We start from the raw sequence: 55902 nt of genomic DNA, 5'->3' as shown, positions 1-55902 counted from the left end.
CCTTCCGCGGACGGCCCCAGGGCACACCCAACGGTTGGTTACCGAAACTTCGCCTTGAGGACGGCCCAGACGCACTTTCCCTCGAACTCGTCCCGCACTCCCCGCTTCTCGGAGAGCGAGTCGACGATTCCGAGCCCCCAGCCGCCGGGGTCGGGAGCGTCGTCCGCCACCGGGACACGCGGAACCGACATGTCGGGCGTAGACGGCCTCGGCCATACCGGCGAGGAGTCCCACACCTCCACGCAGAGGCCGTCGTCCGCGAGACCCATCCGCAGGGTGATCCCGCGGTAGGGGGTCGCGTGGACGGCGTTCGTGAGCAGCTCCGACGCGACCTGCACGGCCGCGCTGACGGTCTCGCGGGCGAGCCCCCACTGCAACGCCTGCGCCTCGACGATCAGCCGCCCCTCCCGGACGGCCTCCGGCACCGCTTGAAGCCCCCGCCGAAACGCACGCGGCGCCGCCACCGTCCTTTCCACTCGAACCAAACATCCCGTTATGTCGAACCCCCGCCCCACCTCATTCCGCCAAACGATCATTTCCCCCACCACTCCCTTCGCTTCTTGTGAGCAATCCGCTGCACATCGTGGGAGGTTCCCGTTATCGTCGGAAGTGGGGTCGGTTTTGTTGAACTCGATAGTTCCGGAGGGCAACTCGTGGTGAATCGGAAGCAACTCGACCCGACCGAGTCGGCGGCGGCACTTTTCGGGGCAAAGCTCCGGAAGCTTCGCGACAAAGCCGGACTTTCCCAATCACAACTGGCGGACGCGATCGGCTACTCCAACGACACGATCTCCAAGGTCGAGACCGCCGCGCAGGCCCCGTCCTTCCAACTGGCCGAGCGCCTGGACGCCCACTTCGGCACCGACGACCAGTTCCAGGAGCTCCAGCCCCTCGCCGCCAAGGAGGGCATCCCCTCCTTCTTCCGCCCCTACGCCAGCCTGGAGAGCACCGCCAACGCCATCCGCGTCTACGAGTCCATCGCGGTGACCGGGCTGTTCGAGACCGAGGACTACGCGCGCGCCGTGCTTCGACCCGGGCAACGCACCAGCGTGCTCGACCGCGCGGTGAGCACGCGAATGGCCAGGCAGGAGATCCTGGAGCAGGAGGACCCGCCCTGGATAGTGGTCCTAATGCAGGAAGCGACGATCCGGAAGATCGTCGGAGACAACGAAATCACCAAGGCCCAGCTCGCTCGGCTCTTGGATCTGGGCAAGGAGCCCAACATCAGCATCCGGATCGTCCCTGCTGAGGCTCAGCTTTTTCCTTCCAGCGGATTCACGCTGTTCGGCTGCGAGGGAGAGCCGGAGATCGGTTTCGTGGAAGGCGCAGGCGGTACCGGCCGCGTGATCGAACTAAGCTCCCATGTGGAGCAGCTTCGACAGCTGTGGGACCTCATCAGCAGTGCGGCCATGACCGAAATGGCCTCAGAAGCTCTGATCCGAGAGGTGATGGAGGGCTTGTGAAGGACCTGAAACACGCCGCCTGGCGCAAGAGCAGCTACACCGGCCAGGAAGGCGGTACCTGCGTCGAACTGGCTGACCTCGACACCACCGTGGGCGTCCGCGACAGCACCGACCCCCACGGACCCGTTCTCCAGTTCAGCCGCCCGGCCGTAGCCGGGCTCATCAGCCGCATCAAGGCCGCCGAACTCGACCGATAGCCGTCCCCCCAAAGCCCCCTCTACGGAGGGGGCTTTCTCATTCTCTGCCATGGGCAAGGAGCCCCAGGCATTCCCAGGGCCCCTTGCACAATGGGTCAGTGCTTGCGATGAACCTTGGTGTTGGTTTTCAGGACGCAGTTCCATCGCTTGTCGGATGACTTGCAGTGCCAGGTGAGAACGTTGCGCAGCACCCCCGGGTCGCAGGCGATCACCGTGTAGGTGATCTCGGCCGTCTGACCGGGTTGCAGGTCACCGATCCAGGTCAGGGTGTGGTCGGTCAGGCGGGCGGTGCCGACGCTGGCGTGGATCGGTCCCTTGAGACGGCCGTTGTCGAGGACGTCGGCCAGGTCATCGGTGAACGTGGCCTTGCGGAAGACGCCGGCGCAGGTATTGGTAACGCGGATGCGATAGTGCACCGTCCCTCCGACTGGCACCTTGGCCCGGTCGGTGCTCTTCTCGACCTTGAGTTTTTCGTTCGGACACGGTGCCGGATGGGGCTTGGTCGGCGTCGGCGTCGGCGTAGGTTCCGTGGGCGTGGGCGTGGGCGTCGGCGTAGGTGGGACGCCGCACGACTCGGTGTCGTAGGTGAGTGTCACTTCACCGTCGCCCTGGCGGACGCCGGTGTTGTAGGTGGCATCGGCGGGGCCGAGGCTTGAGCCTCCCGCACCGCCGCCCGCATACATGGTGCTGGCCGAGGAGGAGCCGCCCGCGCCACCGCCCTGCGCGCCTCCGCCGCCCCCGCCGCCCGTTCCCATGTGCGGGTCCTGGAGGTTCACCGCGCCGTCTCCGCCGACGCCGTCGACCGCGTCGCCGCCGGGGAGACCGGCCTGGTCGGACTCCGAGACGGGCTGCCCCGCCGCGCCGCCCTTGCCCGCGGAGGTGCCGCCTCCGCCCGCGCCGGGCTGGTCCGGGGTGCCGCCGTCGGTGCCGGTACGGCCGCCGTCCCCGCCGTGGCCCGCCGACGTGTCGGCGAAGCTGCCCGCGCCGCCGCCGCCTCCACCTGCGATGATGAGCGGCTCCAGGGCGAGGCTGACCTTCGTCGCCCCGCCACCGCCGCCGCCGACGGTGCCGTTGCCGGGAATGCGCTCCTGGCTGAACGCGCCGGGCTGGCCGCCCCCGCCGTAGCCGCCTCGCGCGGGCGTTCGAGCGTTGGGGTCTCCGCCGGTGCCCGCGCCGCCGACGTCGATCGTCAGCGCGTCCCCGGGAGTGACCGGAACAGTGGCGATGACCTCACCACCGCGCCCCCCGGGAGACCCGTAGACGGCGTTGCCGCCCGCGGCTCCGAAGGCGTCCACCGTCAGCTCGCAGACCCCTTCCGGGACCGTGAACGTCTGCGGCGCTCCGGTGTAACTGAACGTCCGGCTGACCTGCTGCGCGTGTGCGGCGACCGGCACGAGTGCCAGCGCCGCGGCCGTCGTTGCTCCCGCGAAGAGGGGCAACCACTTAGAGTTAAGTTTAATCACATACAGTAATGTAAGCTGGTGCGAGCCAAGAAGTGACCGCACTCCGGCCATGAACTCCCCACGCCGCAGAGCGCCCTTCGGCGCCTTGGCTGCACCTCGTAAGCACACGGGCCGCAATCTGCGCGCCGGAACTCTTCATTTTTGGATTGAAAATTAAAAAATTGACGGCGAGTGGACGGCGCTGGAACCCTGATCAAGGTCACCGAGGAAGGCTCTTCATGACCTGGTGACTACGGGGAAACAGAGGGGAAAGCATGCTTCTCACCACTTCCGTCAAGGTAGGTCTGTCGACTGCCGTCGTCGCGTCGGCGCTGCTGATTCCGACCGGGGCTTCGGCGTCCGCGGCGTCCCCCGCCTCCGGGAAGACCCTCAGCGCGGCCACCAGCTTTGACGCCAAGTGCAGGAGTCACAGCCGCACCTACATCCTTAAGAGGTACTACCGGGGGCCTCGGGCCTTCACCCTGCGCTGCGGCACGCGAACGTGGGGTTGGAAGCACATCAAGGCGCGTCACGGCTGGAACAACACGATGGACCGGAAGATCGGCACCGCGATCTGGTCCGGTGACCCGAACGGGCGCGGCGGCTATTCCACATACGCGAATCAGTGCCCGCGGAGGGAGAAGTTCCGCACCATCATCGGTACTCCGGCGGGGAGCAACGACCTCCTGACCGCCTACCCGGTCAATGCGCTCGCAGCGGCCGGAGCCGCCTGCTAGGCACGTGTTCGGGCGCGGGACGAGGTGAAATGGTGGTCCTGTGGAAGAACAGACGCAGGCCGAGCAGGCCCTGAGTCGCTCGTACGTCACCGTTGACGGGGTCCATTTCGACATCACCGACCTGTCGGTCGAGCACGATCCGGACCGAGGGCCGACGTTGACGTACCGGCTGACCGTACGCCGCCAAGACCATCCGGATGAACACTGGGTGGTCACGCTCCCCTGGCACGACAAGTCCTGGGTGGACGTTCTCACCTCGCCCGCGCCCTCTCCCGAAAGACTCCGGCAGCTCGTACATCTCGTCCACACTCATCTGGAAGAATGGTGGGATACGAAGGGATATAATCGGCAGTCGGCGAAAATGGGACGGCGACTCGACTGATCATTCCTTCATTTCCCGAAGCTGTGATTCACTGCCCCGGGGTTGGTTGGACGATCTCAGCGAGGGTGGTTCCTGCCCGCAAGAGAGCCAGGGCGCGTTGGGCGATGGTGTTCAGGCGGGTGTCGAGCGCCTCAAGGGAATGGCTCACGTCGTGAAGATCTCGGATCGCCGTTATGGCTTGCCGGACGTCCGGGATGCGGTATCCGGCGGCTCGCAGGGCCGCGGTGATGCGGGCCTCGCGGATCGCGGTGAGGTGGTAGCGGCGGGCCGTTCCGGCTCGCGTTGGCATGCGCTCTGGGGTTACCAGGCCCATTTGCTCCCAGAAGCGGAGTGTCGAGGCGCGCAGGCCCAGCGCTCGTGACAGTTCGGTGATGGTCATCGAGTCGGCTTCTACGGGGACTGCGTCGGTCGTCGCTTCGGCGCGAATGGCGCGGAGCGCCTCGCGAGCGGCGAGTGCCTGTTCTCGTTCGTGGTTAAGACGGGCGTGGAAGGAGCAGAGGAGGGCCGCCGCTTGGTCCAGCGGCAGCGAACGGATGTCGCGCATAGCTCGACGTGCTTCGACGGGCCCCACCGCGTGGGCGAGATCGCGGTAGGCGCGTAGGTCGCGAACGTGGGTCGCGGAGAAGCTTCGGTAGCCGTTGGGCGCCCGGGAAGCAGCCGGGATGACACCGCGCGCCTCCAGGTCGCGGATCTGCTGGACCGAGTAGCCGGTCGCCGCCGCCACGGCCGCGGTACTCAGAGGCTTCACCTCCGAATCGTCCTGGCCCACGAGCGAACCCTCCATAAGCACTTCAAGTCCACGCTTGAACCATGAGTATGAAGCAGATTCTTGCGGCGGTCCGCGCGTTCGACGGGGTGCTTGAGCTGGCGCCGTCCGAGGGAAGCGAGTTCCCGGAGATCGCGTGGGGCGACCACTTCTTCTACTACGCGCCCGACGGGCAGGTACCGCAGCGCGAGCAGCCCTACGCCACCATCGTGACGAAGAACTACCCCGACGACAGCCTGAGCGACCTCGACCGTCCCGATCGGTGGCGGCTGAACATCCACGTCGGCAGGCCCGCGTTCACCCGACTCATCGGGGAGGATCCGCGCGAGGAAGCGGGCTCGCCGGTCGACTTCGCGATGGCCGACACCCTCCTGCCTCACCCGGTCTATCGCGCGCAGGGGTGGGTCTCGATCGTCAATCCCGGCGCGGAGACCAGTTCGCTGGCGCTCCGCCTTCTGGGCGAGGCGCACGAGGCGGCTCGTCGGCGAGCCGTCCGCCGCTGACGGTCCTACTTCGGCGGCGACGCGATCGGGACGTTGAATCCGAGGCTCCGCACGACTTTCGTCGTGCGTGCCACGGTCGCCTGGTTACCGGAATTCTTGCCCAGCGTCCGGAGCCTGATGGGCGGGCCCGCCGTGACGAGAGTCGGGACGAAGGCGGGCTGCGCTCTCCACCGGTTCTGCGCGTCCCGGCTGAAGGTCAGCCAGGCGATGAGCCCTTCGTGAGTGGTCTGCTCGTTCGCGGTCGGGTTGGCGACCTGGTTCCCCATTCCGTACACGACCCATTTACCGTTGATCTGCTCGAAAGGCTGCACGACGTGAGCATGGCAGCCGATGATCAGGTCAATGTTATTCGAGGCCAGCAATGTCTTCGCCAGGCGTCGCTGCTCGGACGTGGCCGCGTGCTGGTATTCCGTCCCCCAGTGGAGGCTGAGTATCACGACCTCGGCACCGGCCTGCTTGGCACGGGCCGCGTCCGAGAGAACCCTGTCGGGGTTGATCGGCGTGTTCACGAGCCAGGTTTTCCCGCCGGGCGCCGAAATGCCGTTGGTCCCATAGGTGTAGGAGAGCTGCGCGACCTTGACGCCCTTCACCGTCATGAGGTTGATCTGCTTCGCCTCTTCCGGGCTTCGGGCCGTCCCGGCGTGCCGGAGGTCCACCCTGTTCAGGTCGTCGATCGTCCGGCGGACGCCCGGTTCGCCCTGGTCAAGCGAGTGGTTGGACGCCGTGGAGCACGTGTCGTAGCCCACCCCGCGGATCGCGTCCGCGATCTGCGGCGGTGAACTGAACATCGGATAACCCTCAAAAGGCCCCGAGGGCGGAGCCAAAGGCGTTTCGACGTGGCAGACGCCCAGATCCGCCTTACCGATATAAGGCTTGAGCTGCGCGAGCATCGGCGTGAAGTCGAAGCCTTTCTTGTCCCTCGCACGCGCGTCCGCGGCGGCCTGTTTGGTGACGGGTTCGTGGAGAAGGAAGTCGCCCGTCCCCGCGACGGTGAACCGGCCCGTTCCGGGAGCGGCCGATTCGGTCGCCCCCCGCTGCCCCGCCGGACGCTCGTTGTCGCCGCTGCAACCCGACAGCGCGGCGAACCCGAGCGCGCCGACCAGCAGAACGCTCGTCGCCCCTCTGCCGCGAGTGGGCCACCGCGCGTTCGGGGCCTTCCGAATGCATGCCGAAGTTCCCATGCGTAGGTCATCAACATATTAATTCACTCGAAACGACGCCTTACCGGAAGCTGGACCGGCATTAGTAAGACTTTGGGGAAAATGCCTGGCCACCATGAACACCGGCAAATACGGACGATTCCCCGGCCGTCGAAGAGCCTGCGCCCTTACGAACGTCCACCCCGGGGCTCGGCTCGACAAGACGTGTAACACGATGGTTACATGTCCTCCATGGACGCCTTCGCCGCCGCGGCCGATCCGGTGCGCCGCCGGATCGTGCTGCTGCTCGCCACCGGCGGCCCGCGCACGGCGGGCACGCTGGCCGCCGCGTTCCCGGAGATCAGCCGTCCGGCGGTGAGCCGCCACCTGCGCGTGCTGCGCGAGGCGGGGCTCGTCACGGCCGAGACGGCGGGACGCGAGCGGCACTACCGCGCCGACCCCGGCCCCCTCCGGGAGATCGACCGGTGGCTGGCCGCCGTCCGCGGGGAGGCGTGGGAGCAGCGGCTCGACGCCCTGGACACCGAGGTCCACCGCACCCGGCGCGACCGGCGAACGTCCGCCGAATCGACCGACACCGCGAAGAGGAGCGCAGGATGACACCACCGCCCACCGGCCGGTTGCTCACCACGGCGACCGGCTCCGACCTGCAACTGACACGCCACTACAAGGCCCCGATCGAGGACGTGTGGGCCAGCGTCACCGAGTCCGAGCGGACGGCGCGCTGGTTCGCGAGCTGGACCGGCGACGGCAGGCCGGGCGCCACGGTGCGGCTCACGCTCGTCCACGAGAAAGGCGCGCCCGAGAGCGACATGACGATCCTCGCCTGCGAGCCGCCCCACCGCTTGGAGGTCGAGACGGTCGACGAGTACGGCCGCTGGCACCTGGAGGCCCGGCTCGCCGAGGCGGACGGCGAGACGACGCTGACCTTCCTCCACCATCTCGACCCGGGAACGGACGTCACCACGACCGGTCCGGGCTGGGAGTACTACCTCGACATGCTCACCGCCTCCATGACGGACGCCCCCAAGCCCGATTTCGACGACTACTACCCCGCCCAGGTCGCCTACTACGAGGGCCTCGCCGCCGAATAGGCCAGAATGCCCGAATGGCCAGGAGACTCCAGGAGAGGGCGGCCGAATGCGGGTGCTGAGCTGGAACGTGTGGTGGCGGTTCGGTCCCTGGGAGGCCCGCCGGGAGGCGATCGCGTCCACCCTGGCGAGCCTCGACTGCGACCTCGTCGGCCTCCAGGAGGTCTGGGACGACGGCGGGGAGAACAGCGGCGGCGGGGAGAACAGCGGCGGCGGGGAGAACCTGGCCGGATGGCTCGCCGACCGGCTCGGCATGCACTGGACGTGGGCGGCCTCGGACCGTCCGGGCCGCTGGCACGCCCGCCTGGACGGCTCGACCGCAGGCGTCGGGGACGCGATCCTCAGCCGCTGGCCGATCATCGACCGCGCCGTCCTGCGGCTGCCCGCCGAGGGCGGCCGGGACGACGGCCACCAGGCCCTCTTCGCCCTCGCGGACGCGCCCGTCCACCCGGTGCCGTTCTTCACGACGCATCTCAACTCGGGGCCGCACGAGTCGGCCGTCCGCTGCGCGCAGGTCGCCGCCCTGGCCGGTTTCGTCGCCGGCCACCGGGGCCGCTCGGCCTTCCCGCCCGTCCTCACCGGGGACTACAACGCCCTCCCCGACTCGGACGAGATGCGGCTGCTCGGCGGGTACCGCACCGCGCCGCCCGTCCCCGGCCAGGTCTTCCTGGACGCCTGGGAGTACGCCGACCCAGCCGCCCCGGCGAACACCTGGGACCCGGCCAACCCCTACGCCGCGCTCACCCGCGAGCCGCCCGGACGCATCGACTACGTCCACGTCGGCCCGCCCGGACCGGGCGGCGCCGGGCACGTCCGCTCCGTGCGCCGCGCGGGAGACGGGCCCGTGGACGGCGTCTGGCCGTCCGATCACGCCGCTGTGCTGGCGGAACTGGCGTCTCCGTAGGCCGTCCGGCCGCGGATGTCTGGGATCTGCAAACGCCGGGGTCCGGGAAAGGAAAGACGGGGGCGGCCGGCGCGAGGTTCACTCACGGGAACGTGCTGTGAGAGGAGCCGTTCACATGCCTGAAACCCCCGGTTCGGAGTTCTGGAAGAACCTCAAGCCGATCGAGAACTCCCTGAAGCCGGACGCGCTGCCGGAGGTCTACATCCCGAATGTGGCCACCGACGACGACCGGTACTACGTGCCGTTCACCGAGACGGTCGGGTCCCGCCCCCTGTGGATCAACGTCAAGGACAACACCTGGTCCGACGTCCTGCGGTCCAAGGAGGCCGGGCTCGTCAACCGGCACTACCACCCGCACGAGGTGTTCGCCTACACGATCTCCGGCAAGTGGGGCTACCTGGAGCGCCCCTGGACGGCGACCGCGGGCGACTTCGTCTACGAGTCCCCCGGCGAAGGCCACACGCTCGTCGCCTACGAGCACGAAGAGCCCATGAAGACGCTGTTCATCGTCAAGGGCCCGCTCATCTGGCTGGACGAGAACGGCGACACCGCCGGGTACTTCGACGTCCACGACTACATCGACATGTGCCGCAAGCACTACGACAAGGTCGGACTGGGCGCGGACTACATCGACTCGCTGTTCCGGTAGCCCATGGTCACCCTGCTGAAGCGCGCATCGCCCGCGACGACCCCGGACCGGTACGAGAACCGGTTGCTGGCCGTCCTGTTCCTGGCGTTCGGCTTCGTGTTCTTCGACCGGCAGGCCCTCGCGTTCCTCGCCCCGTACATGGACGACGACTTCGGCCTGTCGAACTCGCAGCTCGGCTTCCTGTCCGGGGTGCTCGCGCTGACATGGGCGCTCGCGGGGATGTTCGCCGGGAGCCTGTCGGACCGCATCGGCAGGCGCAAGCCGATCCTGATCGGGGCGGTCCTGCTGTTCTCGCTGTTCTCGTCGGCGTCCGGGCTGATGAGCGGCTTCCTCGGGCTGCTCGCGGCGCGGGCGCTGATGGGCACCGCGGAGGGCGCGGTCCTGCCGATGTCGCAGTCGCTCATGGTCGAGGCGTCGCGGGAGTCGCGGCGCGGGCTGAACATGGGCCTGCTGCAGGGGTCGTCGGCGGGCCTGCTCGGCGGGATCGTCGCGCCGGTCGTCGTCGTGTGGATGGCGGACTCGTTCGGCTGGCGGACGGCGTTCTTCGTCACGATCATTCCCGGCCTGATCGTCACCGCGCTGATCGCGAAGTTCGTGCTGGAGCGGCCGCCCCGCGCGGCCAGGGCGGAACCCGAAGCGCCGGTGGAGAAGACCCCGGTCAAGGACGTCCTGCGGCTGCGCAACGTCGTGATCTGCATGCTGATCGCGCCCTGCTACCTGACGTGGTTCGTCACGCTGATCACCTTCACCCCCAAGTACCTGACCGACGAGAAGGGCTGGGGCTCCGGGACGATGAGCGCCGTCATGACCTGCCTCGGCGTCGCCTGGGTGCTGTGGGGCTTCGCGACCCCGGGGATCTCCGACCGGATCGGCCGCCGCAAGGCGCTGATCGGCTTCACGCTGCTCGCCGTCTGCTGCCCGATCGCCGTCGTGTACGTGGACAGCCCGCTGCTGCTCGGCACGCTGATGATCCTCACCTACACGGGGCTCGGCTGCTTCACGCTGTTCATGGCGACGATCCCGGCCGAGACCGTGCCGCGGGCCGCGCTCGGCGTGATCATGGGCGTGGGCGAGCCAGCGGGCGGGTTCCTCGGCCCGCTGGTCGCCGGGCGCGCGTCCGACATCTGGGGACTGGACGCGGCGATGTTCATCGCCGCGGGAGGGGCGGCGCTCGTGGTGCTGCTGTCGTTCGGCCTCCGCGAGACGGCCCCGGCCGTACTGCGCCGTCGTCAGGCGGTGACCTCGTGAGGGCTGCCGTCTGGCATGGGCCCAGGGACGTGCGGGTCGAGGACGTCGCGCCTCGCCTTCCCGGCCCCGGCGAAGTGTCGGTCACCGTCGCGTACTGCGGTATCTGCGGCAGTGACCTGCACGAATACGCAGACGGGCCGCACGCGATCCCGGTCAAGGAGCCGCACCCCGAGTCGGGACGGACCGCCCCGCTGACCCTCGGCCACGAGTTCTGCGGGACGGTCGCCGCCGTCGGCCCCGGCGTCACCGGGTTCGAGCCCGGCGACCCCGTCGCCGTCGAGCCGCACTACCGGTGCGGCGAGTGCGCGCGCTGCGAGGCGGGCGAGTACAACCTGTGCCGCCACTTCGGGTTCGCCGGGCTGATGGGCGACGGCGGGCTCGCCGAGCGCGCGGTCGTGCCGTCCTACATGCTGCACCGGCTGCCGGACGACCTCCCGCTGGAGCAGGCGGCCGTGTTCGAGCCCGCGGCGGTCGCGCTGCACGGCATCCGCAGGTCCGGGCTCCAGGAGGGCGAGACCGTCGCGGTCGTCGGACTCGGCCCGATCGGGCTGCTGGTCGTGCAGCTCGCCGTCCGGTACGGGGCCGGGAAGGTGATCGGGTGCGACCCGTCCCCGACCCGCCGCGCGCTGGCGAGGCGGCTCGGCGCGGCGGACGTCGTGGACGCCGGTGAGCTGCCGCCCGGCCTCGCCGACCTCGCCTTCGAGGCGGTCGGCGCGGAGCGGACGCTGAACGACTGCCTCGCCGCCACCCGGCGCGGCGGCCGGGTCGTCCTGCTCGGCCTCGGCGGGATGTTCGCGATCGACGCGTTCGCGCTGGTCAACAACGAGCAGTCGATCATCACGTCGGTCGGGTACCGGGACTGCCATCCCGAGCTGATCCGGCTCGCGTCCGAGGAGGGCATGGACTTCGCGTCCATCGTGACCTCGGTCGTCCCGCTGGACGAGGTCGTCCGCGACGGGTTCGAGACGCTGCTGAACACGATGGAGGAGATCAAGGTGCTGGTGCGGCCATGACCGACGTCACGGAGGGGTTCGCGCCGGGGCTGTTCGCCGGGCGGCGGGTGTTCGTCACCGGCGGGACGTCCGGGATCGGGTCGGCGACGGCCGTGCTGTTCGCCGAGCTCGGGGCCGAGGTCACCGCCCTCGGGCTGCTGCCGGCCGACCCGGACGAGCTGCCGCGCCACGCCGCCGTCCGGGTCGTCGAGCACGACGTGCTGGACGACGGCGAGCTGACCCGGCTGATCGCCGAGACCGACCCGCTGGACGTCCTCGTGAACTGCGCGGGCGTCAGCCACGACCGGGACGAGTACGACCTCGGCCGGTGGCGCCGCGTCCTGGAGATCAACCTGACCGCGACGATGGTGGCGTGCCAGGCGGCCCGTCCGGCGCTCGCCCGGCGCGGCGGCTCGATCGTGAACGTGTCGTCGATGTTCGCGTTCTCGGGGAGCCGCGACCGTCCCGCCTACAGCGCGAGCAAGGGCGGGATCTCGCAGCTCACCAAGTCGCTCGCGGCCGAGTACGCGGCGGACGGCGTCCGGGTCAACGCGATCGCGCCCGGCTTCGTGATCACCCCGCTGGCCCGCGGCCTGCTGGACGATCCGCCCGCCGCGGCGGCCGTCCTCGCGCGGATCCCGGCGGGCCGGTACGGGCGGCCGGGCGAGATCGCGTCGGTCGCGGCGTTCCTCTGCTCGCCCGCCGCGTCCTACATGACCGGCGCGATCCTTCCGGTCGATGGAGGCTACCTGGCGGTTTGACGGGTAAAGCGGCGTAGGCTCCGTCTAAGGCCGCCCGTCACCGGGAGGAAGAGACCAATGCCGGGACCCGCACAGATGATCTCCCAGGCCAGCACGGAGGACGTCGATCCGCGCGAGCGGATCGCGTTCTGGGAGGAGTACAACCGCAGAGCGCTGGTCGGGCTGTCCGTGTCCGCCTACTCGGAGCACGGGCTGCTGGCCCGGCAGACCAACTTCGACCTCGGCGACGTCCGGCTGGCGGAGATCAGCGGCAACGCGCACGCCGTCGAGCGGACCCCGCAGGTCGCGCGGTCCACGCCGAAGGACTCCGTCTTCGCGACGCTGCTGGTCAAGGGCGAGGCCGTGTTCCTGCACGAGCACGGCTGCCTGTCCGCCGCCGCCGGCGACCTCGTCGTGTACGACACGCGCCGCCCGTACCTGTTCGGGTTCTCGTCGTCGATGCGGCAGTTCCTGGTGGACGTCCCGCGCGACCTGTTCGTGGAGGAGTGCGTGTCGGGCGGCGTCGCCGCGCCCATGCTGTTCGGGCGCGGGACGGCCCGCGAGGGCGAGCTGCTCGGCGCGCTCCGCTCCGTCCTGGAGAACCCCGGCGCGGACGGCCCGGAGGGCGCCCGGAACACCGTCCTCGACCTGATCAGGATGCTCGCCACCGAGCGCGCGGGCGGCGGCGACGCGCCCGCCGCGTACCGGACGCAGCTCATCGTCGCCAAGGACTACATCGAGCGGCACCTGCACGACATCTGCCTCACCCCGGGCCAGGTCGCCGGGGTGATGGCGGTGTCGTCGCGGCACCTCGGCCGGATCTTCGAGTCGGCGGGGACGACGCCCGCCAAGTACATCCTGGAGCGCCGCCTCCAGCGCGCCCACGACGAGCTGACCGCTCCGGGCGCGGCCGACACGACGATCGCGGACGTCGCCTACCGCTGGGGCTTCTCCAGCCAGGCGCTGTTCGCCCGGCACTTCCGGGCCCGGTTCGGCCGCACGCCGTCCGAGACCCGCGCGGGCCGCTAGCGGCCCTTGAAGTCGGGCGGACGGTTCTCCAGGAAGGCCGTGATGCCTTCCTTGGCGTCCTCGGTGGCGGCCAGTCCGACGAGTTCGCCGAGCAGGTAGGCGACCTGGTCCTCCAGCGGGCGCCCCTGAACCGCGAAGAAGGCGTCGCGGCCGCAGCGCAGGCCGACCGGGCTCTTGGACGCGATCACGGCGGCCAGCCCGTCGACGCGGGCATCGAGCTCCGCGCGCGGGACGACCTCGGTGACCAGGCCGATCTCGCGTCCCTCGGCGGCGGTGATCCGGGAGCCGGTGTAGTACAGCTTGAACGCGTGCTTCGGCGCGACGTTCCGGTCGATGATCGCCATGATCATCATGGGCCACAGGCCGACGTTGACCTCGGGGGTGGCGAGCTTGACGTCGTCCGCCGCGATCACCAGGTCGCAGGCGGCGGCGAGGCCGAGGCCGCCCGCGACGGCGTGCCCGGCGAGCCGCGCGATGATCGGCTTGCCGAGTCTCGGGAACGCGGTGAACAGCCGGAACGGGGCGCTCTCCCGGATGTCGGCCACGGCCAGGCCGTCCCGGTCGAGGCCGCCGAGGTCGGCTCCGGCGCAGAACGCCCGGTCCCCCGCCCCGGTCAGGACGATCACCCGCACGGCGTCGTCGGCCGTCGCCCGCTCGAAGGCGGCGAGCAGCTCCCCGATCATCTGGTCGTCGAGCGCGTTGCGGGCGTCGGGCCGGTTCAGCGTGATGCGCGCGACCCGATCGTCCACCGAGTAGAGAACCGTCTCGTCCATGTCCAGCCTGTTCCCGGCCGCCGCACGCGGCCCGCCCGTCCAGCCCTGTGCGGGCGGGCCGCGGCGGGGGCTACAGCCGCTCGATGATCGTGGCGTTGGCCTGGCCGCCGCCCTCGCACATGGTCTGCAGGCCGTACCGTCCGCCGGTGCGCTCCAGCTCGTGCAGGAGCTTGGTCATCAGGATGCCGCCGGTCGCGCCGAGCGGGTGCCCGAGCGCGATCGCGCCGCCGTTCGGGTTCGTCTTCTCCAGCGACGCGCCCGTGTCGCGCGCCCACGCCATCGGGACGGGCGCGAACGCCTCGTTGACCTCGAACACGTCGATGTCGCCGATCTTCAGCCCGGACCGCTCCAGCGCCCGCTCCGTCGCCGGGATCGGCCCGGTCAGCATGTAGACCGGGTCGGAGCCGGTCACCGAGAGGGTGTGGATGCGGGCGCGCGGCGTCAGGTTGTGCCGCTTCACCGCAGCCTCGGACGCGATCAGCAGCGCGGACGCGCCGATCGAGATCTGCGAGGCCAGCGCGGCGGTCATCCGCCCGCCCTCGCGCAGCACCTTGAGGCCCGCCATCTTCTCCAGCGTCGTGTCGGGACGGGCGCCCTCGTCCTTGGTCAGCCCCGCGATCGGCGCGATCTCGCGGTCGAAGTAGCCCGCCTCGATCGCGGCGGCGCCGCGCCGGTGGCTCTCCAGCGCGAACCGCTCCATCTCCTCGCGGCTGAGGTCCCACTTCTCGGCCATCAGCTCCGCCCCGCGGAACTGGGAGATCTCCTGCATGCCGTAGCGCTCGGCCCAGCCCTCGCCGAACGGGAAGTCCATCCCCTGGACGATGGTGGCGCCCATCGGCACCTTGGCCATCTGCTCCACGCCGGAGGCGACGACGAGGTCCTGCGTGCCGGACAGGACGCCCTGCGCGGCGAAGTGGATCGCCTGCTGCGACGAGCCGCACTGCCGGTCGATCGTCACGCCGGGCACGCTCTCCGGCAGCCCGGCCGACAGCCACGCGGTGCGCGCGACGTCGAGGGTCTGCGGGCCGACCTGCATGACACAGCCCATGATCACGTCTTCGACCGCGGACGGGTCGACCCCGGTGCGGTTGACGAGCTCCTTGAGCACGTGGGCCCCGAGGTCGGCCGGGTGGACGTCCTTGAGGGCGCCCTTCTTGGTGCCGACGGGGGTACGGACCGCGCCGACGATGTACGCCTCGGCCACTGCGCCTCCAAGTGGTGGGGTGGGTTCCGTCCCGGGAAACCGAGCGAGATTCGGTCTGTTGCTACGAGGTTACATCGCCCGCGCGTCGTGCGGGCTGTGAAGTCGGTCTCCGGCCTGCTACGCCCCGGCCGGGCCGCCCTGTCCGGCCGCGGGACGCCGGCCGAGCACGTCGCCGTCCGCGTCGTCCCCGAGGGACTCCTCCGCGAGCCGCCGCAGGACGTCGGTCAGCTCGGGATGCGCCTCCGGCGACCAGCCGTCCAGGTGCCGGGAGAGGCCCTCGCAGCGCGTGCGGAACAGCCGCTCGGCGGCGACCTCCCCGGACGGGGTGACGGTGAGCGTCCCGTCGACGCGGCGGACGTAGCCGTCGTCCACCAGCCGGTCGATGTACGGGCGGCCCTGCTCGACGCTGACCCCGGCGCGGTCGGCCAGGTCGGCGCCGGGGACCGTGCCGTCCCTGGCGATCCGGCACAGCGCCCACACGCTGCCCGGCGGCAGGTCCACGCCGGAGCGGGCGGCGAGCCGGCCGTAGAGTTCGCGGGCCTTCGGGTCCTTGCGCATCAGCTCGCTCAGGCAGCGCTCGATCTCGTGCCTGGACGACCGGACGGTCGGCGCCGCCCCGAACCCCTCGCCGTAGTCGCGCGCCGCCGAGGTGGCCCGCAGCGGCACCTCGCGCAGGAACCACGTCAGCACGAACGCCGCGGCCGCCACCGGGACGGCCCAGAAGAACACCGCGTCGATCGACTGCGCGTAGGCGTGCAGCACGCCCTCCTTCACGGTGGCCGGGAACCGGTCGAGCAGGCTCGGGTTCCCCTGGACGGCCGCCGGGTCGAACCCGCGCGGCAGCCGCGGACCGAGGTCGGTGATGTGCCGGGCGAGCTGGTTGCTGAAGATCGACCCGAACACCGCGACGCCGAACGACCCGCCGATCTGCCGGAAGAACGTGACGCCGGACGTCGCCGACCCGAGGTCCTCGTACGGCACGGCGTTCTGCACGGCGATCACGAGCACCTGGAGCACCAGCCCGAGCCCGAAGCCGAGCAGCGCGAACCGCAGGCTCATCGCGAGGACGGTCGAGTCCTCGTCCAGGCTCGAACACAGGTAGAGCGCCAGCGCGATGATCGGCGTGCCCGCCATCGGGAAGATCTTGTAGTGGCCGAACCGGGTGATGAGCTGCCCGGAGCCGATCGAGGCGATCAGCATGCCGAGCATCATCGGCAGCAGGTACACCCCGGACAGCGTCGGCGACACCCCGTGCACCACCTGGAGGAAGATCGGCAGGAACGTCAGCGCGCCGAACATCGCGAAGCCGACCGCGAAGCTGATCGCCGCGCCCAGCGAGAACACCGAGTTCGCGAACAGTTTCGGCGGCATGATCGGCTCGGCGGCCCGGCGCTCCACGAGCACCCACACCGCGATCAGCGCGACCGACCCGGCGGCCAGCCCGATGATCGGGGCGGACAGCCAGTCGTAGCGCGTCCCGCCCCAGGTCGTCATCAGGACGAGCCCGACCGCCCAGCCGACGATCAGCAGCGTGCCGAGGTAGTCGATGCGGTGCCGCTCCCGCTCGCCGCCCGCGTGCAGCACCGCCGCGATCACCAGCAGCGCGACGATCCCGATCGGGACGTTGATGTAGAACACCCAGCGCCAGGACAGGTTGTCCACGAACCAGCCGCCGAGCAGCGGCCCGCAGACGCTCGCCACCCCGAACACCGCGCCGAACAGCCCCTGGTACCGGCCGCGCTCGCGGGGCGGGACGACGTCCCCGACGATCGCGACGACCAGCACCATCAGCCCGCCGCCGCCGAGGCCCTGCAGCGCCCGGAAGACGATCAGTTGCAGCATGTCCTGGGACAGGCCGCACAGCGCCGACCCGACCAGGAAGATCACGATGGACGTCTGGAACAGCCGCTTGCGCCCGTACTGGTCGCCGAGCTTGCCCCACAGCGGCGTCGACGCGGTCGAGGCGAGCAGGTACGCCGTCACGACCCAGGACAGGTGGTTCAGCCCGCCGAGGTCGCTGACGATCGTCGGCAGCGCCGTGGACACGATCGTCTGGTCCAGCGCGGCGAGCAGCATCGCCAGCATGAGCGCGCCGAGGATGACGTAGAGGTCCCGGCCCACCGGCATGTCCCGCTCGTCCCGCGCCGCCGCCGTCTCCGCCGCCATGCCGCCGCTCCTCGCTCGTCCTGAGCAAACGGGGAGGATCTACCCATGACACGGGCGGGATCACGTCCTGACCGCGGGTTCGGGGGCCGAAGCCCCCGCCCCGGTCCGGCGGGCGTCAGCCGAACAGGTCGCGGGCGACCTTGGCGGCGCCGAGCCCGGCCGCCGCGCCCGCGATGCCGACCGCCCCGGCGGTGGCCCACAGCGGCAGGCCGGGACGCGTCCGGACGGCGCTCATCGTGTCCGCGGCGTCCACGGCGAGCCCGACCCGCGCCCACAGCGCCCGTCCGGAGCCGTCCCGGCTCAGCAGGTAGCCCGCGCCGAGCGCGACCTCCCGCGCGCCGAACGCCCGGACGAGGTACTCGCGGCCCGGGTCGGCGCCGCCGCCCATGCCCATGGCCCGGCCGGTCAGCCGGGGCACGGCGAGCGCCGCGAGGCCGACGGCGATCCGGCCCCGCGCCAGGTTCGCCATGAGCCCGTCGAGCCGGTCCCGGCCGTCGAGTTCGTCCCGGTCGTCTACTTCCTTCGCATCTGCCACAGAGCGAGATTAGCCGGGTTGAGCCGGGCCGTCCGGACGCGGGGGAATCCGCGCCCCACCGGTCTATCGTTCTTGGAGGCGGCTCTCCCCCCGGACGGAAGGTCAGCATGGTCACCAGGGAAGGCATGATCGGCCTCGTCGTCGTGGCGCTCCTCGCCACGTTCTGCGTCCGCTGGGCCGCCGTGCGGCTCCGGCTGCCCATGCCCACGAGGTCAGCGGTGCTCATCGTGTTCGTCCTCGTGGCGATGACCATGTTCGGCAACCACATGCGGTAGCGGCGGCCGACTCGGACCGGACGAATTGCCCGCCGTCCCGAACTTCCCGCCCCGGCGGAGAGTCATAACAGGCGAAACCGGCTTCTCGCGAGTGTGACCCCGTCCGCCGGAGCCGGTCCGAGCAAAGGGAGAGCATCCGGTGACCGCGATCCGGGAGAGCGGCGCGATCGCCCCGCATCTGAGGCGACTGCTGGAGTTCGTGGAGCCCGGCCGCGACGACGTGTGCCTGGACGTGGCGCGCGGCCGCGGCCCGATGCCCGCGGCGCTCGGCCCGCAGGTGGGGCACCTCACCGCGGTCGACGCGATGCCCACGGCGGCAAGGCCCGTGCCCGCCGCCGTCTCCCCCGGGGAGCGCGCAGCGGGCTCGTCTCGGCGGATGAGCACGGTCGAATTCGGGACCGGTCCAGTCCGGATCGCGGACGGCGACTCGCCGCCCGTCGCCACCACCCGCGAGGACCGGGTGCCGCATCCGCTCGGGCCCGACCACGTCCGGGTCAAGGCCGACGCCACCGCCCTGCCCTACAGGGACAACACGTTCTCGCTGGTCACGGCCCGGTTCTCGCTGTACAACCTGGGCGATCCCGACCATGTGCTCCGCGAGCTGCTGCGGGTCTGCCGCCCCGGCGGACGGGTGATCATCGCGGATCTCGTCCGCGGCAACCTCGCCGGGCCCGACCGCGACCGCATCGAGCGGCTCCGCGACCCGGACCACCCCGGCACCCCGTCCATCGCCCGGCTCACCGAGATGATCACCTCGGCGGGCGGCAGCATCCGCCGGTTGGACGTCTTCACGGTGGAGCGTCCCATCGAGCCGTGGCTCGCCGGGTCCTGCGACGACGCGACCGCCGAGCGCATCCGCACCGCGCTCGTCGACGAGGTCGACGGCGGGCCGAAGACGGGCGCGAAGCCCCGCGTCATCGGCGGCGAGCTGTGGTTCACCCAGACCTGGGCCCACGTCGCCGCCGAACCCATCCCCTGACCCTCCACGGGACGAGGACGGCCTACGGGACGAGCACCGCCGCACCCGTGAAGCGGTCGGCGGCGAGGTCGGCGAGGGCGCGGTCGGCGTCGTCCAGGGGGTAGGCGCGGGTGGTGACGGCGACGCCGAGGCGGGCCGCCAGCGTCAGGAACTCCGCGCCGTCCGCGCGGGTGTTCGCGGTCACCGACCGGAGCGTCCGCTCCTGGAACAGGTGCCGCTGGTAGTCCAGGGACGGCACGTCGCTCAGGTGGATGCCCGCGACGGCGCACGTCCCGCCCCGGTCGAGCCGCTCCAGCGCCGCGGGGACCAGCTCCCCCGCCGGAGCGAAGATGATCGCCGAGTCGAGCGGCGCGGGCCCGGTGTCGAACGAGTCGCCCGCCCACGCCGCGCCCAGTTCGCGCGCCAGTCCCCGGGCCGCCGGGCTGCGGGTGAACACGTGCACCTCCGCGCCCTCGGCGATCGCGATCTGCGCGGCGAGGTGCGCGGACCCGCCGAACCCCCAGATCCCGAGCCGCCCGCCCGGCGGGACGGCCGCGCTGCGCAGCGCCCGGTAGCCGATGATGCCCGCGCACAGCAGCGGCGCGGCGCGGACGTCGTCCAGCTCCGGCGGCAGCGCGTAGGCGTAGGCGTCCACGGCGACGGCGAACTCGGCGTAGCCGCCGTGCGCGTCCCAGCCGGTGTAGACGGAGTAGGGGCACAGGTTCTCGGCGCCGCGGCGGCAGAACCGGCATGCGCCGCACGTCCCGCGCAGCCACGCCACGCCGATCCGGTCGCCGGTGCCGTGCAGGGTTCCGGGGCCCGCCTCGACGACCTCCCCGACGATCTCGTGGCCCGGCGTCACGCCGGGGAGATGGACGGGCAGGTCGCCCTCCGCGACGTGCAGGTCCGTCCGGCAGACGCCGCAGGCCAGCACTCGTACGAGCAGCTCCCCCGGGCCGGGGGACGGCGTCGCGCGGTCGGCGCGGCGGAGCGGCCCCGACGCGATCGGGCCCGGCGTCTCCACCGTCCAGGCGCGCATCGCTACGGGGCGAGCGGCAGCTCGAACCAGACGGCCTTGCCGTCGGGCGTCGGCCGGGCGCCCCACCGGGTGGCGAGCTGGTCGACCAGGTAGAGGCCGCGCCCGCCCTCGTCGGTCTCGCCCGCGCTGCGGATGCGCGGCAGGCGCATGTCGGAGTCGAACACCTCGACCCAGACGGCGTCCGCGCCGCGCCGCAGCCGGAGCCGGAACTCCTTGGTCGGCGGTTCGCGGCGGCCGAGGTCGGCGCCGAGGTTCCAGTCGTCCTCGTCGAACGCGCCGCCGTCGAACGGGCCCTCGAACGGGTCGGCGTCGAGGGCGGTCGTGCCGAAGTCGGTGTTGAACTGGACGGGCGGCGGCGCGCCCAGCGGCTCCCCGCCCCGTCCGGGCGGACCGGCGGGCACCGGCACGACCGGCTCGCGGCGCGGCGTCGGCGTGGCCGTCGCGTGCAGGACGACGTTCGTCACGACCTCCGACACCAGCAGGCACGCCAGCTCGGACTGCTCGTCCAGCATCCCCCAGGACGCGAACGTGTCGGCGGCCATCCGGCGGGCCTCCGACACCATGATCGGCTCGGCGTCGAAGGTGCGCTCGGCGACGGCCAGCTCGTCCCCGGCGGTGCGGATCACGACGATCGCGACGTCGTCGTCGATGTCGCCGGGCACCGCCTCGTAGGCGGCGTTCGCGATCGCCTCGACGCCGCCGCGCGCGACGGCCGAGACCGCGTTGCGGACCATCTCCCGCGACTCCTCGCGGGTGTAGTAGTCGCCGTCGTCGCGAGGCCGCCGGTCGATCAGCCCGTCGGTGTAGAGGACGAGCGTCGACCCCGGCTTCAACTCGGTCGTCTCCTCGTTGAAGAGGATCTCGCCGCCGAGCCCGGGTGCGCGCAGGCCGAGCATGCCGCCCTGGCTCTCGAACGGCAGGTCGCCGACGTGGCCGTCCACGATCAGCAGCGGCGGGTCGTGCCCGGCGTTCGCGAACTCCAGCACCCGCGACCAGGCGTCGTAGACGAAGTACGTGCAGGACACGAGCGGCGGGCGGACGAGGTCGTCGCTGTTCCACCCGGACCGCATCCGCTCGGGACGGGTCATCGTCCGCACCCACTCGTCGAGCTTGCGCAGTATGTCGGCGGGCGGCTTGTCGTCCTGGGCGAAGGCGCGCAGCGCGGCGCGGAGCTGGCCCATCACGGCGGCGGCGCGGGCGCCGCGGCCCTCGACGTCGCCGATGACGAGGCCGACGCGGCCCGCCGACAGCGGGATCACGTCGTACCAGTCGCCGCCGACCTGCGTCTGGATGCCGTGCCCGTGCGATTCCAGCGGCCGGGCCGGCTCGTACCGCCAGGCGATCTGCAGGCCGTCCAGCCGGGGCGGGCGGTCGCCGGGCAGCAGGTGCTTCTGGAACGCGAGCGCGGTGTCGCGCTCCTCCTCGAACAGCAGCGCGTTGTCGACGGCGAGCGCGACCCGGCTGGCGATCGCGCCGAGCAGGTCGCGGTCGAAGCCGTCGTAGTGCGGGTCGGGCCGCTTCGACAGGTTGGACAGCGCGAGGCTCATCACGCCGAGCAGCTCGCCGCGCACCAGCAGCGGCGCGGAGATCACCGAGGTGATGCCCATCTCGACGCCGAGCCGCCGGGACTCCTCGGACGGCGCGGAGAACCGGTGCTGCACCATGTCCTCGACGAGGACGGCGTCGCGGCGGCTCATCGCCTTCTCGCTGAAATGGCCGGGCGGGTAGCTGACCGGGTCGCCGACCTCGGCCCAGGTGCCGGGCGGCGGCTCCCAGTTCCCGGCGTGCCGCGACACCCGCCGGTAGAGCCGGTCGCCGCTGTAGAGGTCGATGAAGCAGTGGTCGGCGAACTGCGGGACGAGGGTGTCGGCGACGCGGCGGAGCGTGCTCTCCAGTTCGAGGGACCCGGCGAGCCGCTCCCCGATCCGCTCCATCAGGCCGTAGCGGTCCTGTTCGCGCTGGTTGGAGCGGAGCGCCTCGCGGGCGAAGATCACGACGCCGTCGACCGCGCCGGACGGGTGCCGCAGCGGGACGGCGTGCGCCCGCGTGTACACGGTGCTGCCGTCGGCGCGCAGGTTGCAGAAGGTGCCCTCCCACACGCCGCCCTTGAGGACGTGCTTGGCCAGCTCGGTGGCCTGCTCGTGGTCCTCCTCGGCGATGCCGAGGGACAGCACGGAGTGCCCGATGACCTCGTCCCCGCCGAAGCCGAACAGCTGGCGCGCGAAGGCGTTGCCGTAGATGACGTTGCTGAAGCGGTCGCAGACGATGACCGCCATCTCCATCTGGTTGAGGACGGTCTCGGGCGGCAGACGCGCCTCGTCAGGCGCTTCCCCCCAGTGCTTCATCTCCCCATCCCGAAAACAGTGCCGAGCCCGCCGACCGCGTGCCCGCCGCCCGGCCACCCGGCGCCGCCCGGCCCGATGATCACCGGGCGTCGCGGCGCGGACGCCGCGCGTACCCCCTCCGTCGTATTGAACGACGAACCGGCCGCCGGGATACGCCCGAAAGGCGGGAAGCCACGGAGATCTTCGGTATAGACCGTCGAGAGGGGGCCCCGTCCCCCGGCGAACCGCGCGCCCACCGTTCGCACGCCGACCGGGTCAGCGCCTGCTGACGAAGACGTGTTCGGCGATGTCGCGCGGCAGCTCCGTCGCTGGACTGTCGGCCTCGTCGTCACTGATCACCTGCACCCCGTCATCGGTCGCCCGAAGCGTCACCTCTCGTCCCGGTTGTATCCCTATTTGCTTGAGTCTAAGCATCAGGTCGCTGTCGCTCTGGACCTGCTCGCTGATGCGGCGGATCACGGCGTCGGCGCCCGCCGAGGACGCCACGGCGGTCATCACCGACAGCGGGGACGGGTCGCCGTCGGCGCCGTGCCCGCCGAGTTCGTCCAGGCCCGGGATCGGGTTGCCGTGCGGGCAGGTGGTCGGGTTGTCGAGCAGCGCGACCAGGCGGCGCTCGACGTCCTCCGACATCACGTGCTCCCACCGGCACGCCTCGATATGGACGTCCTCCCAGGGCAGCCCGATCACGTTGACCAGCAGGCATTCGGCGAGCCTGTGCTTGCGCATCACGCGGGTGGCGAGCCCGCGGCCGCTCTCGGTCAGTTCGAGATGCCGATCGCCCTCGACCCGGAGGAGACCGTCGCGCTCCATCCGCGCGACCGTCTGGCTCACCGTCGGGCCGCTTTGGGAGAGCCGCTCGGCGATGCGCGCGCGGAGGGGAATGATCCCCTCCTCTTCGAGCTCGAAAACCGTCCGGAGGTACATCTCCGTGGTATCGATCAGGCCGTGTGAGGTCACAGCTCCCTCCAGTCTTATGGGCAGGAGTCTACTTGCTCGGACCTCTCGACGCCGGGCCCGGCGAATATCCCCCTGAAGCCGGGTAGGGGGAACACGGGATGAACGCCAAAACTTCCCACGCGCCTCGATCACCCATCGACTGGGACCGTTCCGGCGGTACGTGTGTCATAGCGGAGCAGCGCGGGGACGGCGAACCCTGCGACCACGACCAGCGCCGCGCAGGCGAGCCCGCCCCCGACCCAGGACGCGGTGGCCCCGGCGACGCTCGCGGTCGCCCCGGCGCGGACGTCCCCGAGCCGCGGCCCGCCCGCGACGACGACGGTGAACACGCCCTGGAGGCGTCCGCGCATCTCGTCCGGCGCGTAGGTCTGGAGCATCGACTGGCGGAACACGGCGGACACCAGGTCGGCCGCGCCGCCCACGGCGAGGAGCGCCACCGCCAGCCAGAGCTGCCCGGCCAGCCCGGACGCCGCCACGGCGAGCCCCCAGACCACGATCGACACGATGAGCGCGATGCCCTGCTTGCGCACGCGTCCGATCCAGCCGGACGACATCCCGCCGAGGAGCGCGCCGATCGCGATCGCCGCGAACAGGTAGCCGACCGCCCCCTCGCCGCCGAACTTCGTGTCGGCGACCTCGGGGAACAGGGCGCGCGGCATCGCGACCGCCATCGCGATGATGTCCACGACGAACGACATCATCAGCACCGGCTGCGCGGACAGGTAGCGCAGGCCGTCGAACACCGACCGCAGCCCCGGCGTGCCGGCGAGCTCGCCGAGCGGCGGCATCGGGGGCAGCCGCAGCGCGGCGTACAGCACGAACGTGAACAGGACGGCGTCCAGCGCGTACGCGACGGCGTAGCTCCAGTGGGAGATGACCACGCCGGCGAACAGCGGCCCGGCGAGGCCGCCGCCCTGCATGACGGTGAAGTTCAGCGTGTTCGCCGCCGGGACGAGGGGCGCGTCGACCAGCCGGGGGATCATCGCGCTGCGGGTCGGCGACGACACCGACACCCCGACCGCCTGGACCGCCACCGCGACCATGATCAGGACGAGGCTGTGCACGCCCAGCAGGGCCGGGACGAGCAGCAGGAACGTCCCCGCCCACATCACGTAGGACGAGACGAGCAGGAGCCTGCGCCGGTCCATGTGGTCGGCGACCGCGCCGCCCCACAGCCCGAACACGATCAGCGGGACGAGGTTCACGAACCCGACCACGCCCACCCAGAACGACGACCGGGTCATGTCGTACACCTGGACGGGCACGGCCACGGCGGTGACCTGGAACCCGATGAACGACACGCCCTGCCCCAGCCAGAGCCGCCGGTAGGGGCCGCTGGACAGCGGGCGGGTGTCGATCGCCAGGCCGCGCAGAATCCCGCCCCGCCCGGCTCCGGGCGGTTTCAGCGGATGTTCGGGCTCGGGCTCGGGCTCGGCGTCATCGGGAGGGGAGAGGTTGTCAGGAGCGTGGGTGGGGGTTGGCTGCTGTTCCGGATTCACGGAGACAGTCTCTCCATCACCCACCTCCCCGTCTCCCCCAGGGTTCCGTCCAGCGCGGGCGGCCCCGCCTCGCGGCGGTACCGGACGCGGTCGTGCAGCCGGTCGCGACGCCCCTGCCAGAACTCAATCCATTCCGGGACGAGCCGGTACCCGCCCCAGAAGTCGGGCAGCGGGACGGCGTCGGCGGACTCGGCGTCCGGCGCGCCCGGCCGCCGTCCCTCCGCCGGGTCGGGCCAGCGCTCGGCCAGCTCGGCGAAGCGGCGCTCCAGGACGTCCCGTCCGGGGATGACGCCGGACTGGTGCTCGCTCGCCCACGCGCCGAGCCGCGAGCCGTGCGGGCGCGTCCGGAAGTAGGCGGCCGACTCCTCCCGGGGCAGTTCGAACACCGGCCCGCCGGCCCGGACCTGCCGGTGCAGGGCGTGCCAGGGGAAGACGACCGCCGCGCGCGGGTTCTCGGCCAGTTCCACGCCCTTCTGGGACGTCAGGTTCGTGAAGAACCGGAACCCCTGCGGCCCGTACCCCTTGAGCAGGACGGTCCGCGCGTTCGGCACGCCGTCTCCGGAGGCGGTCGCGAGGATCATCGCGTTCGGCTCCGCCAGGCCGGATTCGTGCACGCCTGCGAACCAGGCGGCGAAGAGCGCGAGCGGATCGGCGGGGAGCGCCGACTCGGACATTTCGCCCGCCTCGTAGGATCTGCGGAGCCGTGCTGGGTCGGGCGTTGCGGAGTCCACAGCGTCCGAGCCTCTCACCTGGCCCTTGTGCAACTGACGGGACCCCTGGGTACTGGACGGTAAAGCAGACAGGGTTCAATGGCACGGCACCGCCTTATCAAACCGAACATTCCTCGCCCCCAACCTGCGCGGACCGCCCGCGCGCGCTCGGCGAACGGGCCGGACGAGGGATGCTCGCCGGAGACGAAAGGCAGGACGACATGTCCGACTTCAAACCTGGTCTCGAGGGGGTCGTGGCCTTCGAGACCGAGATCGCCGAACCGGACAAGGAGGGCGGAGCCCTCCGGTACCGGGGCGTGGACATCGAGGATCTCGTCGGCCGCGTCTCCTTCGGCGACGCCTGGGGCCTCCTCGTGGACGACAGCTTCGACCCCGGCCTCGCCCCCGCCGACCCGCACGTCCTGCCGGTCACCTCCGGCGACGTCCGGGTGGACGTGCAGAGCGCGCTCCCCACCCTCGCCCCCGCCTACGGCATGCGACCGCTCCTCGACATCACCGACGAGGAGGCCCGCGCCGACCTCGCCCGCGTGTCGGTCACGGCGCTGTCCTTCGTCGCGCAGTCGGCGCGCGGCATCGGCGTTCCGATGGTCCCGCAGCACCGGATCGACGCGGCCGGCACGATCACCGAGCGGTTCATGGTCCGCTGGCGCGGTGAGCCCGACCCCAAGCACGTCCGGGCCATCGACGCTTACTGGGTCTCCGCCGCCGAGCACGGCATGAACGCGTCCACCTTCACCGCCCGGGTGATCGCCTCCACCGGCGCGGACGTCGCCGCCAGCATCTCCGGCGCGATCGGCGCGATGTCCGGGCCGCTGCACGGCGGCGCGCCCGCCCGCGTCCTCCCGATGATCGACAAGGTCGAGCAGATCGGGGACGCCCGCAAGGTCGTCACCGACATCCTCGACTCCGGCGACCGGCTGATGGGCTTCGGCCACCGCGTCTACCGGGCCGAGGACCCGCGCGCCCGGGTGCTGCGGCGCACCGCGCGGGACCTCGACGCGCCGCGCTTCGAGGCCGCGAAGGCCCTGGAGGACGCCGCGCTCGCGGTGCTGCGCGAGCGGCGCCCGGACCGCCCGATCGAGACGAACGTCGAGTTCTGGGCCGCGGTCATCCTCGACTTCGCCGAGGTTCCGACCGCGATGATGCCCGCCATGTTCACCTGCGGCCGCACCGCCGGATGGGCGGCGCACATCCTCGAGCAGAAGCGCACGGGCCGGCTCGTCCGGCCGAGCGCCAGGTACACCGGCCCCGGGACGCGGTCGATCGACGACGTCCAGGGCGCGGCGGAGGTCCTCAAGCGTCACGCCGGCTGACACACCGGCGTCGCCCCCCGAACGCCTGAGGCCCCCGGTCCGGACCGGGGGCCTTGCTCGTCTCCGGGGCCTGCGTCACCGGGTCACGTGTCGGACGTTTCGCCTCCGGGCGGGCAGTGGGCGGGGCCCTGGCGTCCCGCGATCAGGCGGCCGCAGACCTGTTCGACCTCGGTGGTGCCGTCCTGCTTGAGCGTCGCGAGCATGACCGGCTTGTCGAGCACCTGGTGGCCGGTCGTGCGGGAGCCGAACCGGATGACGCCGCTCGCCCCGTTCCGCAGGACGTCGTGGTCCGGGTCGTTCAGCGCGGCGAACACCGACGTCGCGGACGGGAGCGCCTTCTCCTGCCAGTAGACGCGGCCCGCCACGCTGGCGACGAGGGTCACCGCGTCGTAGGACACGGCGGCGCGGGTGATCGCGGGCTGCCTGCTCTGGTCGGCGTTCCCGTCCGTCATGGCGCGGACGGCGGGGTCGTAGTCGGAGTAGAAGGTCTGCGGCGACTGGCCGCCGATCCAGCGCGCCGTCCACGCCTCGCGGGCGGCGAGCGGCGTGAAGTACAGGTCGAAGGTGTTCTTGCGGCCGAGCTCGTAGGAATTGTCGCTGACGTACTTCGCGATCTCGTCGTCCGCCAGGACCAGCGGCCGCTTAGGGCACGACAGTTCCAGGACGTTGACGAACGAGCGGAACTCGTCGGCGCGGCCCGCGTAGTAGAACATCTCGGGTTGCCTCTGGCACGCCTCCCGCACCAGTTTGTTCAGCTCGCCCGGGTTCCGGTACGGCAGCATGCGCGCCGTTCCCGGGCGGAACGCCTTCTGGAAGTCGGACGCCATGTTCCGGCTGTAGAGGTCGTCCGGGTCGTTGTTGTAGACGACCGCCGCCTCCCGCACTTTCGCGCCGCCGACGTCGCCGTTCCGCGCCCAGAACGCGGCGTGCTTCGCCGTCCGCGAGTTCGGGGACGCGAGCCGGAAATAGTACGGCGAATAGCCCGCGTCGCCGTCGAGCAGGGCCGTCCCGTCGTAGCTGTTCGCCGTCCCGACCAGCGGCAGCGCCGACTTCGCCAGCAACTGGATCGCCTGCTGGGTCTGCCGCCTGCTCTGCTCGAAACCGAGCACCGCGACGACGGTGCGGTCTTTCAGGGCCCGCTTCCGGATCTGCTCGGCGACGTGCACGGCGTACCGGAACTTCGCGCCCGCGTTGGCGATCAGCACCCGCAACCGGAGGTCGTCGCCCTCGGCCGCGTCGTTGAACCGTTTCTGCGCGACGGCCAGCCCGATCAGCTCGCCCTGAACCCCGGCGAGGAGGTCGATCCGCCGGTTCTCGATGGACGGGTCGGCCGTCACCGGCCCGAGGTAGACGACCGTCGCGTACGGCTTTCCGGATTCCTTGACGTGGTCGTTCTGCGACTCGATCCCGTCCAGGACCTTGTTCAGCCGGTTGTCGTTGTTCCGGCCGCCCGAGCTCTCGCCGAAACGGAACGATCCGTCCGTGATGCCGACGCATTCGCCGTTCGCCATCCGCCGGATACCGAACGGCGAGCAGTACCGCACCACCTGGACGGAGATGACGCTGACGGACGCCGCCGCGACCGCGACCATCGCGATCCACGGCAGCGCCGGATGCGCGAGCCGCGGTCGGCGCCGCACCGGCCGGACCGGCGGCAGGTCGCCGCCCGGGTCGCGGGTGATGTCGACGCGCAACTCGCGACGCGAGCCGAGCGCGCCGACCCGCCGCTGCTCGTGCGTGTAGCCGTCCCACAGGACGCGCGCCGCCACGACGCTCTGCGGTTCGCCGGACGACACGTCCACCCGGACGGCCTCCGCGAGCCGGTCGACGAGCCGCGGCCCGGCGGACGCGGACGGGTCGTCGGAGGCGGGCGCGTCCGGGTCCACCCCGGCCGTGACGATCAGCGGGTCGAAGCCGGGCAGGCCCTCCGTGGCCTGCGTGTCGGCGCGGACCCGCTCGACCAGCTCCACGAACGTCACGCCCGGATGCCCGGCCGCCAGGTACTCGAAGATCAGCACCGGGTAGCGGACCCGGGCCCACGCCGCCCGCCGGTAGTCGCGCCGGTAGTTGCGCCGCAGATCCTCCAGGAAGGCGGCGACGAGGAGCAGGTCGAGCTGCGCGCCGTGGTCGTCCGGCTCGACCGGGCGCGGATCGAACACGCCCAGCGCGAAACCGAGGAAACCTGTCGAGTCGTGGTCGACGTAGGGCTGCTTGAGGAACCACGCGAACTGGTGGACTCCGTACCAGCCGCGCGTCCGCGCGAGGATCTGCACGGTCACGAACGCCAGCCCGACGACGGCGGCGAGCACCGCCGCCGCGAGGTCGAGCGCGGCGGCCGTCCCCGCGCTGATCAGCGCGACGACGGCGATCCCGATCGGCGCGATCTGCTCCAGGAACGCCAGGAACGTCGCGGGACGGCCGCGCCGCTCCTCCAGGTCGCGCAGCACGTCCCGGCCGCGGCGGCGGATCACCCGGTTCAGCTCGCGGCGCCGCGCGTTCTCGTTGTCGCCGACCGGCGGGTGCGTCAGCCGCCGGACGAGCAGGTGGTTCTCCCGCTCCGACGCGGACGCGCCGCGCGGCGCCGGACGGTCCCCGGCGAGCCGGATCTCGCGCAGGTCGCGCAGCCACAGCGCCATCTCCAGCAGGGGGAACCGCAGCGGCGGCTCGGCGCGGCGGTGGCTGCTCGGCTGCGACAGCTCGCGCTTGGCCTCCCGCAGGACGCCCGAGACGTCGGTCGCGGGCGTGTCGGCGGCGATGTGCGAGACGGGGGCGCGCTCGTCCTCGCAGCGGGACTTGAGCATCTCCGCGAGATGGGACGTGGCCCGCGCCGGGCCGAGCAGCAGGAGCAGCGGTCGCAGGCGTTCGCGCCACCGCCACGGCGGCCGCTCCCGCAGCCGCTCGAACAGGTCGAGCACCCCGCGTAACCGATCCTCGCTCAGGCCCCGGTCGCCGTCGCCCGCCATGTCGCACGCCTCGCTTTCCCCTGTGTGACGCCCCCTGTGTGACGTCGATCCTCCTGGCGCCTCCCCGAGACCCCTCCCGCTTTATCCGCATTGGACGTGGTACGTCCCAGAAAGGAGCGAAACATCCCGATACGGGACGATCGCATCGGAAACCCAGCCACTTTGTCATCATTGGCGACATGAGTGAAGACCCAGCGGAGTCGGAGCGCTACGAGGCGGAGCGCTTCGAGGCGGAGCGCGAGGCACGCCGCCGCGAGGTCAACGCCCTGTCGGGGCGCGTCGCGATCGTCCTCGTCGCGCTGTTCCTGGCCTTCCTGACCTACGACTCCGCGCGGACCGCGATCCAGGCGCACGCGCGCGGCGACGACTGGATCTACCCGCCCGCCGTGGTCGGCGGGATCTGCGCCGCCGCGCTTGTGACCCTGGTCGCGTGGGTCGTGCACAGGGCGAAGCACGGGGTGAAGTAGCCTTGTGTGAGTGACCGAAAGCGCGAATCCAGCCATTGACATTCCCGCCGACCTCAAGCCCGCGGACGGCCGCTTCGGGTGCGGGCCGTCGAAGGTCCGCCCGGAGCAGCTCGCCGCGCTCGCCGAGTCGGGCTCGGCCTACATGGGGACGTCGCACCGGCAGAAGCCGGTGAAGTCCCTGGTCGGACGCATCCGCGAGGGCCTCGGCGAGCTGTTCTCGCTACCCGAGGGGTACGAGGTCCTGCTCGGCAACGGTGGGACCACCGCGTTCTGGGACGCCGCCGCGTTCGGGCTCGTCCGGCAGCGGTCGCAGCACCTGACGTTCGGCGAGTTCTCCAGCAAGTTCGCCAAGGTCACCACGTCCGCCCCCTGGCTCGGGGACCCGACGGTCATCTCCAGCCCGCCCGGGACTCACCCCGAGGCGTCCGCCGAAGAGGACGTGGACGTCTACGCCCTCACCCACAACGAGACGTCCACCGGCGTCGCGCTGAACGTCGCGCGCCCGGCCGGGACGATCGCCCGCGAGGGCCTCGTCCTGGTGGACGCCACGTCCGGCGCGGGCGGCCTCCCCGTGGACGTCAGCGAGACCGACGTCTACTACTTCGCCCCGCAGAAGTGCTTCGCGGCGGACGGCGGCCTGTGGGTGGCGCTCGCGTCCCCGGCCGCGCTGGAGCGGATCAACGAGATCGCCATGTCCGACCGGTACATCCCGGAGTTCCTCAACCTCAAGACCGCGGTCGACAACTCCGCCAAGGACCAGACCTACAACACCCCGGCCGTGGCGACGCTCCTGCTCCTCGCCGACCAGATCGAGTGGATGAACGGCCAGGGCGGGCTCGACTGGACCACGTCCCGCACGGCCGACTCGTCCGGGCGGCTCTACACCTGGGCCGAGAAGACGTCCTACACGACGCCGTTCGTGGTCGACCCGGCGCAGCGCTCCCAGGTCGTCGGCACGATCGACTTCTCCGACGAGGTGGACGCCGCCGCCGTCGCGAAGGTCCTGCGGGCCAACGGGATCGTCGACACCGAGCCCTACCGCAAGCTCGGCCGCAACCAGCTCCGCATCGGCATGTTCCCCGCGATCGCCCCTGACGACGTGGAGTCCCTCACCACCTGCATCGACTACGTCGTAGAGCGCCTCTAGTTAATCGGGGGGGCGACCCCCCGAGCCCCCCGGCTGCGCGGCACGGGTCTCCTCGCTCTGGTCGCTGGCGCTCCCGCCGCTGCGGGGACGCGGCGCGCCGGGCATGCCCGCTGCGCTCGCAGAGCTCGCTCCGCGTGCCTGTCCCGTAACCGGTGGCTGGGGCTCAGGCGACGGTCTGCAGGCGGGCCGGGGTGGCGAGGCGGTGGCGGAGGGTGGTGCGGTCGCGGTGCTCGTCGGCGGCGGTGAAACCCGTCCAGACGCGGTCGTCGAGGTCGGCGGCGCGGGCGGTGGGCACGAAGCTCTCCGTCGCGAGGACGCCGGGACGGTCGCGGCGGCCGGGACGGGTCTCCGTTCCGATCTTCATGTAGGTGCCCTCGCGCAGCATGACGGCGGCGGCGAACTCGACCCGCGTGTGCCGCTCGACCTCGCGGAACCAGCGCGGGTTGGACGCCCAGTAGAGGTTCTGGTCGGTGTCGACGGCGACGGTCAGCGGGCTGAGCGCCGCGCGGGCCAGGTGCACCACGGTCGGACGGTCGCGGTCGACCCACGCCAGCGCGGCCCGTCCGACCAGCGAGGCGAGAACGCCCGCCGCGTCGGACGGCCCGGCGCAGCCCGCGAGGAGCTGGAGGATCGGCTCGCCGCCGGTCGTCCCGGCGGCGGGCGGCAGCGCGTGGCGGGCCCGCAGGTCGGCGGCGTCGGCGTCGCCGTCGTGCGTGCCCACGACCCCGGCGGAGGGCCGTCCGGGACGCGGCAGCGCGGCCGTCCCCGGGACGACCATCGGGCTCGCGTCGTCGGCCTCGACCGGCGCGCCCTGCGTCGCCCACCGGGTGTGGCCGAGCGCGACGGGCGCGCGGTCGAGCTCCGGCAGGAACTCGGGCCGCCAGATCGCCGAGAAGCGGCCCCGGCCCTTCACGACACGGCAGCCCCCGCCCGCGTCCGGGCCGCCGAGCCCCGGCCAGTCGCCGAGCAGGGCCAGCCCGGCCGCGTCGGCGCCGCGCTCCTCGGCGAGCGCGCCCAGCGTGACGAAGACGTCCGACGCCCGGCCCGGGTCGTCGGCGAAGGGAGAGCGAACCACCCCGAACAATCCGCACATGAACGATGAGATGCAGATCATGGGTGGACGGTTCGCGTCGCTCGGGCGGCCGAATAAGCTCGGACCCGTGAACCGCGCGCCCCGCTGGCTGCTCCCCACCGTGCTGACCGCGCTCGTCCTGGCCGTGGTCGTCGGTGCGCTGCTCCAGTGACCATGGCGCGGGCATGATCGACGGGGCGCGGAACGGGGATGATCGGGGCATGGCGGGCAACGGGTGGGCCCTTCGCGCCGGAGCCGCGCTGACGGCCGTCGGGACGGCGTGCTGCGCCCTCGCCCCGGCCGCCGCCGCGGCGGCGGGCGACGACGACGAGAAGGTCGCGTTCACGATCAACGATCCGCGCATCCTGGAGTCCAGCGGGCTCGCGGCCAGCACGCGGCATCCCGGCATCGTGTACACGCACAACGACTCGGGCGGCATCCCGCGCGTCTACGCGCTCGGCATGGACGGCCGGGTCCGCGCGGTGTTCACGGTCGCGGGCGCGGGCGCCCGCGACTGGGAGGGCATGGCGCTCGGCAGGGACTCCGCCGGACGTCCGGCGATCTTCGTCGCGGACATCGGCGACAACCTCGGCGGGGCCTGGCCGTACGTGACGGTGTACCGCGTCCCGGAACCCACGCGGATGCGGAGCCAGACGCTGCGCGCGACGGCGTTCCGGGTCAAGTACGCCGACGGCCCGCGCAACGCCGAGACCGTCATGATCAACCCGCGCACGAACCGGCTCTACATCGCCAGCAAGCTGTTCGGCGGCAAGCTCTACGAGGCCCCGGCCCGGCTCAGCACCGGCGGTTTCAACACGCTGCGCAAGGTCGGCGACGCGCCGCCCATCGCGACCGACGGCGCGTTCTCCCCGGACGGCCGCACCTGCGTCGTCCGGACGTACTTCGGCGCCCGCTTCTACGAGGTCGGCCCGGACGGCAGGCCCGGCAGGACGCTCAAGACGATCGACCTGCCGATGCAGAAGCAGGGCGAGTCCGTGACCTACATGCCGGACGGCCGTTCCATCCTGGTCGGCTCCGAGGGCAAGGGCCAGCCGGTCTACCGGATCCCGCTGCCGGAGGAGGCGCGTCCGTCGTCGCCGCCGTCCGGGAAGGGGCCGAACAACGCGGGAGAGGCGGGCGGCCCGGAATCCGGACGCAAGGACGCGACGAACACGAGGGTGGGCCTGTTCCTGGCGCTCGCGATCGCGGGCGCCGTGGGATACGGGTTGGTGCGGAGACGGGGGGCGTAGGCGGGACGCGAGTGACGCAAGCGGACGGCTCGACCTGACCGGCGCGATGGAAGTCGGTTCCGGAGGGCGATCGGATCGTGGAAGGGGGCGACGGGCCCTCGGGGGCCCGTGTGAGGATGCGGACTGTGGAGCATGAGCTGGTGGGCCTCGCGGGTCCTGGCGGCCGGTGGCGTCCGGTCGCGGCCGGGCCGTTCGCCCTCCTGGCGGTGGCGCTCGCGCTGCTGCCGATCCGGCCGGTGTGGCTGTGGGCGGCGCTGATCGGGGCGGTCGCGGCGATCCCCTGGCTGCTCGGCGCCGTCCCGGAGGCGCGGCGGCGGCGACCGCGGCCGTACTGGCGGCTGTCGGCGGCCGGGCTCGAGCAGATCGGGCCGGACGGGCTGAACGCGGTCTCCTACGAGCGGTCCAGGATCGACGCCCTGGCCATCACGACCGGCGACGGCGTCCTGACCGTGTTCCACCGCTTCGGCCGTACCGCCGTCGGCGGGATGACCACGATGGGCCTGGAGCCGCTCGCCGTGTTCGTGACGGCGCGGCGGCTCGGCATCCCCATGCACGTCCTGGACGGCGAGGCCAGCGACCTGCTCGACCCCGCGCTGGACGAGGCGCTCAGCGTCCCCGGCCTGGACGACGACGTCCCCGGCGGCGGCACCCTCCCCCGCGACCACGCGGCGGAGCGGCGGCTGCTCGACCAGGAGGCGGCGCTCATGGCGGCGGCGCACGAGCCGTCCGTCCGGGCGGCCGGGCGGTCCGTGCGCGGGACGGGCGACGAGCAGCGGCTCGACACGCCGGAGCCGCTGCCGAGCCGCCGCCGGGTCGTGCTCCTCGGCACGCTGACCGCGCTGCTCGGCGTCGTCATGATCGTCCGGATCGCGGTGGACGGGACGAGCGCGTTCGGCGCCCGGCTCGCCGCCGGCTGCTGGACGCTCGCCGCCATCGGCGGCGTCCTCGCCGCGCGCCGCCGGCTGCTGCGCGCCGCCCGGGTGCACTGGACGATCACAGCCGAGCGGCTGCTGGTGCGGGCCCGTCCCGGCCGCCGCCGCGAGGCGCAGGACCTGCGCGCGGGCGACGTCGCCGCCGTCGTCGTCGGCCCCGGCCTGCGGCTCGACCCGGTGAGCGGCGAGCCGCGCCGCGCCGACCTCGCCGCGCTGGCGTTCGGGCACCGGCTCGAACTCCTCGCCCGGCTGCCCGCTTACGGCCTGGACGGCTTCCAGCTCGCGCACGCCCTCGACGACCACGGCTACCGGGTGATCACGCCGGGGGCGCGGGCGCCGCGCCGCCCGCAGTACGGCCTGGAGGGGCTGCCCGAGGTGTTCTCGCAGGTCCCGGGCGGGCGGCTGGTCGTCGCCGACGGCGGCCTCGGCTGGGCCGACGCGGCGGGCGACGTCGTGCTGAAGATGCCGGAGGACCGCATCGGCGGCATCGAGCTGCTGACGATCGGCGGGCACGCCTGGGTCCGGCTGTACGACACCGACGGCGACGAGTTCTTCGCCGCGCCGCTGTCGGCGCTCCGCATCTCCCGGACCGACCTGCGCGACGCGGCGCGCCGCGCGGGGCTGCCGGTGAACGACGCCGAGTACGACGCCTACCTGAGCGCCGCGTTCCACTCCGCCGTCTCGACGCTGGCCGTCCCGGAGGAGGAGTCGGCCGGGCCCGCGCCCGCGTCGCTGCCCGCGCAGAGCGCCGCGCGGGACGGAGGGTCCGGCGGGGCGGCGCAGGCGGAGCTGCTGGACGAGCACGACGTGACGTTCACCGTGCCCGCACCGCCCGACCCGGCCACCGCGCCGGGCGCGCTCCTCGACGCGACCCGCCGCTCCCGCGTCGGCACGTACGGGATGAGCGTCCTGCTGTGCGAGGCGGTGGCGCTGCTGGGCGCGGTGTGGCTCGGCCCCGAACTCGGCGGGTTCGACCGGACGGCGTCGTGGTCGGCGCCCGCCGGGCTGCTCATCGGGCTGGTCGGCTACTGGCTGTACGACCGGAACCGTCCGCAGCTGCGGGTGTCGTCGGCGGGGCTCGCCGTCGTCACGCGGCGCGGCCGGGTCGAGTGGAACCTCGGCCGCGACCGGGTCGGCGGCGTCGGTATCGACGAGGCCGCCGAGCGGATGCCGCGGCTCGTGGTGTGGAGCCCCTCCGGGCGGGTGCTGCGGCAGGTCGCGTTCCCGCCCGACCTGGACGCGCTGCGCCGCGCGTGCGAGCGCTACGGCCTGCCCTGGGGACCGCCGGACGCCGACCGTCCCGCTCCGCCGCCGCCCGAGCTCTGACGCAGCGACCACGTCTTCAGCGGCTCGTAGGCCAGCTGGTCGTAGTCCTTGCCGGGCAGGTGGCTGCGGATGAGCTGGACCGACTCGGCCGTCCACGGGGCGCCCGCGAACGCCGACAGCGACTCGATGAGCGGACGCGCGTCCACCGGCTTTCTGGACCGCGCCAACGTGAGGTGCGGGCGGAAGCCCCGGTGCTTGTCGGGCATCGTGCCGACCCGGCGTCCGGCCGCCGTCGTCGACGCGGCGAGCCGCGCGACCCGGCGGCGGTCGCCGAACAGGCCCGTCCACAGGACGCGGGCGTGCGCGCCGCTGCCCGGGAACGCGCCCGCGCCCGCGAGGGACAGCGCCATCCGCTCATGCCGCCCGACGGCGCGCTCCAGCCGGGGCAGCAGCCGGTCGAGGGTGCGGTCGTCGACCTCGCCGAGGAACGTCAGCGTGACGTGCATCAGCTCGCGCCTGACCCATTTCAGCTCCGGCACCGACTCGCGGTGCGGGCGGACGGCCTCCTCCAGCTCGTCCAGGATGTCCGGCGGCGGAACGAGCGCCACGAAAAGCCTCATGGGAGCGTCCGGAGGGCCACCTGGTCAGCATTTCAGCAGATGGCACCCGTTGTCACGCGGAACCGGCCTCCCGCGAGGCGGAACCGGCGGACGGCGGGCCCGGCCGCCGCCGGACCCGCGCGAGCGCCGGGCCGACCGACCCGCGCGGCAGGGCCATCACGCCGACGGCGATCGCCGCGAGGGCGGAGATCAGCCCGCCGAGCACGAGGCCCGTCCGGGCGCCGAACTCCTCGGCCATCCAGCCGATCGCGGGCGCGCCGATCGGGTTCGACCCGAGGAACACGAGCATGTAGAGCGCCATGACGCGGCCCCGCATCTCCGGCGCCACGCCGAGCTGCATGGTCGCGTTCGCCGCCGTCATGATCGACATCATCGCGATCCCGGTGGGCACGAGCAGGATCACGAACGTCCAGTACGTCGGCATCAGGCCGGTCACGACCTCCAGCACGCTGAACAGCAGGCCCATCGCGACCAGCATCCGCAGCCGCGGCCTCGCCACCCGGCGCGCCGCGAGCAGCGCGCCGCTCAGCGCGCCGAGCGCCAGCATGCTGGACGCGACGCCGAACGCCGCCGAGTCGGTGTGGAACGTCTCCTTGGCGACGAGCGCGACGGTCGTGGCGAAGTTCATGCCGAACATGGCGAGGAACCCGATGAGGATCAGCACCAGCATCAGGTCGCGCCGCCCGCGGACGTAGCTGAGCCCCTCGCGGAGCTGCCCCTTGGCGCGCTTGACCGGGGGCGCGGAGCTCAGCTCCTCCGGCCGCATCGCGTACAGGCCGAACAGGACTGCCCCGAACGACGCGGCGTTCACCAGGAACACCGGGCCCGTCCCGATCAGCGCGATCAGCACGCCCGCGACGGCGGGGCCGAGCAGCCTGGCGCCGTTGAAGGTGGCGCTGTTCAGCGCGATCGCGTTCGGCAGGTCGCGCTTGCCGACCATCTCGACCACGAACGACTGGCGGGCCGGGTTGTCGACGACGGTCGCGAGGCCGAGCCCGAACGCGAGCACGTACACGTGCCACACCTGCGCGGCGCCGGTGATCGCGAGCAGGCCGAGGATGAGCGCGAGCACGCCCATCGCCACCTGCGTCAGCACGAGGATGCGGCGCTTCGGGTAGCGGTCGGCGATGACGCCGCCCCACAGGCCGAACAGCAGCATCGGCAGGAACTGGAGGCCGGTGGTGATGCCGAGCGCGGTGCCGCTGCCGTGCGCGAGTTCGAGGACGAGCCAGTCCTGCGCGACGCGCTGCATCCACGTCCCGGTGTTCGAGACGACCTGCCCGGCCGCGTACAGCCGGTAGTTGCGGACGCGCAGGGAGCGGAACATGCCGCCGGTCTTCGGCTCTTCGGCGGCGTCGTCGTCCAGCGGCCCGGGAGCGCGGGCCTCCGGCTCAAGGACTTCCGATCCCAGGGCGTTCGACTCCAGAGTCTCCGGGTCCAGGGTCTCCGGGTCCAGAGCGTTCGGCGGCACGGGGGTTTCCGGCTCGGGGGTCTCCGGCGGCTTCGGTGCTTGGAGCGATCCAAGCCGCTCGACGGACGCCTTCGCGCGGACGGGTTCGTCCGCGTGCGAGGGCGGCCCGCAGGGCTTCGCGGCGTGCCGCCCCGGCGGGTGCGCGGCCGGACGGTGCCGCACCCGCGCCCCGGAGCCGAGCGAGGACGAGAGGGGGAGGGAGGCGGGGAGCGCCGCGGACCGGCCGGTGCGCGCCGGCATCCGCCCGCGGGACCCGCGCGGCGCGGCCCCCTCGGGCTCGTCGAGGCTTTCGTTAGCAGAAGTCATTAACCCTGCTAACAATAATCAGGGCGCGGTCATTCCGGCAAGCGCGCCCTTTTCGATCGGGTTTCGATCAGGAGCGGCTGAGCTTGTCGATGATCGGCGCGGCGCGGCGCAGGATCCGCCGCTCCTCCTCCGTCAGCTCGGTGAGCCGCCTGGCCAGCCACGCCTCCTTGCGCCGCCGCTCGTCCGACAGCAGGGCGGCGCCCGCCTCGGTCGCGTTCAGCACGACCTGGCGGCCGTCCGTCGGATGCGGGCTGCGCGCGACGAGGCCCCGCTCCTCCAGGAACGCGATGACCCGCGTCATCGACGGCGGCTGCACCTTCTCGTGGTCGGCGAGCTCGCGCGGCGTCATCGACCCGTGCCGTTCGATCGCGGCCAGCGCGGCGAACTGCGTGAGCGACAACGGGCTCCGCGCGGCGTCGCCGCTCGTCGGGCTGCGCAGCGTGCGCAGCCTGCGGGACAGCCGTGCGATCGAGATGCGCAGCTCCTCGGCCAGTCCCGGCTGGGAGGTCGCGCGGTCCCGGGTCGGTGGCGTTGTCATGGTCATCGGTCTCCTGTGCCGCCGTCGTGGACGCCGGAGGTCACCGGCGCCCGCCCGCCAGGGCGGTCTCGGGAGGGCAGAGGTCGCGTCGCCCTCCCCTTACAAGCATGTCCGCAACCGGGTCGGGTTGCGACAGCGGGCCGCCCGCCTTCCCAGGTCGCGCGTGCCGCGCGCCGCCCGGCCGGGGCCGCGCGGCACGACCGCACCGCGTAGCCTGATCGCATGACCCGACCGCGCCGTCCCGACCCGCCCCCGATGCGGACCAACGACGTCCGCATCGCGGCCGCGGGGACCGCCGCCTGGACGGTGGCGTTCGTCGTGCTGCTCATCGTCGGCCTGCCGTCCGAGGATCGCTGGTGGCTGTGGGTGTGCGTCACGGGTGCCGCGAGCGGCTTGTTCGGGGTCTGGTACGTCCCGCGGCTCCAGTCCCGCCGGGCGGGCCAGGAGGCGGCGCGAGCGGCGAGGCGGGAGTCCGGCTGAGACTCCCCGGCTAAGCCTCCAGTTCCGCTTCGGCCAGCAGGAACGGCAGCCTCTCCGGGTCACGCAGGACCGCTTCAATGGTATGCCGCTCAGACCACTTTCCGGTGGACCAGGCCAGGGCTCGGGCGAGCCCGGCCGCGTCCCCCGCGTGGATCTCGCCGTCTCTCGTCCACCACGGGACGTCCTGGCCGTCCACGATGAGGCGTTCGTGCGCGAGGTAGTGGGCGGGCACGTCGGGCAGGACGGCGCGCACCACGTCCGGGACAGGACGCTTTTCGCCCTCGCTCTGCACGTCCCCCGCGATCTCGTCACCGGCCAGGGGCAGTTCGAGGAGTTCGGCCAAGTGGACGTCCCGGCCTTGGGCGGCGATGACGAGCGGCTGCCCTTGGAGGAGCGGCAGGACGTCCGGACCGTCGAGGACGAGGGCGTCGTCGGCGTCCACGACCTCGACCTCGCCATCCACTACCGCGCGCACGTGGGCGGGTGGCTCGACGTCCGGGTCGGCGGTGTCGGCCAGGGCCGTCCAGAGGCCGACCAGTTGCGAGCGGGTCACGAGCCGCGAAGGGTCACCGAGCCGGTCGAGCAGTTCTTGGGCTCCGCCGGGTTCGTCCAGCAGATCGGCCAGTGACGTACGGACGCCCAGGGCGAGGAGCAACCGTTCGTCGAATCCGTCTGGGGCGATGTCGTAGAGACCGGACAGGGTGTCGTCGCCAGGAAGCCTGAACTCGCCCGGCCTGCGTCCGTCCAGTACCGGACGGCGGCTCAGCCACCACGCCGTGTACGACGGGACGGAAACGCGCCGCCCGTTGTGCAGGGTCACATGGGCGGGATCGACGATCGCGGCCCGCCATGGCGCTCCGGCGAGGACGCGCAGTGCGGCGGACCAGTCGTCCACGAGTTCCAGGTCGCGGACGGCCGCGAACTCCGGGACGAGCGGCGGCAGCTCCTGCGGGCCCACGCGCCGTAGCGTTTCGTCCGCCCAGAGGTCTTCGTCGTCCAGGTCCAGGGTCTCGGCCTCGTCGGCGAGCCCGGTGAGGTTCACGTCCTCGGCCTTGGCCAGGGCGAACCCGTCCAGGACGCCGACCGCCACGAGCGTCTCCGCACCCCACCGCTCAAGCGGTTCGGGCGCGACGACGCCGAACGGCGCGTCCTCGGCCATGAGCTCACGCAACGGGCTGTGCGGCAGGAGGAGTTCACCGGCGGGATACAGATCTCCGTCGTCGCCGGGCAGGGCCAGCTCCGCGAGCCACGGCTCCTCCCCCGGCTCGATCAGCGCGGACGCGACCAGACCCAGGACGGCTTCAGCGACGACGTCGGGATCGTCCGCGTCGAACGACTCCTCGACGGCCGCGCGCACCGCGGCGTCGGCGAGGACGGCGCGCGGCCCCGCCTCGACCGCGCCCAGCCGGGTCAGCAGCGGATGCACCGCCTCGGGGTGGACGAACCGCAGCCCGAGCACGTCCAGGCCCGCCGGATCGACCTCGTCCGCGATCAGCAGTCCGCGCGGGCCGCGGACGGTCCGGCCCGCCGCGCCCGCCAGGGGCACCGGAAGAGCGCCCAGAGCGTCTGTCGCGGCTCCGGCGAGCGCCTCGTACACCCGGTGCCACCACGCCGGTTCGCGGTCCACAGCGGCCAGCTCGTCGACGACGTCGGCCAGTTCGACGCGGCGCACCCCGAGCGCGGCGAGCGCGGGGCTCCGCGCGGGCCACTCCGGCGGCAGCAGCCCGCCCACCACGCCGTCGCGCAGGACCTCGATGAAGGCGGGCGGCGCGTCCACGGCGACCGCGTCGCGGCCGCGCGTGCGGTCGGGCAGCAGCGGCGCCTCGGGCAGGCGTTCGAGGACGCCGCGCCGGACGCGGGCGTCCAGCTCCCCCGCCCCGATCGGCCCCGGCACGAGCCGGAGCACCTGCGGCGAAGCGGGAAGGTCGGCCAACAGCCGCACATAGGTCTCGGCCGCCCGCTCGATGAGGAAATCCGTCAGCGGACCGGGCGCGACATGGCGCCGGTCGGGCGCGAGCGGGAACGACGCGAGGAGCAGCGCGGGCAGGTCCAGGCGTTCGTCGCTGGGCGTGGGAGCATGCACGACGCCGGGCACGCCCTCGGGGAGGCCGTCCTCGGGTAGCGTCCACCGGACCTGCCAGAACGGCCGCGCCCGTTCCTCCACCGGACGGTCTTCCAAGAGCGCGGCCGGAGTTTCGCCGTGTTCCTCGACCGTCCGCCACACGGCCCCGTTGATGACCACTTCGCCGGACGGGCGATGCTCGGCGGTCAGCTCGCGCACGTCCCCGTCGACGTCGATCTCGACGCTCTCCAGGGCGGGCAGGGCCAGCATCAGCGCCGCGTCGATCTGCCCCAGCTGCTCCCGGACGGCCTCGACCGTGTCCGCGCGCAACGGGAGACGCACCACCGTGTCGAACCCGCCTGGGATCTCCGGCGGCCCGTCCAGGGCGAACGGCAGCCGGAGCAGCGGCACGTGCCCGCTCCTCCGCTCCAACTCCCCCGAAAGGGCGGGTTCTGCGTCCACCAACTCCTGGGCCCGCTGACGCGACCAGAACACGCCGCCCGTCCCGGACGCGATGGCGGGCTCGTCCGAAACAGCCACAACGGCGGCGAAGCCCACGCCGAACCGTCCGACCGCACCGGCGTCGTCGCGTTTCGCGGAGGCGCGCAGGGTCGACAGCGCCTCCACACCTGCGGCGTCCAGCGACGACCCCGTGTTCGCGGCCGTCAGCACGGAACCCCGCAGCGTCAGGCGCAGGCGGCCGGGGACACCGGCACGCGAGGCCGCGTCGGCGGCGTTCTGCGCCAGCTCGACCACCACGCGGTCGCGGTAGCCGCCGAGGGCGTGGTCCTCCTCGGCGTTGGCGTCCTCGCGGAACCGGGCGGGCGACTCGCCCCACGCGCGCAGCACCCGGGCGCGCAGCGCGCGAGTCCCGAACGCGTCGTTGGTCCCGGACGCTTCGTCGGTCCCGAAGGCGTCCATGCTCAGCTGTGGCCGAGGGCCTCGTCGTCCAGCGGCGCGGCATCGTCCACGGCGGCGTCCGCGGCGGCCTCCTCGGCCGGGCTCGCGGCGACGACCTCGTACCCCAGCTCGTCGATCACCGGCGGGCTGTGCTCGGACACCGCCGGGATCGACACGGCCTCCGAATGCGCCCCGCACCCGTGGTCGGCGGACACGACCCGCCCGTCGTCGGGCGCGTACTCGTTCGCGCACACCCCGAACACCTGCCGCAGCTCGCCCGCCAGCGCCACGAAGAACCCGCAGGTCGAGCACTGCGCCGGAGCGGAGGCGGCGATCGGGGCGCGCGGCCCGCCGACGCCGTCGTACCAGCGCTCGGCCGCCTCGTCCCGGCCCTCCCTGGACAGCACCCGGACGCGGCCGAGCCCGAACTCCCAGTCGGCCTGCCGATCGCCCGAGTCGTCGACCTCGGTGAAGCCGGGCGCGAGCCGGACGTCGTCCGGCGCGGTCGGCAGCAGGTCGCCGGGCCCGAGGTCGCCGGGACGCAGCCGCTCAAGCCACGGCACCCACGGCGGCGCGAGCAGCGCGTCGTCGCCCGGCAGCAGCACGCACTCGCTGACCGTGACGTTCTTGGCGCGGGACGCCCGCGTCACCGTGACCGCCCACCGCCACCCCTCGTACGCCGGATCGAGGGACTCGAAGTAGTGCGTGACCACGCGATCGCCTTCGGCGCGCAGGCCGAGGTGCTCGCCGACCTGACCGGGACTCGCCGTCTCCGCCGCGGCCTCGCGGGCGGTGTCGACGGCCTCGGCGCAGGCGGCGTCGACGGCGGGCGTGCGGGTCCGCCGGGCGGGCCCTGAGGTGGTGCGCGCGGCCGCGGACGGCGCGGGGCTGGTCTGACGCAATGGGCTCACATGTCGATTCTCGCCCATGGAACGACGTGTCCGGGCACCCCGCCCGTCCCTAACGTGAAAACCCCCACCGCCGGAACGGAGGTGAGCCCGCATCGCCGTGGGGAACGTAGTCTCAGTTGGGTCGCCGTATCGGCCGAATCGCTTCGGGGGCGCGCACCTCGGCGAACGGCCCGAACGACCGCAGGGAGAGACAGGGCGCATGGGTGACCGGACACGGCTCGGGCGGGCCGTGCACGCCGCCGCCGGACGATCGGCGCTGCCGCTGCGCGGCGCCCGCTCCGCCGTGCTCGGGACCGGGCGGCTGACCCGCCGGGTCACGCACGCGAACGGCGCCGGGCGCAGCGGCCTCGGCAGCCTCGTCGAGGCGTCCGCGTTCAACGCGGCGGGCGACGCGCTCGTCACCGTCGCGCTCGCGGGCACACTGTTCTTCGGACTGGACGTCAACCAGGCGCGCGGCCAGATCGCGCTCTACCTCGTCGTGACGATGGCGCCGTTCGCGCTGGTCGCGCCGCTGATCGGTCCGGCGCTCGACCGGGCACGGCACGTCCGCCGGTACGCGATCGCCAGCTCGTTCGTGATCCGCGCGCTGCTGTGCTGGGCGATGGCGAGCGCGCTCCCGCACGGCGACCAGGTCACGTTCCTGCCCGCCGCGTTCGGGGTGCTCGTCCTGTCCAAGGCGTTCGGGGTGCTGCGCGCGGCCGTCACGCCGCGCGTGCTGCCCGACCAGATCACGCTCGTCACGGCGAACGCGCGGGCCTCGTTCGCGGGGCTGATCGCCGCGTCGATCACCGCGCCGCTCGGCGCGGGCCTCGCGCTGCTGATCGGCGCCGACTGGGTGCTGCGCATCGGCACGATCGTGTTCCTGCTCGGCGTCGTGTTCACGATGCGGCTGCCGCAGCACGTCGACGTCCCGGAGGCGGAGTGCCCGCCGGACGAGGGCGACGGGTCGGCCGCCACGTGCGCCAAGCGCTGGCGGACGTTCCCCCGCGTCGGCCCCGTCGTCGCGGAGGCGATGCAGGCGAACGCCGTGCTCCGCGCGTTCTCCGGCTTCCTGATCATCTACCTGGCGTTCCTGCTGCGCCAGGAGCGGTTCGACCCGGTGTCCCACAAGGTGGCGCTCGGCCTGCTCGCGGCGTCCGCCGGGGCGGGCGGCCTGATCGGCACGGCGCTCGGCGCGTGGATGAAGGCGCGGGCGCCCCGGTTCATCGTGTCGGCGACGCTCGCGGCCGTCACGGCCGTCGCCGCGGCGAGCGCCGCGTTCTTCGGGCTGTGGGCGGCGCTCGCGGTGGCGACGGCGGCGGGCCTCGGCCAGGTGCTCGGCAAGCTGTCCATGGACGCGGTCGTCCAGCGCGAGATCGGCGAGGAGATGCGCTCCTCCACGTTCGCGGTCTCGGAGACCCTGCACCAGCTCGCCTGGGTGGTCGGCGGGCTGCTCGGGCTCGGCATGTCGATCGTCGCGGACGGCCAGATCGCCCTCGCGGTCGTCTCCGCCGCGCTCGCCGCCTCGTTCGCCTGGCTGCTCACCCGGCAGGCCGGGACGCGCCGCCACGGCGGCCGGGACGGCCGAGAGGGGAACAGAGACAGCAGGGACAGCCGAGAGAGCAGGGACAGCCGCCCGCATCCCACGATCACGGACGCGCACCCGGAGATGCGCACCTGACCGCTACGGGCCGACCGCCACGGGCCCGACCGCTAGGGCGCGGCCAGGTCGTCGGCGACGGCGCGCAGCACGGTCGCGATCTTCTTGGCCTCGGCCGGGGCGGGGTGCTTGCCGCGCCGGTAGGTGTTGGAGATCCCGTCCAGGAGCTTGATCAGGTCTTCGGTGATGACGACCATCTCGTCCGGCTTCTTGCGCCGCTGCTTCGCGATGGTCTTCTCGACCGAGGGGAGCGTCTCCAGGACCCGGACCTGGAGCGCCTGCTGGCCTCTGCGCCCCTCGACCACGCCGAACTCGATGCGCTGCCCCGGCCGGAGCGTCGTGACCCCGCCCGGCAGCGCCGAGGAGTGCACGAAGACCTCACCTCCGTCGTCGCGGGTGAGGAAGCCGAACCCCTTGTCGGAGTCGTACCACTTGACCTTGCCAGTCGGCACCGGAGACCTCGTTCGGTAATCGTCCTGAATCGACCTCAAGATTAGTGCCTCGGCAAGGGGTGGTGTACACACCGGGTTCCCTTACGGGAGGCCCGTAGGCCGCCCGTCTGACGCTATCCCGGCGGTGCTTCGGCGGCACCCGAATATCGCGCCGCAGCTCATGCCCGAGGAGCCCCCGACGGGGACGCGGAGAACCCGCCGAGCCATTCGGGGAACGCCAGCAGATCGGGCAGGACGACGTCCGCTCCGTACGCGGTCAGCGCCGCCGAATCGAACGCTCCGGTCGCGACGCCCACCGCGACGGCGGACGCCGCGCGGGCCGCGTCCACGTCCCCCGTGTGGTCGCCGATGTAGGCGGCGGCGCCGTGCTCGCGCAGGGCGGCGCCCTTGTCCGCGCCGAACAGGCCGCCGACCACCGCGTCGGCCTCGAACCCCAGGTACCGGACGGTCCGCTCGGTGTCGGCCTGGTTCTTGCCGGAGACGACGATGACGCGCCCGCCGCGGGCGCGCACCGCGTCCACCGCCGCGGCCGCGCCGGGCATCGGCAGCGTCGCCGGGATGGCGAGCCCCGGGTAGATCTCCCGGTACAGGTCCACCATCGCGGGCACCCGCTCCGGCGGGAACCAGTAGGCGAGCTCCACCTCCAGCGGAGGCCCGAGCCGCCGCACCACGGCGTCGGTGTCGATGCGGACGCCGGTCTCCGCCGCGATGGCCGCGTACACGGCGCTGATCCCGGCGCGCGTGTCAGCCAAGGTCAGATCGAGGTCGAATCCGAGCGCGAACGCGCCATCGGACGATTCCAGGGTGTCGAGATCGAGCACGTCCACCAGGTTAAGGGGCTGGACACACGCGAAAACCCGCGCTCTCCTGGTAGTGGCGATGCGACGGGATCCGAGTAGGAGAGCGCGGGAACTTTCGCGCGGGAACCGTTCTGTTGTGTCCGGAACCGCTGTCGCCCGGTCCACCGGGAACGGCCGCCCGTGTTGCCGATATACCCGGGCCCCCGACCACAAACCAGGTGACCAGGGAAAACACGGGACTCGAACAAACCACCCCCGGGAAAAGGAACGCGATGACCCGCGTCGACTCGACCAAGGGACAGGACGGCCCGCGGCCGCGCCGTCCGCTGCCCGCCGGGGCGGCCGCCGCCCGCCGCCGGACCGTCGGCGTCCTCGCCACCGCGGTCTCCGTCGCCACCACGCTCGTCGTGGCGATCCTCGCCGTGCACATCGTCTTCGTCGCGTTCGAGGCGAACACCGCGAACGACATCGTCCGGTGGTTCGGCGAGCGGGCGCACGACCTGTGCTGGCAGTTCAAGGACGTCTTCCAGCCGTCCGACCGCAAGCTGGACGTCGCCGTCAACTACGGCCTGGCCTGCCTCGTCTACCTGGTGGGCGGCCGGATCCTGGTCGCCCTGATCCGCCGCCTGGCGTGACGCCGCGCGGGGCTCAGCCGCGGCCCGGGAAGCGGACGCTGTCGAACGGCCACGCCGTCGTGAGCCACTCCCGGACGAAGACCTCCAGCTCCTTCTCCAGGGCGGAGTTCTCCTCGTCGGCGCGGACCCAGAACACGACGACGGCGTCGACCTCGGGTTCGTCGCACGGGGCGACGTGGATGCGGCCGAGCTGGCGCTCCCCGTCCGGCGTGATCACGACGTAGCTGAACGAGCGGCGGAGCTGCCCCTGCTTCTGCAGCCACGCGACGTCGATCAGCGCCTGCTCGAACGTGAACTCGCTGTCCGGCCAGCCCCACTCGGGGCCGAACCGGCCGGCGAGGCGGTCGAGGCTGCCGATCACGGCGCCGTAGTCCTTCACCACGTCGTGCACGGTGATCGGACGGATCTGGAACCGGGGGCCCGCCACCAGCGTGGGCACCACGAAGTCCTCGGGGAGGAAGGCCCCGTCGGCCGCCTTCCGCGGAGACATGAACATCGTCGACCCTTCCGGTGACGCCCCTCCCTGCGACGGGGCGACGTGACGAAGCCTAGTCGCCCCGGCCCCGAAGCGAGACAGATCACGGATTCGGGCGTGCCGCGCGGGACGGGGTGAGCCCCCCTGGTCGAAGATGCCTTACTGTTCTTGCGGAGGAATTCATCACCATGACGACATCTACGCGCGAGCGGATCGTGGTCGAGTCGCTCCGGCTCTTCGCCGACCGGGGCTACGCGGCGACCTCGGTCGCCGAGATCGAGGCGGCCGCCGGTCTCTCGCCGGGCGCGGGGGGCCTCTACCGGCACTTCCGGTCCAAGGAGGAGGTCCTCGCCTCCGCCATCCGCGAGCACATCGAGCGGACGAGCAAGCAGATCAACGACGTCCTCGACCACGCGACCGTCTTCGAGGACCGCCCGCTCGAGATCCGGCTGCGGATGACCTGCCAGGCCGGGCTCGCGAAGATGCGCGAGGAGCAGGACCTCATCCGCGTGCTGTTCCGCGACCTCGACCAGTTCCCGAACCTGGTCGCGGAGATGCGCGAAGGCATCGTCAACCCCCTCTACGACGGCATCGCGACCTGGCTGTCGACGCAGCCGGAGTTCGCGGGCGTCGACGAGGACTGGCCGGCGATCGCGGCGATCCTCGGCGGCGCGGTGGTGAACTACTGGCTCGCGAACGAGTCGATGTACGAGCCGCCGAGCCACATCGACGAGAAGCGGTTCGTGGAGGGCTGGGCCCGGCTCGGCATGGGCCTGCTCCGCGCCCCCGTGGCGGGGACGCCCGTCGAGGAGGCGCCCGTGGAAGGGGCGTCCGCCACCTGACCCGGCGGTTCCGCCGGGCGCGCCCAGCCGTCCCGTAGCAGGTCATCGGTCGGGTGCTCCTACCCTTGAGGGGCCCGGCAGGGCCGACGCGCACGCCACCTAAAGTTGAGGGACGGCATGGAGACGTATGCGGACTGGTTGCGCGCGCGAGGCGACGACGAGCTTCGCGCGCTGCTGTCCGCGCGTCCCGAGCTGCTCGCGCCCGTCCCCGCCGACCTCGCCGCGCTGGCGTCCCGCGCCGCGACGCCCGCCGCCGTGTCCCGCGCGCTCGACCGGCTCGACCGGTTCACGCTCGCCGTGCTTGAGGCGCTGCTCGTCCTGCCGTCGCCGGACGGCCTGCCCGCCGCGCTCGACGCCCCGCCCGGCCGCGTCGACGACGCCCTCGGCACCCTCCGCCGGTTCGGCCTCGCCTGGGGCGACGACCCGCCGGCCCCCGCGCCGGGCGTCCGGCAGAGCCTGCCGCACCCGGCCGGGCTCGGACCGCCCGTCCAGGAGGTCTTCGCCGGGTACTCGCGGGAGCGGCTCGCCGACCTCGTCACCGACCTCGCGGGCGAGGCGCCGCGCGGCTTCGCGGACGCGGCGCGGCTGCTCGGCCGCCTCGCCGAGCTGCTCGCCGACCCCGCCGCGCTGATCGAGGACGCCGGTCCCGAGGCCCGCGCCGCGCTCGACCACCTCACCTGGGGCCCGCCGGTCGGACGGGTCGCGGACGCGCGCCGTCCCGTCCGGATCGGCACCGCCGCCACCCCGATCGAACGGCTCCTCGCCCGCGGCCTCCTCGCCGCCGAGGACGACCGGACCGTCACCGTCCCCCGCGAGGTCGCGCTGCACCTGCGCGGCGGGCGGCTGTTCCGGGACGTCCCCGCCGACCCGCCGCCGCTCACCGCCGCGCCCCGCGACCCGCGTCCCGCCGAGGTCGTCGTGCGGGCCGCGGCGGGCGAGGCGTTCACCGCCGTCCGGCTCACCGAGGAGCTGCTGGAGCGCTGGGGGCTCGACCCGCCGCCGGTGCTGCGCAGCGGCGGCCTCGCCGTCCGCGACCTGCGCGCCGCCGCCGGGCTGCTGGACGTCCCCGAGTGGAAGGCGGGGCTGCTCGTCGAGGTCGCGTACGCGGCCGGGCTGCTCACCCGCTCCGGCGACCTCGACGGCGAATGGCTCCCGACCCCCGCCTACGACCTGTGGCTCATGCGCGACACCGCCGGCCGCTGGACCGAGCTCGCCCGCGGCTGGCTGAAGTCCGACCGCGTCGCCGGGCTCGCCGGGGAGCGCGACGACCGCGACCGGCTGATCAACGCGCTGAGCGAGGCGATGGTCCGCAGCAGCGCGCCCGCGACGCGGCGGGCCGCGCTCGACGTCCTCGCCGAGGCGGGCCGCGGCGTCGTCGTCGGCGAGGACGCGCTCCGCGCCCGCCTCGGCTGGCGCCAGCCGCGCCGCGCCGGGCCCACCCGCGAACGGCTGATCGGCTGGACGCTCCGCGAGGCCGCCGCGCTCGGCCTCACCGGGTTCGGCGAGCTCGTCCCGTTCGCCCGCGACCTGCTCGCCGGGGCCGATGCCGAGCCCGCGCTGGAGAAGCACCTTCCCGCGCCGGTCGACGAGATCGTCATCCAGGCCGACCTGACCGCGATCGCGCCCGGCCCGCTCGTCACCGACCTCGCCCGCGAGCTCGCCCTCGCCGCCGACGTCGAGTCCACCGGCGCGGCCACCGTGTACCGGTTCACGCCCGAGTCCGTCCGCCGCGCCCTCGACGCCGGACGCACCGCCGCCGACCTCACCGCCCTCCTCACCCGGCACTCCGCGACCCCGCTGCCGCAGCCCCTCGCCTACCTGATCGACGACGTCGCGCGGCGGCACGGGCACCTGCGCGTCGGGGCGCTCTCGTCCTACGTGCGGACCGACTCGTCCGCCACGCTCGACGAGATCCTCGCCGACCGGCGCTCGGACCCGCTGCGCCTGTACCGGCTCGCGCCGACCGTGCTCGCGTCCGGGCTGCAACGCGCCGCCCTGCTCGACGGCCTGCGCGCCATGGGCCTCGCCCCGGTCGCCGAGGCACCCGGCGGCGGCGTGATCGTGACCCGGCCGGACGCGCAGCGCGCCGAGCCGCCGCCGACCGCGGAGATCGTCCGGCTGCGGCCGGAGGAGCACACCGACGCCTCGATGATCTCCGCAGCGGTGCGCGCGCTGCGGGCCGGGGACGAGGCCGCCCTGCTCGGCGCCGAGCAGGCCAGGCGGCGCGCGGACGCCGCCCCGTCCGGCGAGCCGCCGCGCTCCCCCTCGATGGCCACCGTCGACCGGCTCCGCGCCGCCGTCGACCGGGGCGGCCGCGTCTGGATCGGCTACCTCGACCAGCAGGGGCAGGCGTCCAGCCGGATCGTGGAGCCGGTCCGCGTCGAGGGCGGGTTCCTCACCGGGTACGACGCGACGCGCGCCGCCGTCCACCGGTTCGCGCTGCACCGCATCACCGGGGTGGCCGAGCTGACCGACGACTCGGCGTCCGACGCTTCTTAGCCCGTCTGGGCGGCGGCGTCCGGTTCCGGACGCGGAGGAACCCTCCGAGCGGACCGGGCGTCCCATCTGTCAGGCGATCGGCGCCGCGCACCGGAGGAGGCCGTCCCGTGAGCGGATACGGCGGAGGCCCGCCCGGCTACGACCCGTACGGCGGCTCCCAGGGCTGGAGCGGCTACGGCGGCCCGTACGGCGGCTCGTACGGCGGCGGGCCCTACGGGCAGCCGCCCGGCTACGGGCCGCCCGGCGTCCCGCCGCGGTCCGGGAGCAACGGCTCCACGATCGCCGCGCTGGTCTGCAACATCGCGGGGGTACTGCTGTGCTGCGGTCTCCTGTCCATCCCGGGCATCGTCACGGCGGCGATCGCGCTGGGCCGCGTCGACACCGATCCGGAGTCCGCGCGGAAGCTGACGCTCTGGAGCTGGGTGCTGTTCGGGCTGTCGGTCGTCCTCGGCATCGCGATCTTCATCATCTACCTCGTGGCGGTCGTGGCGTCCGACCCGAGCTACGACTCGTCCGGCGGGATCTGAGTGCCCACGCCCTGGGGAAGGCGCCGGGAACGCGCCAGGAACCGGCGAACCTCACATACGGTCCACCGCAGGACCGATCGACCGATAGCGTGTCAAGGCGACCGGTGAGGAGGTCCGATGAGCGGGTACGGAGGGCAGCCCCCGTCCTGGGAAGACCCGTACGCCGGGCAGCAGTACGGCGGCCAGCACTACGGGGGTCAGCAGTACGGCGGCCAGCAGCATGGCGGGCCCGGCTACGACCCGTACGGGTACGGCCCGGGATACGGCTACGGGCCTCCCGGCGTGCCGTACGCGACGAGGAGCAACGGCTCCGCCATCGCCGCCCTGGTCTGCTGTTGCGTCGCGGTCGTGCTGTGCTGCAACGTCCTCGCCATCCCCGGGATCATCACCGGCGCGATCGCCGTCGGGCGCGCGTCCACCGACCCCGAGTCGTCGCGGCGGCTGACCATCTGGAGCTGGTCGATCCTCGCCGTGTCCTTCGTGATCGCGATCATCCTGTTCGTGGTGTTCGTGCTCATCGGGGCCGCGTCCGAACCCGACTACGACTCGACCGGCGGCGGCATCTGACCCGGCCGCGGGGAGGGGTACCGGACGGCCCCGCCTACGGTGCGGCATGAACCCATCGACCGGCGGCGCGGCCCCGGCGACCAGGTAGAGGAGGCACCTGATGAGCGGGTACGGAGGGCAGCCGCCGTCCGCTGAAGGGGACCCGTACGGCGGCGCGTACGGCGCGCAACCGCCGCCGGGCGGAGCGGACCCGTACGGCGCGTACGGAGGGCAGCCGCCGGCCGGCGCGTACGGGGCGCAACAGCCGCCCGGCGTGAACCCCTACGGCACGTACGGACCGCCCGGAGTGCCGTCCAAGAGGGTGAGCAGCGGCACCATCACGGCCGCGCTCGTCTGCAACTGCGTCGCGATCGTGCTGTGCTGCAACTTCGTCGCCATCGCCGGAGTCGTCACCGCGCTGAACGCGCAGCGCCGCGCCGACACCGATCCGCGCTCCGCCCGGAACCTGACGATCTGGAGCTGGTCGCTCTTCGCCGCCTCCACGGTCCTCGGGATCATCATCGGCATCGTGTATCTGATCGCCGTCAACTCCGGTTCCGGTTGAGCCCGTCTGACGGGAACCGAAACTCGCCCGCCCGGGAAGACCGGGCGCCTTCCGACCGTTGAACCCCTGAGCCGACGCGCGGTCCCGTCCTGGACGGACCGTTCGCCGCGTGACCTCGGGTACCGTGCACCCGACCCCACCACCACCGATTCCCGACGGGGGCTGCATTCCGTGACCGACGGCCCGCTGATCGTCCAGTCCGACAAGACGCTGCTGCTGGAGGTCGACCACGAGCTGGCCGGCGCCTGCCGCAAGGAGATCGCCCCGTTCGCCGAACTCGAACGGGCGCCCGAACACGTCCACACCTACCGGGTGACGCCGCTCGCGCTCTGGAACGCCCGCGCCGCCGGGCACGACGCCGAGCAGGTCGTCGACACGCTGATCCGGTTCTCCCGGTACCCCGTCCCGCACGCGCTGCTCGTGGACGTCGCCGACACGATGGCCCGGTACGGGCGGCTGCGGCTGGAGAAGGACCCGGTGCACGGCCTCGTCATGTCGTCGTCCGACCGGTCGGTGCTGGAGGAGGTGCTGCGCGCCAAGAAGATCAAGGGGATGATCGGCGCCCGGGTCGGGGACGACGCGGTCGTCGTCCACCCGAGCGAGCGCGGCGCCCTCAAGCAGGCCCTGCTCAAGCTCGGCTGGCCCGCCGAAGACCTCGCCGGGTACGTGGACGGCGAGGCCCACCCGATCGACCTCGCCGAAGACGGCTGGGAACTGCGCTCCTACCAGCGCGACGCCGCCGACGCGTTCTGGCACGGCGGGTCCGGCGTCGTCGTCCTGCCGTGCGGCGCGGGCAAGACCATCGTCGGCGCTACCGCCATGGCGAAGGCGCAGGCGACCACGCTGATCCTCGTCACCAACACCGTGTCGGCCCACCAGTGGAAGCAGGAGCTGCTCCGCCGGACGACCCTCACCGAGGACGAGATCGGCGAGTACACCGGGACGAAGAAGGAGATCCGTCCCGTCACCATCGCCACGTACCAGATCATGACGACGCGCCGGAAAGGCGCCTACGCCCACCTCGAACTCTTCGACGCCCGCGACTGGGGCCTGGTCGTCTACGACGAGGTGCACCTGCTCCCCGCGCCGATCTTCCGCATGACGGCCGACCTTCAGGCCCGCCGCCGCCTCGGCCTCACCGCCACCCTCGTCCGGGAGGACGGACGGGAAGGCGACGTCTTCTCCCTCATCGGCCCGAAACGCTACGACGCCCCTTGGAAGGACATGGAGGCGCAGGGCTGGATCGCACCCGCCGACTGCGTCGAGGTCCGCGTCACCCTCACCGACTCGGAACGGCTCGCGTACGCGACCGCCGAGCCCGAGGAGCGCTACCGGTTCTGCGCCACGACCGACACGAAGACGAAACTCATCCAGGCGCTCGTCGACCGGCACAAGGACGAGCAGACGCTGGTCATCGGCCAGTACATCGACCAGCTCGACGAACTCGGCGTCCTTCTGGACGCGCCCGTCATCAAGGGCGAAACACGGGTGCGCGAACGGGAACGGCTATTCGACGCATTCCGCGCCGGTGAGATCAACGTCCTGGTCGTCTCCAAGGTCGCGAACTTCTCCATCGACCTTCCGGAAGCCTCTGTCGCCGTCCAAGTGTCGGGGGCCTATGGTTCTCGGCAGGAGGAGGCGCAGCGGTTGGGGCGGTTGCTGCGTCCGAAGGCGTCCGGGCACGGCGCCCGTTTCTACGCCGTCGTCGCCCGCGACACCCTCGACCAGGACTACGCCGCCCACCGGCAACGCTTTCTCGCCGAACAGGGTTACGCCTACCGGATCGTGGACGCCGACAGCGTCCTCGCCGGAGAGGACATCTGAATCTCGCACCCGCCTGTAATCCCGAGGAGGAGCCGGACATAAGGAGGCGACATCCGGTCAACTCCTCAAGGAGGCGGGCGTGGGAGATGACGAAGAACACTTCTCAGCCCTTTTCAAACAGCACTATCCAGACGTGGTGCGGTTCTCCGCCCGGCGCACGGACCCCGACCAGGCGCGGGACATCGCGGCGGAGACCTTCCTCGTAGCGTGGCGGCGCTTCCCCGAACTGCCGGACGACCCCGGCGACGTCCTTCCCTGGCTCTATTCGGTCGCCCGCAAGACGATCGCCAACCAGCAGCGCGGTGACCGGCGGAGGTTGCGGCTCGGCGCACGACTCCGGGCCTCGTCCCCGGCCGTCATCTCGTCCGACCACGCGGGCGGCGTCGTGGCGGCCCTGCACATCCGGGACGCCATGGCGAGCCTTTCTCCCCGGGACCAGGAAACGCTGCAACTCGTCAGTTGGGACGGTCTGGACGTGTCCGCCGCGGCCACCGTCGTCGGCTGCACTCCCCGGACTTTCGCGGTGCGGCTGCACCGCGCACGGCGGCGACTCGAACATGCCCTCGCGGGCGGACACGCGGGCGAACAGGCGGGACAGGCATCGCCCCTCAGTCAGCAGGGACTCGAAATGAAAGGGGCGCGCTCATGAACGACGCCACCGAAGTCCAGGACGCGGCCGCCGTGCGGAAACTGCTCGTCGGCACCGACCCCGCCGCCGAACTGCATTTCCCCGCTGACGACGCCGAGGCCCACCGGGCCCTGACCCGCATTCTCGCCACGTCCCGGACGGCTGCGGAGCCGCTTGCGCCCCGCCGCCCGTCACGGCGCCGCCGCCTGGCCGTCACCGCCGGCGTCTTCGTCGCGTTCGGCGCGCTGGCCGCGGGCGCCGACGCCGCCGGTGTGATCCCCACGGGGGTGGTGAACGCGCTGAACACCATGAACGACAGGAACAGCGCCTGGGGCTCCGTCGACACGAGCAAGGCCGAGATGCTCATCTCGGCGGAAGGCCCGTTGGGCATCCGCGCCGAATGGTGGCGCGCGCCGGGAAAGATGGGCGGGAGCTGCGCCTACATTCGCACGGTGCAGCCGGGAGGCGCGGAGGACGGCTCTCTCGAATGCGGCCAGGACGAGGTCATCCCGGGCGCGGACGTCCCGCTCGCGGTCAGGTACGGCCCGCTCGCGGACAACTGGATGGGCGTCATCGGACGAGCCGCGGCGCCCGCCAGCCAGATCAAGGTGAAGTTCAAGGACGGCGACGAGCGCATCGTGAACGTCAAGGCGGATGGGTTCTTCATGCAGATCTTCAACCGCAAGCAGGGGCCTCCCGTGTGGAAGGAGTCCGACTACGAAACCGTCGAGCTGACGGTCCTGGACGCGGCGGGCAAGGTCATCGAGACGACGCGAGTCCAGGAAAGCATCATCTAGGGCGAGTGCGGAGATCACAGAAATGAGGAAGGCCCCGCCGGTGTCGGCGGGGCCTTCCTGCAATAAATGTCCGGCGGTGTCCTACTCTCCCACACAGTCTCCCATGCAGTACCATCGGCGCTGAAGGGCTTAACTTCCGGGTTCGGGATGGGACCGGGTGTTTCCCCTCCGCCAAAACCACCGAACGCCCAAC

54 protein-coding genes, 1 rRNA gene and 1 pseudogene are annotated in these 55902 nt (G+C 72.4%); 32 read left to right on the top strand and 24 right to left on the bottom strand.

Annotation, left to right across the window (positions count from 1 at the left end):
* Positions 1-38 precede the first annotated feature (38 nt).
* On the bottom strand, positions 39-425 hold the full coding sequence (locus tag FXF65_RS20770; RefSeq protein ID WP_187412428.1) for an ATP-binding protein: 387 nt from the start codon (positions 423-425) through the stop codon (positions 39-41).
* 228 nt (positions 426-653) lie between these two features.
* Between FXF65_RS20770 and FXF65_RS20765 the strand changes: the two genes are divergently transcribed.
* The gene (locus FXF65_RS20765) at positions 654-1463 is read left to right on the top strand and encodes a helix-turn-helix domain-containing protein (RefSeq protein ID WP_187412427.1); all 810 of its coding nucleotides are present in this window, start codon (positions 654-656) and stop codon (positions 1461-1463) included.
* Positions 1460-1660 (top strand): DUF397 domain-containing protein, encoded by a 201-nt coding sequence (locus tag FXF65_RS20760; RefSeq protein ID WP_148351659.1) that lies wholly within the window; start codon positions 1460-1462, stop codon positions 1658-1660. The genes FXF65_RS20765 and FXF65_RS20760 overlap by 4 nt, the downstream gene beginning before the upstream one ends.
* A gap of 95 nt (positions 1661-1755) precedes the next feature.
* Here the strand turns inward: FXF65_RS20760 and FXF65_RS20755 are convergent, their stop codons facing one another.
* Positions 1756-3099, bottom strand: a complete 1344-nt coding sequence (locus tag FXF65_RS20755) for a DUF7927 domain-containing protein (protein ID WP_187412426.1) — start codon at positions 3097-3099, stop codon at positions 1756-1758.
* Positions 3100-3377: 278 nt separating this feature from the next.
* Here FXF65_RS20755 and FXF65_RS44730 point away from each other — a divergent pair, with 278 nt between their 5' ends.
* Together FXF65_RS44730 and FXF65_RS20745 are read left to right on the top strand one after the other, a co-directional pair.
* On the top strand, positions 3378-3839 hold the full coding sequence (locus FXF65_RS44730) for a hypothetical protein (protein WP_222868653.1): 462 nt from the start codon (positions 3378-3380) through the stop codon (positions 3837-3839).
* 40 nt (positions 3840-3879) lie between these two features.
* Entirely contained in the window at positions 3880-4221 is a 342-nt protein-coding gene (locus FXF65_RS20745) for a hypothetical protein (RefSeq protein ID WP_148351657.1), read from the top strand.
* A 28-nt stretch (positions 4222-4249) separates the two neighbouring features.
* Here FXF65_RS20745 and FXF65_RS20740 read toward each other — a convergent pair whose 3' ends face one another.
* Positions 4250-4990 (bottom strand): MerR family transcriptional regulator, encoded by a 741-nt coding sequence (locus FXF65_RS20740; protein WP_246198975.1) that lies wholly within the window; start codon positions 4988-4990, stop codon positions 4250-4252.
* Between the two features lie 41 nt (positions 4991-5031).
* Here FXF65_RS20740 and FXF65_RS20735 point away from each other — a divergent pair, with 41 nt between their 5' ends.
* Entirely contained in the window at positions 5032-5490 is a 459-nt protein-coding gene (locus FXF65_RS20735) for a DUF6194 family protein (RefSeq protein ID WP_148351656.1), read from the top strand.
* A gap of 5 nt (positions 5491-5495) precedes the next feature.
* Here FXF65_RS20735 and FXF65_RS20730 read toward each other — a convergent pair whose 3' ends face one another.
* Positions 5496-6671, bottom strand: coding sequence for a CapA family protein (locus FXF65_RS20730; RefSeq protein ID WP_148351655.1), 1176 nt, complete (start codon positions 6669-6671; stop codon positions 5496-5498).
* A 201-nt stretch (positions 6672-6872) separates the two neighbouring features.
* Here FXF65_RS20730 and FXF65_RS20725 point away from each other — a divergent pair, with 201 nt between their 5' ends.
* The 8 genes from FXF65_RS20725 (at position 6873) to FXF65_RS20690 (ending at position 13300) form a co-directional block, all read left to right on the top strand.
* Positions 6873-7247 (top strand): ArsR/SmtB family transcription factor, encoded by a 375-nt coding sequence (locus tag FXF65_RS20725; protein WP_342787430.1) that lies wholly within the window; start codon positions 6873-6875, stop codon positions 7245-7247.
* Positions 7244-7741 (top strand): SRPBCC family protein, encoded by a 498-nt coding sequence (locus tag FXF65_RS20720; RefSeq protein WP_148351654.1) that lies wholly within the window; start codon positions 7244-7246, stop codon positions 7739-7741. The genes FXF65_RS20725 and FXF65_RS20720 overlap by 4 nt, the downstream gene beginning before the upstream one ends.
* Before the next feature lie 46 nt (positions 7742-7787).
* Positions 7788-8642, top strand: a complete 855-nt coding sequence (locus tag FXF65_RS20715; protein ID WP_148351653.1) for an endonuclease/exonuclease/phosphatase family protein — start codon at positions 7788-7790, stop codon at positions 8640-8642.
* Positions 8643-8757: 115 nt separating this feature from the next.
* Entirely contained in the window at positions 8758-9291 is a 534-nt protein-coding gene (locus tag FXF65_RS20710) for a 2,4'-dihydroxyacetophenone dioxygenase family protein (protein WP_148351652.1), read from the top strand.
* 3 nt (positions 9292-9294) lie between these two features.
* Positions 9295-10539: an MFS transporter gene (locus tag FXF65_RS20705; protein WP_148351651.1), complete on the top strand. Its 1245-nt coding sequence runs from the start codon at positions 9295-9297 to the stop codon at positions 10537-10539.
* On the top strand, positions 10536-11552 hold the full coding sequence (locus FXF65_RS20700) for a 2,3-butanediol dehydrogenase (protein WP_148351650.1): 1017 nt from the start codon (positions 10536-10538) through the stop codon (positions 11550-11552). Before FXF65_RS20705 ends, FXF65_RS20700 begins: the two co-directional genes overlap by 4 nt.
* A complete protein-coding gene (locus FXF65_RS20695) occupies positions 11549-12292 on the top strand; it encodes an SDR family NAD(P)-dependent oxidoreductase (RefSeq protein WP_148351649.1) in 744 nt (247 codons plus the stop codon). The genes FXF65_RS20700 and FXF65_RS20695 overlap by 4 nt, the downstream gene beginning before the upstream one ends.
* Before the next feature lie 57 nt (positions 12293-12349).
* Positions 12350-13300, top strand: coding sequence for a helix-turn-helix domain-containing protein (locus FXF65_RS20690; protein ID WP_148351648.1), 951 nt, complete (start codon positions 12350-12352; stop codon positions 13298-13300).
* Here FXF65_RS20690 and FXF65_RS20685 read toward each other — a convergent pair.
* From FXF65_RS20685 to FXF65_RS20670, 4 genes are all read right to left on the bottom strand, one after another.
* The gene (locus FXF65_RS20685) at positions 13297-14073 is read right to left on the bottom strand and encodes an enoyl-CoA hydratase/isomerase family protein (protein WP_148351647.1); all 777 of its coding nucleotides are present in this window, start codon (positions 14071-14073) and stop codon (positions 13297-13299) included. The genes FXF65_RS20690 and FXF65_RS20685 overlap by 4 nt on opposite strands.
* A 70-nt stretch (positions 14074-14143) precedes the next feature.
* A complete protein-coding gene (locus tag FXF65_RS20680; protein ID WP_148351646.1) occupies positions 14144-15277 on the bottom strand; it encodes an acetyl-CoA C-acetyltransferase in 1134 nt (377 codons plus the stop codon).
* Positions 15278-15394: 117 nt separating this feature from the next.
* Positions 15395-17443 carry a DHA2 family efflux MFS transporter permease subunit gene (locus FXF65_RS20675; RefSeq protein WP_222868652.1) on the bottom strand — a complete coding sequence of 683 codons (2049 nt, stop codon included), beginning with the start codon at positions 17441-17443 and terminating at the stop codon, positions 15395-15397.
* Positions 17444-17558: 115 nt separating this feature from the next.
* On the bottom strand, positions 17559-17978 hold the full coding sequence (locus FXF65_RS20670) for a hypothetical protein (protein WP_187412424.1): 420 nt from the start codon (positions 17976-17978) through the stop codon (positions 17559-17561).
* Between the two features lie 107 nt (positions 17979-18085).
* On the opposite strand from FXF65_RS20670, the gene FXF65_RS43850 reads away from it, so the two are divergent.
* Positions 18086-18253 (top strand): hypothetical protein, encoded by a 168-nt coding sequence (locus FXF65_RS43850; RefSeq protein WP_187412423.1) that lies wholly within the window; start codon positions 18086-18088, stop codon positions 18251-18253.
* Between the two features lie 139 nt (positions 18254-18392).
* Complete coding sequence (locus FXF65_RS20665; RefSeq protein ID WP_148351645.1) at positions 18393-19232, top strand: class I SAM-dependent methyltransferase; 840 nt, start codon at positions 18393-18395, stop codon at positions 19230-19232.
* A gap of 22 nt (positions 19233-19254) precedes the next feature.
* Here FXF65_RS20665 and FXF65_RS20660 read toward each other — a convergent pair whose 3' ends face one another.
* The 5 genes from FXF65_RS20660 to pdxH form a co-directional block, all read right to left on the bottom strand.
* Positions 19255-20250 (bottom strand): zinc-dependent alcohol dehydrogenase family protein, encoded by a 996-nt coding sequence (locus tag FXF65_RS20660; protein ID WP_148351644.1) that lies wholly within the window; start codon positions 20248-20250, stop codon positions 19255-19257.
* A gap of 2 nt (positions 20251-20252) precedes the next feature.
* Positions 20253-22595, bottom strand: a complete 2343-nt coding sequence (locus FXF65_RS20655; protein ID WP_148351643.1) for an ATP-binding SpoIIE family protein phosphatase — start codon at positions 22593-22595, stop codon at positions 20253-20255.
* A gap of 255 nt (positions 22596-22850) precedes the next feature.
* Positions 22851-23552, bottom strand: a complete 702-nt coding sequence (locus FXF65_RS20650; protein WP_148351642.1) for an iron-dependent transcriptional repressor DtxR — start codon at positions 23550-23552, stop codon at positions 22851-22853.
* Between the two features lie 128 nt (positions 23553-23680).
* On the bottom strand, positions 23681-25051 hold the full coding sequence (locus tag FXF65_RS20645; protein WP_246198974.1) for an MFS transporter: 1371 nt from the start codon (positions 25049-25051) through the stop codon (positions 23681-23683).
* The gene (pdxH, locus tag FXF65_RS20640) at positions 25048-25782 is read right to left on the bottom strand and encodes a pyridoxamine 5'-phosphate oxidase (RefSeq protein ID WP_148351641.1); all 735 of its coding nucleotides are present in this window, start codon (positions 25780-25782) and stop codon (positions 25048-25050) included. The genes FXF65_RS20645 and pdxH overlap by 4 nt, the downstream gene beginning before the upstream one ends.
* Positions 25783-25982: 200 nt before the next feature.
* Between pdxH and FXF65_RS20635 the strand changes: the two genes are divergently transcribed.
* The gene (locus tag FXF65_RS20635) at positions 25983-27095 is read left to right on the top strand and encodes a citrate synthase 2 (RefSeq protein ID WP_148351640.1); all 1113 of its coding nucleotides are present in this window, start codon (positions 25983-25985) and stop codon (positions 27093-27095) included.
* 83 nt (positions 27096-27178) lie between these two features.
* Here the strand turns inward: FXF65_RS20635 and FXF65_RS20630 are convergent, their stop codons facing one another.
* A complete protein-coding gene (locus FXF65_RS20630) occupies positions 27179-30058 on the bottom strand; it encodes an ABC transporter substrate-binding protein (protein WP_148351639.1) in 2880 nt (959 codons plus the stop codon).
* Positions 30059-30237: 179 nt separating this feature from the next.
* On the opposite strand from FXF65_RS20630, the gene FXF65_RS20625 reads away from it, so the two are divergent.
* Together FXF65_RS20625 and serC are read left to right on the top strand one after the other, a co-directional pair.
* The gene (locus tag FXF65_RS20625; RefSeq protein ID WP_148351638.1) at positions 30238-30525 is read left to right on the top strand and encodes a hypothetical protein; all 288 of its coding nucleotides are present in this window, start codon (positions 30238-30240) and stop codon (positions 30523-30525) included.
* Between the two features lie 10 nt (positions 30526-30535).
* Entirely contained in the window at positions 30536-31672 is a 1137-nt protein-coding gene (gene serC / locus FXF65_RS20620) for a phosphoserine transaminase (protein ID WP_148351637.1), read from the top strand.
* Positions 31673-31835: 163 nt separating this feature from the next.
* Here the strand turns inward: serC and FXF65_RS20615 are convergent, their stop codons facing one another.
* Positions 31836-32747 carry a class II glutamine amidotransferase domain-containing protein gene (locus tag FXF65_RS20615; RefSeq protein ID WP_187412422.1) on the bottom strand — a complete coding sequence of 304 codons (912 nt, stop codon included), beginning with the start codon at positions 32745-32747 and terminating at the stop codon, positions 31836-31838.
* 16 nt (positions 32748-32763) lie between these two features.
* Between FXF65_RS20615 and FXF65_RS43845 the strand changes: the two genes are divergently transcribed.
* The 3 genes from FXF65_RS43845 to FXF65_RS20605 all read left to right on the top strand — a co-directional run bounded on the left by FXF65_RS43845 (position 32764) and on the right by FXF65_RS20605 (position 36252).
* Positions 32764-32916, top strand: coding sequence for a hypothetical protein (locus FXF65_RS43845; protein ID WP_187412421.1), 153 nt, complete (start codon positions 32764-32766; stop codon positions 32914-32916).
* A gap of 49 nt (positions 32917-32965) precedes the next feature.
* Complete coding sequence (locus tag FXF65_RS20610) at positions 32966-33994, top strand: hypothetical protein (RefSeq protein WP_148351635.1); 1029 nt, start codon at positions 32966-32968, stop codon at positions 33992-33994.
* A gap of 125 nt (positions 33995-34119) precedes the next feature.
* The gene (locus FXF65_RS20605; protein ID WP_148351634.1) at positions 34120-36252 is read left to right on the top strand and encodes a hypothetical protein; all 2133 of its coding nucleotides are present in this window, start codon (positions 34120-34122) and stop codon (positions 36250-36252) included.
* Here FXF65_RS20605 and thpR read toward each other — a convergent pair.
* From thpR to FXF65_RS20590, 3 genes are all read right to left on the bottom strand, one after another.
* A complete protein-coding gene (gene thpR / locus FXF65_RS20600; protein ID WP_148351633.1) occupies positions 36189-36812 on the bottom strand; it encodes an RNA 2',3'-cyclic phosphodiesterase in 624 nt (207 codons plus the stop codon). The genes FXF65_RS20605 and thpR overlap by 64 nt on opposite strands.
* Before the next feature lie 52 nt (positions 36813-36864).
* On the bottom strand, positions 36865-38139 hold the full coding sequence (locus FXF65_RS20595) for an MFS transporter (protein ID WP_148352049.1): 1275 nt from the start codon (positions 38137-38139) through the stop codon (positions 36865-36867).
* Positions 38140-38656: 517 nt separating this feature from the next.
* Complete coding sequence (locus FXF65_RS20590) at positions 38657-39127, bottom strand: MarR family transcriptional regulator (RefSeq protein WP_148351632.1); 471 nt, start codon at positions 39125-39127, stop codon at positions 38657-38659.
* Positions 39128-39349: 222 nt separating this feature from the next.
* On the opposite strand from FXF65_RS20590, the gene FXF65_RS20585 reads away from it, so the two are divergent.
* On the top strand, positions 39350-39607 hold the full coding sequence (locus FXF65_RS20585) for a DUF2530 domain-containing protein (protein WP_148351631.1): 258 nt from the start codon (positions 39350-39352) through the stop codon (positions 39605-39607).
* A gap of 10 nt (positions 39608-39617) precedes the next feature.
* Here FXF65_RS20585 and FXF65_RS20580 read toward each other — a convergent pair whose 3' ends face one another.
* On the bottom strand, positions 39618-42590 hold the full coding sequence (locus FXF65_RS20580) for a sacsin N-terminal ATP-binding-like domain-containing protein (RefSeq protein ID WP_148351630.1): 2973 nt from the start codon (positions 42588-42590) through the stop codon (positions 39618-39620).
* Between the two features lie 2 nt (positions 42591-42592).
* The gene (locus FXF65_RS20575; protein WP_246199012.1) at positions 42593-43471 is read right to left on the bottom strand and encodes a DUF3027 domain-containing protein; all 879 of its coding nucleotides are present in this window, start codon (positions 43469-43471) and stop codon (positions 42593-42595) included.
* A 208-nt stretch (positions 43472-43679) separates the two neighbouring features.
* Here FXF65_RS20575 and FXF65_RS20570 point away from each other — a divergent pair, with 208 nt between their 5' ends.
* Positions 43680-45140, top strand: coding sequence for an MFS transporter (locus FXF65_RS20570; RefSeq protein WP_148351628.1), 1461 nt, complete (start codon positions 43680-43682; stop codon positions 45138-45140).
* Between the two features lie 32 nt (positions 45141-45172).
* On the opposite strand, the gene FXF65_RS45905 is transcribed toward FXF65_RS20570, so the two are convergent.
* Complete coding sequence (locus FXF65_RS45905; protein ID WP_067894983.1) at positions 45173-45571, bottom strand: cold-shock protein; 399 nt, start codon at positions 45569-45571, stop codon at positions 45173-45175.
* A gap of 158 nt (positions 45572-45729) precedes the next feature.
* Positions 45730-46392 carry an HAD family hydrolase gene (locus FXF65_RS20560; RefSeq protein WP_246198972.1) on the bottom strand — a complete coding sequence of 221 codons (663 nt, stop codon included), beginning with the start codon at positions 46390-46392 and terminating at the stop codon, positions 45730-45732.
* A gap of 251 nt (positions 46393-46643) precedes the next feature.
* Between FXF65_RS20560 and FXF65_RS20555 the strand changes: the two genes are divergently transcribed.
* Positions 46644-47006, top strand: coding sequence for a hypothetical protein (locus tag FXF65_RS20555; protein WP_148351627.1), 363 nt, complete (start codon positions 46644-46646; stop codon positions 47004-47006).
* Between the two features lie 13 nt (positions 47007-47019).
* Here FXF65_RS20555 and FXF65_RS20550 read toward each other — a convergent pair whose 3' ends face one another.
* Positions 47020-47502, bottom strand: a complete 483-nt coding sequence (locus tag FXF65_RS20550; RefSeq protein ID WP_246198971.1) for a GNAT family N-acetyltransferase — start codon at positions 47500-47502, stop codon at positions 47020-47022.
* 167 nt (positions 47503-47669) lie between these two features.
* Here FXF65_RS20550 and FXF65_RS20545 point away from each other — a divergent pair, with 167 nt between their 5' ends.
* The 8 genes and pseudogenes from FXF65_RS20545 (at position 47670) to FXF65_RS20510 (ending at position 55709) form a co-directional block, all read left to right on the top strand.
* A complete protein-coding gene (locus FXF65_RS20545; protein ID WP_187412420.1) occupies positions 47670-48323 on the top strand; it encodes a TetR/AcrR family transcriptional regulator in 654 nt (217 codons plus the stop codon).
* Between the two features lie 117 nt (positions 48324-48440).
* A complete protein-coding gene (locus tag FXF65_RS20540; protein WP_148351626.1) occupies positions 48441-50822 on the top strand; it encodes a helicase-associated domain-containing protein in 2382 nt (793 codons plus the stop codon).
* A 107-nt stretch (positions 50823-50929) separates the two neighbouring features.
* Positions 50930-51349 carry a hypothetical protein gene (locus FXF65_RS20535; protein ID WP_148351625.1) on the top strand — a complete coding sequence of 140 codons (420 nt, stop codon included), beginning with the start codon at positions 50930-50932 and terminating at the stop codon, positions 51347-51349.
* A 117-nt stretch (positions 51350-51466) separates the two neighbouring features.
* Positions 51467-51916: a hypothetical protein gene (locus FXF65_RS20530; protein ID WP_148351624.1), complete on the top strand. Its 450-nt coding sequence runs from the start codon at positions 51467-51469 to the stop codon at positions 51914-51916.
* A 100-nt stretch (positions 51917-52016) separates the two neighbouring features.
* The gene (locus tag FXF65_RS20525) at positions 52017-52460 is read left to right on the top strand and encodes a hypothetical protein (RefSeq protein ID WP_148351623.1); all 444 of its coding nucleotides are present in this window, start codon (positions 52017-52019) and stop codon (positions 52458-52460) included.
* Between the two features lie 171 nt (positions 52461-52631).
* Positions 52632-54284, top strand: coding sequence for a DNA repair helicase XPB (locus FXF65_RS20520; protein WP_148351622.1), 1653 nt, complete (start codon positions 52632-52634; stop codon positions 54282-54284).
* A gap of 73 nt (positions 54285-54357) precedes the next feature.
* Positions 54358-54933 (top strand): annotated as a pseudogene (locus tag FXF65_RS20515) (RNA polymerase sigma factor); the annotation flags it as partial.
* Positions 54930-55709 carry a hypothetical protein gene (locus FXF65_RS20510; RefSeq protein WP_148351620.1) on the top strand — a complete coding sequence of 260 codons (780 nt, stop codon included), beginning with the start codon at positions 54930-54932 and terminating at the stop codon, positions 55707-55709. The pseudogene FXF65_RS20515 and the gene FXF65_RS20510, both read left to right, overlap by 4 nt.
* Before the next feature lie 68 nt (positions 55710-55777).
* Here the strand turns inward: FXF65_RS20510 and rrf are convergent.
* Positions 55778-55894: ribosomal RNA gene (gene rrf, locus FXF65_RS20505) — 5S ribosomal RNA — on the bottom strand.
* Positions 55895-55902 lie beyond the last annotated feature (8 nt).

The sequence above is a fragment of the Actinomadura syzygii genome, from assembly GCF_008085905.1.
GTDB classification, from domain to species: domain Bacteria; phylum Actinomycetota; class Actinomycetes; order Streptosporangiales; family Streptosporangiaceae; genus Spirillospora; species Spirillospora syzygii.
Note: the sequence above shows the minus strand (reverse complement) of the source record. Positions and strands in the feature narration are given on the sequence as shown.

Coding starts and splice junctions, on each gene's coding strand:
- FXF65_RS44730 (WP_222868653.1), top strand. CDS start 3,378: ATGCTTCTCACCACTTCCGTCAAGGTAGGTCTGTCGACTGCCGTCGTC.
- FXF65_RS20735 (WP_148351656.1), top strand. CDS start 5,032: ATGAGTATGAAGCAGATTCTTGCGGCGGTCCGCGCGTTCGACGGGGTG.
- FXF65_RS20730 (WP_148351655.1), bottom strand. CDS start 6,671: ATGGGAACTTCGGCATGCATTCGGAAGGCCCCGAACGCGCGGTGGCCC.
- FXF65_RS20725 (WP_342787430.1), top strand. CDS start 6,873: ATGTCCTCCATGGACGCCTTCGCCGCCGCGGCCGATCCGGTGCGCCGC.
- FXF65_RS20720 (WP_148351654.1), top strand. CDS start 7,244: ATGACACCACCGCCCACCGGCCGGTTGCTCACCACGGCGACCGGCTCC.
- FXF65_RS20715 (WP_148351653.1), top strand. CDS start 7,788: ATGCGGGTGCTGAGCTGGAACGTGTGGTGGCGGTTCGGTCCCTGGGAG.
- FXF65_RS20710 (WP_148351652.1), top strand. CDS start 8,758: ATGCCTGAAACCCCCGGTTCGGAGTTCTGGAAGAACCTCAAGCCGATC.
- FXF65_RS20705 (WP_148351651.1), top strand. CDS start 9,295: ATGGTCACCCTGCTGAAGCGCGCATCGCCCGCGACGACCCCGGACCGG.
- FXF65_RS20695 (WP_148351649.1), top strand. CDS start 11,549: ATGACCGACGTCACGGAGGGGTTCGCGCCGGGGCTGTTCGCCGGGCGG.
- FXF65_RS20690 (WP_148351648.1), top strand. CDS start 12,350: ATGCCGGGACCCGCACAGATGATCTCCCAGGCCAGCACGGAGGACGTC.
- FXF65_RS20685 (WP_148351647.1), bottom strand. CDS start 14,073: ATGGACGAGACGGTTCTCTACTCGGTGGACGATCGGGTCGCGCGCATC.
- FXF65_RS20675 (WP_222868652.1), bottom strand. CDS start 17,443: ATGGCGGCGGAGACGGCGGCGGCGCGGGACGAGCGGGACATGCCGGTG.
- FXF65_RS43850 (WP_187412423.1), top strand. CDS start 18,086: ATGGTCACCAGGGAAGGCATGATCGGCCTCGTCGTCGTGGCGCTCCTC.
- FXF65_RS20660 (WP_148351644.1), bottom strand. CDS start 20,250: ATGCGCGCCTGGACGGTGGAGACGCCGGGCCCGATCGCGTCGGGGCCG.
- FXF65_RS20655 (WP_148351643.1), bottom strand. CDS start 22,595: ATGAAGCACTGGGGGGAAGCGCCTGACGAGGCGCGTCTGCCGCCCGAG.
- FXF65_RS20635 (WP_148351640.1), top strand. CDS start 25,983: ATGTCCGACTTCAAACCTGGTCTCGAGGGGGTCGTGGCCTTCGAGACC.
- FXF65_RS20630 (WP_148351639.1), bottom strand. CDS start 30,058: ATGGCGGGCGACGGCGACCGGGGCCTGAGCGAGGATCGGTTACGCGGG.
- FXF65_RS20625 (WP_148351638.1), top strand. CDS start 30,238: ATGAGTGAAGACCCAGCGGAGTCGGAGCGCTACGAGGCGGAGCGCTTC.
- FXF65_RS43845 (WP_187412421.1), top strand. CDS start 32,764: ATGAACGATGAGATGCAGATCATGGGTGGACGGTTCGCGTCGCTCGGG.
- FXF65_RS20610 (WP_148351635.1), top strand. CDS start 32,966: ATGGCGGGCAACGGGTGGGCCCTTCGCGCCGGAGCCGCGCTGACGGCC.
- thpR (WP_148351633.1), bottom strand. CDS start 36,812: ATGAGGCTTTTCGTGGCGCTCGTTCCGCCGCCGGACATCCTGGACGAG.
- FXF65_RS20595 (WP_148352049.1), bottom strand. CDS start 38,139: ATGTTCCGCTCCCTGCGCGTCCGCAACTACCGGCTGTACGCGGCCGGG.
- FXF65_RS20590 (WP_148351632.1), bottom strand. CDS start 39,127: ATGACAACGCCACCGACCCGGGACCGCGCGACCTCCCAGCCGGGACTG.
- FXF65_RS20585 (WP_148351631.1), top strand. CDS start 39,350: ATGACCCGACCGCGCCGTCCCGACCCGCCCCCGATGCGGACCAACGAC.
- FXF65_RS20580 (WP_148351630.1), bottom strand. CDS start 42,590: ATGGACGCCTTCGGGACCGACGAAGCGTCCGGGACCAACGACGCGTTC.
- FXF65_RS20570 (WP_148351628.1), top strand. CDS start 43,680: ATGGGTGACCGGACACGGCTCGGGCGGGCCGTGCACGCCGCCGCCGGA.
- FXF65_RS20555 (WP_148351627.1), top strand. CDS start 46,644: ATGACCCGCGTCGACTCGACCAAGGGACAGGACGGCCCGCGGCCGCGC.
- FXF65_RS20550 (WP_246198971.1), bottom strand. CDS start 47,502: ATGTTCATGTCTCCGCGGAAGGCGGCCGACGGGGCCTTCCTCCCCGAG.
- FXF65_RS20545 (WP_187412420.1), top strand. CDS start 47,670: ATGACGACATCTACGCGCGAGCGGATCGTGGTCGAGTCGCTCCGGCTC.
- FXF65_RS20540 (WP_148351626.1), top strand. CDS start 48,441: ATGGAGACGTATGCGGACTGGTTGCGCGCGCGAGGCGACGACGAGCTT.
- FXF65_RS20530 (WP_148351624.1), top strand. CDS start 51,467: ATGAGCGGGTACGGAGGGCAGCCCCCGTCCTGGGAAGACCCGTACGCC.
- FXF65_RS20525 (WP_148351623.1), top strand. CDS start 52,017: ATGAGCGGGTACGGAGGGCAGCCGCCGTCCGCTGAAGGGGACCCGTAC.
- FXF65_RS20510 (WP_148351620.1), top strand. CDS start 54,930: ATGAACGACGCCACCGAAGTCCAGGACGCGGCCGCCGTGCGGAAACTG.